This window comes from Pandoraea sp. LA3, assembly GCF_022696215.1.
Taxonomy (GTDB): domain Bacteria; phylum Pseudomonadota; class Gammaproteobacteria; order Burkholderiales; family Burkholderiaceae; genus Pandoraea; species Pandoraea capi.
In genome coordinates this window covers 403,699-461,369 of sequence record NZ_PTPY01000038.1, presented here as the reverse complement: position 1 = coordinate 461,369, position 57,671 = coordinate 403,699, and the positions used below count along the sequence as shown (strand labels likewise).

General features: G+C 63.7%; 42 protein-coding genes (2 of these 42 only partly in view). 15 read left to right on the top strand and 27 right to left on the bottom strand.

What is annotated here, in order from left to right; all coding sequences use genetic code 11:
- The 4 genes from C5N93_RS24505 to C5N93_RS24490 form a co-directional block, all read right to left on the bottom strand.
- On the bottom strand, positions 1-806 hold the 5' portion of the coding sequence (locus C5N93_RS24505) for an efflux RND transporter periplasmic adaptor subunit (protein ID WP_242561286.1). The gene continues 469 nt to the left of window position 1, outside the view; only the first 806 of its 1,275 coding nucleotides appear in the window; it begins with the start codon at positions 804-806; its stop codon lies beyond the left edge, outside the window.
- A 433-nt stretch (positions 807-1,239) separates the two neighbouring features.
- Positions 1,240-2,244, bottom strand: coding sequence for a sterol desaturase family protein (locus C5N93_RS24500; protein WP_242561285.1), 1,005 nt, complete (start codon positions 2,242-2,244; stop codon positions 1,240-1,242).
- A 12-nt stretch (positions 2,245-2,256) separates the two neighbouring features.
- On the bottom strand, positions 2,257-3,312 hold the full coding sequence (locus tag C5N93_RS24495) for a cytochrome D1 domain-containing protein (RefSeq protein WP_343031995.1): 1,056 nt from the start codon (positions 3,310-3,312) through the stop codon (positions 2,257-2,259).
- Positions 3,313-3,468: 156 nt separating this feature from the next.
- Positions 3,469-4,047, bottom strand: a complete 579-nt coding sequence (locus tag C5N93_RS24490; protein ID WP_242561284.1) for a PadR family transcriptional regulator — start codon at positions 4,045-4,047, stop codon at positions 3,469-3,471.
- Positions 4,048-4,204: 157 nt separating this feature from the next.
- Here C5N93_RS24490 and C5N93_RS24485 point away from each other — a divergent pair, with 157 nt between their 5' ends.
- Both C5N93_RS24485 and C5N93_RS24480 read left to right on the top strand, forming a co-directional pair.
- Positions 4,205-6,226 carry an NADPH-dependent 2,4-dienoyl-CoA reductase gene (locus C5N93_RS24485; protein ID WP_242561283.1) on the top strand — a complete coding sequence of 674 codons (2,022 nt, stop codon included), beginning with the start codon at positions 4,205-4,207 and terminating at the stop codon, positions 6,224-6,226.
- A 212-nt stretch (positions 6,227-6,438) separates the two neighbouring features.
- Positions 6,439-8,214, top strand: a complete 1,776-nt coding sequence (locus C5N93_RS24480; protein ID WP_242561282.1) for a GGDEF domain-containing protein — start codon at positions 6,439-6,441, stop codon at positions 8,212-8,214.
- A gap of 115 nt (positions 8,215-8,329) precedes the next feature.
- Here the strand turns inward: C5N93_RS24480 and C5N93_RS24475 are convergent, their stop codons facing one another.
- Positions 8,330-9,700, bottom strand: coding sequence for a CoA transferase (locus C5N93_RS24475; RefSeq protein WP_242561407.1), 1,371 nt, complete (start codon positions 9,698-9,700; stop codon positions 8,330-8,332).
- A 240-nt stretch (positions 9,701-9,940) separates the two neighbouring features.
- On the opposite strand from C5N93_RS24475, the gene C5N93_RS24470 reads away from it, so the two are divergent.
- A complete protein-coding gene (locus C5N93_RS24470; protein WP_242561281.1) occupies positions 9,941-11,152 on the top strand; it encodes a citrate synthase family protein in 1,212 nt (403 codons plus the stop codon).
- Positions 11,153-11,178: 26 nt separating this feature from the next.
- Here C5N93_RS24470 and C5N93_RS24465 read toward each other — a convergent pair whose 3' ends face one another.
- The 3 genes from C5N93_RS24465 to C5N93_RS24455 all read right to left on the bottom strand — a co-directional run bounded on the left by C5N93_RS24465 (position 11,179) and on the right by C5N93_RS24455 (position 14,946).
- The gene (locus tag C5N93_RS24465; RefSeq protein WP_242561280.1) at positions 11,179-12,771 is read right to left on the bottom strand and encodes a PepSY domain-containing protein; all 1,593 of its coding nucleotides are present in this window, start codon (positions 12,769-12,771) and stop codon (positions 11,179-11,181) included.
- 150 nt (positions 12,772-12,921) lie between these two features.
- Positions 12,922-13,380 (bottom strand): DUF2946 domain-containing protein, encoded by a 459-nt coding sequence (locus tag C5N93_RS24460; RefSeq protein ID WP_242561279.1) that lies wholly within the window; start codon positions 13,378-13,380, stop codon positions 12,922-12,924.
- A gap of 87 nt (positions 13,381-13,467) precedes the next feature.
- Complete coding sequence (locus C5N93_RS24455; protein WP_242561278.1) at positions 13,468-14,946, bottom strand: HD domain-containing phosphohydrolase; 1,479 nt, start codon at positions 14,944-14,946, stop codon at positions 13,468-13,470.
- Between the two features lie 266 nt (positions 14,947-15,212).
- Between C5N93_RS24455 and C5N93_RS24450 the strand changes: the two genes are divergently transcribed.
- Positions 15,213-15,989 carry an alpha/beta hydrolase gene (locus tag C5N93_RS24450; RefSeq protein WP_242561277.1) on the top strand — a complete coding sequence of 259 codons (777 nt, stop codon included), beginning with the start codon at positions 15,213-15,215 and terminating at the stop codon, positions 15,987-15,989.
- Between the two features lie 266 nt (positions 15,990-16,255).
- Complete coding sequence (locus C5N93_RS24445; RefSeq protein ID WP_277990431.1) at positions 16,256-17,293, top strand: alpha/beta hydrolase; 1,038 nt, start codon at positions 16,256-16,258, stop codon at positions 17,291-17,293.
- A 62-nt stretch (positions 17,294-17,355) separates the two neighbouring features.
- Here C5N93_RS24445 and C5N93_RS24440 read toward each other — a convergent pair whose 3' ends face one another.
- From C5N93_RS24440 to C5N93_RS24430, 3 genes are read right to left on the bottom strand one after another with little or no spacing between them, the layout of a single operon-like run.
- Positions 17,356-18,336, bottom strand: a complete 981-nt coding sequence (locus tag C5N93_RS24440; RefSeq protein WP_242561275.1) for an ABC transporter substrate-binding protein — start codon at positions 18,334-18,336, stop codon at positions 17,356-17,358.
- Positions 18,336-18,665 (bottom strand): 4Fe-4S binding protein, encoded by a 330-nt coding sequence (locus C5N93_RS24435; protein ID WP_242561274.1) that lies wholly within the window; start codon positions 18,663-18,665, stop codon positions 18,336-18,338. The genes C5N93_RS24440 and C5N93_RS24435 overlap by 1 nt, the downstream gene beginning before the upstream one ends.
- Entirely contained in the window at positions 18,662-20,308 is a 1,647-nt protein-coding gene (locus tag C5N93_RS24430) for an FAD-binding protein (protein ID WP_242561273.1), read from the bottom strand. The genes C5N93_RS24435 and C5N93_RS24430 overlap by 4 nt, the downstream gene beginning before the upstream one ends.
- Positions 20,309-20,444: 136 nt before the next feature.
- Here C5N93_RS24430 and C5N93_RS24425 point away from each other — a divergent pair, with 136 nt between their 5' ends.
- The 3 genes from C5N93_RS24425 to C5N93_RS24415 all read left to right on the top strand — a co-directional run bounded on the left by C5N93_RS24425 (position 20,445) and on the right by C5N93_RS24415 (position 26,814).
- Positions 20,445-21,284: a Crp/Fnr family transcriptional regulator gene (locus tag C5N93_RS24425; RefSeq protein ID WP_242561272.1), complete on the top strand. Its 840-nt coding sequence runs from the start codon at positions 20,445-20,447 to the stop codon at positions 21,282-21,284.
- A gap of 290 nt (positions 21,285-21,574) precedes the next feature.
- A complete protein-coding gene (locus C5N93_RS24420) occupies positions 21,575-23,248 on the top strand; it encodes an amidohydrolase family protein (protein WP_242561271.1) in 1,674 nt (557 codons plus the stop codon).
- Between the two features lie 98 nt (positions 23,249-23,346).
- Positions 23,347-26,814 carry a hypothetical protein gene (locus C5N93_RS24415; protein WP_242561270.1) on the top strand — a complete coding sequence of 1,156 codons (3,468 nt, stop codon included), beginning with the start codon at positions 23,347-23,349 and terminating at the stop codon, positions 26,812-26,814.
- 31 nt (positions 26,815-26,845) lie between these two features.
- On the opposite strand, the gene C5N93_RS24410 is transcribed toward C5N93_RS24415, so the two are convergent.
- The 5 genes from C5N93_RS24410 to C5N93_RS24390 all read right to left on the bottom strand — a co-directional run bounded on the left by C5N93_RS24410 (position 26,846) and on the right by C5N93_RS24390 (position 34,380).
- On the bottom strand, positions 26,846-27,868 hold the full coding sequence (locus tag C5N93_RS24410) for a transporter (RefSeq protein WP_242561269.1): 1,023 nt from the start codon (positions 27,866-27,868) through the stop codon (positions 26,846-26,848).
- Positions 27,865-30,477 (bottom strand): fused MFS/spermidine synthase, encoded by a 2,613-nt coding sequence (locus C5N93_RS24405; protein WP_242561268.1) that lies wholly within the window; start codon positions 30,475-30,477, stop codon positions 27,865-27,867. Before C5N93_RS24405 ends, C5N93_RS24410 begins: the two co-directional genes overlap by 4 nt.
- The gene (locus tag C5N93_RS24400; RefSeq protein ID WP_242561267.1) at positions 30,474-31,547 is read right to left on the bottom strand and encodes an HAD family hydrolase; all 1,074 of its coding nucleotides are present in this window, start codon (positions 31,545-31,547) and stop codon (positions 30,474-30,476) included. Before C5N93_RS24400 ends, C5N93_RS24405 begins: the two co-directional genes overlap by 4 nt.
- Positions 31,548-31,618: 71 nt before the next feature.
- Complete coding sequence (locus tag C5N93_RS24395) at positions 31,619-32,725, bottom strand: formylglycine-generating enzyme family protein (protein WP_242561406.1); 1,107 nt, start codon at positions 32,723-32,725, stop codon at positions 31,619-31,621.
- Positions 32,726-33,108: 383 nt separating this feature from the next.
- On the bottom strand, positions 33,109-34,380 hold the full coding sequence (locus C5N93_RS24390; RefSeq protein ID WP_242561266.1) for a hypothetical protein: 1,272 nt from the start codon (positions 34,378-34,380) through the stop codon (positions 33,109-33,111).
- A 219-nt stretch (positions 34,381-34,599) separates the two neighbouring features.
- Here C5N93_RS24390 and C5N93_RS24385 point away from each other — a divergent pair, with 219 nt between their 5' ends.
- The gene (locus C5N93_RS24385) at positions 34,600-35,331 is read left to right on the top strand and encodes a lysozyme inhibitor LprI family protein (protein WP_242561265.1); all 732 of its coding nucleotides are present in this window, start codon (positions 34,600-34,602) and stop codon (positions 35,329-35,331) included.
- Positions 35,332-35,384: 53 nt separating this feature from the next.
- Here the strand turns inward: C5N93_RS24385 and C5N93_RS24380 are convergent, their stop codons facing one another.
- The 8 genes from C5N93_RS24380 to C5N93_RS24345 all read right to left on the bottom strand — a co-directional run bounded on the left by C5N93_RS24380 (position 35,385) and on the right by C5N93_RS24345 (position 43,341).
- A complete protein-coding gene (locus C5N93_RS24380) occupies positions 35,385-36,266 on the bottom strand; it encodes a hypothetical protein (RefSeq protein WP_242561264.1) in 882 nt (293 codons plus the stop codon).
- Between the two features lie 154 nt (positions 36,267-36,420).
- A complete protein-coding gene (locus C5N93_RS24375) occupies positions 36,421-37,632 on the bottom strand; it encodes a cyclopropane-fatty-acyl-phospholipid synthase family protein (protein WP_150720138.1) in 1,212 nt (403 codons plus the stop codon).
- The gene (locus tag C5N93_RS24370) at positions 37,629-38,447 is read right to left on the bottom strand and encodes a DUF1365 domain-containing protein (protein WP_242561263.1); all 819 of its coding nucleotides are present in this window, start codon (positions 38,445-38,447) and stop codon (positions 37,629-37,631) included. The genes C5N93_RS24375 and C5N93_RS24370 overlap by 4 nt, the downstream gene beginning before the upstream one ends.
- Positions 38,444-39,748, bottom strand: coding sequence for an FAD-dependent oxidoreductase (locus tag C5N93_RS24365; protein WP_242561262.1), 1,305 nt, complete (start codon positions 39,746-39,748; stop codon positions 38,444-38,446). Before C5N93_RS24365 ends, C5N93_RS24370 begins: the two co-directional genes overlap by 4 nt.
- The gene (locus C5N93_RS24360) at positions 39,745-40,911 is read right to left on the bottom strand and encodes a cyclopropane-fatty-acyl-phospholipid synthase family protein (RefSeq protein WP_242561261.1); all 1,167 of its coding nucleotides are present in this window, start codon (positions 40,909-40,911) and stop codon (positions 39,745-39,747) included. Before C5N93_RS24360 ends, C5N93_RS24365 begins: the two co-directional genes overlap by 4 nt.
- Positions 40,912-40,940: 29 nt before the next feature.
- On the bottom strand, positions 40,941-41,768 hold the full coding sequence (locus C5N93_RS24355) for a DUF1295 domain-containing protein (protein ID WP_242561260.1): 828 nt from the start codon (positions 41,766-41,768) through the stop codon (positions 40,941-40,943).
- 206 nt (positions 41,769-41,974) lie between these two features.
- On the bottom strand, positions 41,975-42,715 hold the full coding sequence (locus C5N93_RS24350) for an anti-sigma factor (protein WP_242561259.1): 741 nt from the start codon (positions 42,713-42,715) through the stop codon (positions 41,975-41,977).
- Entirely contained in the window at positions 42,712-43,341 is a 630-nt protein-coding gene (locus C5N93_RS24345; protein ID WP_242561258.1) for a sigma-70 family RNA polymerase sigma factor, read from the bottom strand. The genes C5N93_RS24350 and C5N93_RS24345 overlap by 4 nt, the downstream gene beginning before the upstream one ends.
- A 425-nt stretch (positions 43,342-43,766) precedes the next feature.
- On the opposite strand from C5N93_RS24345, the gene maiA reads away from it, so the two are divergent.
- Positions 43,767-44,420, top strand: coding sequence for a maleylacetoacetate isomerase (gene maiA / locus C5N93_RS24340; protein WP_242561257.1), 654 nt, complete (start codon positions 43,767-43,769; stop codon positions 44,418-44,420).
- On the opposite strand, the gene C5N93_RS24335 is transcribed toward maiA, so the two are convergent.
- Together C5N93_RS24335 and C5N93_RS24330 are read right to left on the bottom strand one after the other, a co-directional pair.
- Positions 44,417-45,259: an SAM-dependent methyltransferase gene (locus C5N93_RS24335; RefSeq protein WP_069342815.1), complete on the bottom strand. Its 843-nt coding sequence runs from the start codon at positions 45,257-45,259 to the stop codon at positions 44,417-44,419. The two genes, maiA and C5N93_RS24335, sit on opposite strands and share 4 nt — an antisense overlap.
- 170 nt (positions 45,260-45,429) lie before the next feature.
- Positions 45,430-45,792 carry a VOC family protein gene (locus tag C5N93_RS24330; protein WP_242561256.1) on the bottom strand — a complete coding sequence of 121 codons (363 nt, stop codon included), beginning with the start codon at positions 45,790-45,792 and terminating at the stop codon, positions 45,430-45,432.
- A 517-nt stretch (positions 45,793-46,309) separates the two neighbouring features.
- On the opposite strand from C5N93_RS24330, the gene C5N93_RS24325 reads away from it, so the two are divergent.
- The gene (locus tag C5N93_RS24325) at positions 46,310-47,170 is read left to right on the top strand and encodes a chitosanase (protein ID WP_242561405.1); all 861 of its coding nucleotides are present in this window, start codon (positions 46,310-46,312) and stop codon (positions 47,168-47,170) included.
- 277 nt (positions 47,171-47,447) lie between these two features.
- Positions 47,448-47,660, top strand: a complete 213-nt coding sequence (locus C5N93_RS24320) for a DUF1059 domain-containing protein (protein ID WP_242561255.1) — start codon at positions 47,448-47,450, stop codon at positions 47,658-47,660.
- Between the two features lie 258 nt (positions 47,661-47,918).
- Here C5N93_RS24320 and C5N93_RS24315 read toward each other — a convergent pair whose 3' ends face one another.
- On the bottom strand, positions 47,919-48,752 hold the full coding sequence (locus tag C5N93_RS24315) for an SDR family NAD(P)-dependent oxidoreductase (protein WP_242561254.1): 834 nt from the start codon (positions 48,750-48,752) through the stop codon (positions 47,919-47,921).
- 633 nt (positions 48,753-49,385) lie between these two features.
- On the opposite strand from C5N93_RS24315, the gene C5N93_RS24310 reads away from it, so the two are divergent.
- From C5N93_RS24310 to glgB, 3 genes are all read left to right on the top strand, one after another.
- The gene (locus tag C5N93_RS24310; RefSeq protein WP_242561253.1) at positions 49,386-52,820 is read left to right on the top strand and encodes an alpha-1,4-glucan--maltose-1-phosphate maltosyltransferase; all 3,435 of its coding nucleotides are present in this window, start codon (positions 49,386-49,388) and stop codon (positions 52,818-52,820) included.
- Positions 52,817-56,197, top strand: coding sequence for a maltose alpha-D-glucosyltransferase (gene treS / locus C5N93_RS24305; RefSeq protein ID WP_242561252.1), 3,381 nt, complete (start codon positions 52,817-52,819; stop codon positions 56,195-56,197). Before C5N93_RS24310 ends, treS begins: the two co-directional genes overlap by 4 nt.
- Positions 56,198-56,283: 86 nt before the next feature.
- Positions 56,284-57,671, top strand: partial view of a 1,4-alpha-glucan branching protein GlgB gene (glgB, locus tag C5N93_RS24300; RefSeq protein WP_242561251.1) — the 5' portion only. It continues 838 nt past the right edge of the window; the window shows 1,388 of its 2,226 coding nt (coding positions 1-1,388); its start codon is at positions 56,284-56,286; its stop codon lies off the right edge, out of view.

Genomic DNA, 57,671 nt, shown 5'->3' with positions numbered 1-57,671 from the left:
GTGCCGGTGGCGAGTTGCTCGGTGTTGTCGCTCGAATAGACGGTGACCGCCAGCGGTGTCCCGGTGCGGTAGCGTTTCATCACCGCCGGCAGGGCATTCTGGGCGACGGTGAACTCCACGGTTGTCGGTTTGACGCTGGTGATGACCGCGATGCCGGTTGTACTGGTGGTGCTCACGTAGTTGCCGGGATCGACGAGGCGCAAGCCCACGCGGCCCGAGACGGGCGCTGTGATCCGACAGTAGGTCAGGTCGAGTTCGAACTGCTTGATGTTGGCCAGATCGGCCTTCACGGCGGCTTCGTCCTGCGCCACGGTGAACTGCTGATCGGCGTACGTCTGCTCGGCAATCGCCCGCTGCTCGTGCAGTTGCGTGTAGCGCGCGAGATCGGCCTTGGCCTGAGCGAGGGCCGCCCGGTCCTTGGCGAGTTGTGCCTGTGCCTGTTCCTTGCTGATTTCGTATTGACGCGGATCGATCTGTGCGAGGAACTGGCCCTGTTTGACGTCTTGCCCTTCCTGATAACCGACCTGCGTGAGGTAGCCGCTAAGCTGCGGCAGGACCGTGACGGTGGCTTCGGGCGTGACCGTGCCGAGCGAGGTGATCGTGACCGGCATGCTGCCGTAAGTCACTTGTGCGACGGAGACGATTTGCGGGGCGACATTGCGTCGTGCGGCTGGCCGGTGCAGCAGGTGCCATGCGATCCACGCCACGACCATCAGGATGAAGATGCCGATCCAAAGCGCCGTGCGCCGCCGCTTCGGGGGCGCCGGTTGCTGAGGTGACACTGCGGTGTTGGACGTTTGCTCCATGGCTGCCTCCGCCTGATGATTTGCCGGGATATCGAGCCGATTCCCGGACGGGGAGGCCACGTTTATCAGTCTAGCGACGAGGGCGTCGGACTTGGTATCAGGCGGGGGTGGCCGAGGTTACGGCGTGTTACGCGCGGCCTGGCGAAACGGGCGACGGTGCGCATGACGAAGCGGACATCGCGCGCGACGCGCCTGATGCTCGTCCGAGAACGTCGAAATGCAAAAAACGGGGTGAAATCGCTGGAAAATCGTCGCGAAAGCGCCGAATTTGCGGATTGGGGAAGGGGCAAATACGCCGGACGGAGAGGCAGGAGGAGGGCCGTGATCCGGCGATTCTCCCCCTGTTACATCGTGTTACCGCAGCGCCGCCGGTAAGCGGCTGGAAGGCATTGCGTCCTTCGTGCCGGGTGGCGACGAACCGCCCGGGCGGGGCTCAGACCGGCTGACGACCGGACGTTCGGCGCGGCACGATGCGTTTGGCAATGCGCCCGAGCGCACGTACTTGTTGCGCGATCACCCCGATGCCATAACGGCGCGAACGGCCTTCCGGTGCAGGCAACTGGTCGCGAATGCCGGTCGGCTCGACGGTGCGCTCCCACGACGCCGTGCGGAACAGCATGTCCCACCACGGGAACAGCACCCCGAAGTTGCAGCCGTAGCGCGTGCCTTCATGTCCGTAGCCGATGGCGTGGTGGCGACGGTGGAATGTCGGGCTCACGATCAGGCGTTCGAGCACCGGACCATACGGCAGACGGGCATTCACGTGCTGCACGCTTTGCAGGAAGTTACCCACCGCCACGAGCACCACATACTGCGCGGGTTGCACGCCGATGAAGAGGGCGATGGCCGCGAAGAACCCGGCTTGCAGGATGTCGTCGAGGAAGTGATTCCGGTCGTCGGACCACAGCGACATCTGCTGCTGGCTGTGATGCACGGCATGCAGCTCCCACCAGACGCCGAAACGATGTTGCCAGCGGTGATACCAGTAACCGGCGAAGTCGAGCACTGTCAGGTACATCAGGAACGACACGATCGGCTGATCCGTCACCCCGGGGTACAAGCCATCGAGATCGACGCTCGGCAGCCCATGGATCACCATCTGGCTCTGCAACTCGTTAAAGACCGGTTGCAACACCACGAAGAACAGCAGATTCAGAATGCCGAGCTTGGCGATCCAGGTGTAGATGACGTCCGAGCGAACCTGTTTGCGGTCCTGCCACTGTTCGAGCGGACGCAGGGCTTCGAGCGGACGCAACAGCACGTACGTCAGGCCGACCTGCAAGACGCCGATGATCACGAGATAGAGGGCGTCGTAGATATCATCGTCGTAGCCCATCAGGTTGAAGTGGAACAGCAGCGGCTGCACCACATCGACGTAGATGAGCGTCTGGGCAGCGGAAATGCCGCTATCGACGAAATTGATGGCTTCCTGAATCATCTGTCGGCCCTGTCAGTCCGGGTTCGGCGAGAGAACCGGGGCGCGCTCGGCAAAATAGATGCCGTGCGGCGACCGGTTGACGGCGATGGTATCGACCAGTTTGCGCGTGGTCAGGTCGATTACGCCCACGTGGCGCGCAAATCGGAACGTTACCCAAAGATAGCGTTTATCTGCGGACAATTCCATATCGTCCGGCCCCGGCATCAGACCGGTGATGTCGGCCACCTTGGTCAGCGTTTCGTAATCGATGATGCTGATGGTGCTCTCGACCCGGTTGCTCACGGCAATGTGGCGGCCATCGGAGAGCGAGCGGAAGTTGTGCGCGCCGCGTCCCGTCTGAATGCGCTTGACGACTTTCTGCGTGCGCCAGTCGACTACTGCGACGTCGTCCTCGCCAGTCATGCCAACGAGCAGATACTTGTCGCCCGGCGTCATCCACAGACCGGCCGGCGTCTTGCCCACCGGCATGCGCCATTTGACGGTCTGCGTCGGCAGATCGATCGCGACCAGTTCGCCCGAATCCTGCAACGTGACGAAGACCGTCTTGCTGTCGGACGAGAACGTCATGTGGCTCGGCGTCTTGGCCAGCGGGATACGCTTGGCCACCGTGACGTTTTCACCGTCGTAGTGATACAGATCGACGCGATCGAGGCGCAGTGCCGCGGTGACGAACCATTTGCGGTCGGGCGAGAAGCCCAACTGATAAGGATCGTCGATGTCGGCGACCTGACGCTGGAACTTGCCCGTGTTCGGATCGAGGAACATCAGGCTGTTCGAGACCGAGTTGGCCACGATCAGCGAGCGTTTGTCGGGCGTGATCATCAGGTGATGCGGCTCTTTGCCCGTGGGCATGGTGCCGACGACCTTGTGCGTCGCCTGATCGATCAGCGAGAGTTGCGCGGCTCCGGAGTCGAGCACGATGACCGTGCCGGCGTGAGCGGACGAAACTGCCAGGGGGAGCGTAGCGGCAACCAGCATCGACAGCACCGTGCGCTGGGAGGCAGCGCGGGCACGGCTGGCAAGCCAGGAAAGCGTGGAGGGCTTGAGGGGCTTGAAGGAGAACACCATGAATGCCTAGGGTGGGGCGAAAAACGGCGACGTTCGCCGGTCGGCCGGAATGTCCGGCCTGGACACCTGCTTAACGTCGATTCTCACGTTAAACGCGCCAGACACCCCATCCGTTGACAAGAAAATGGGACGAATTCCTATGTCGCGCAGTCCACGTCAGGTGGCCTGACGGTCTTCGGTCACGGCGTCATCCCATTGCGCCAGCAACTGCAGGGCTTCCCGTGTCCAGTCGAGCCATCCCTGCTCGTAACGCACCCCCAACCGGAGGATGTGACGCTGTAGCGCGGCCTCACGGGTCAGCGGCCTACCGGTTTCATCTGCCGGAAAATCCCGGGCCTCGATAGCCTGATACGCCGCCAGTTTCTGCGCATGGAGCGCCGAGCGGCGCTGCAATTCGGGCACCAGACCGAGCGGGCCGATGGCGGCGTCGGCCCGCAACCGGACCATGAGGTCGTCGCGCAGATCGGCAGGTTCCGTGGTCGTGGCCACCCAGGCGAGCAACTCGTCCCGCCCGGCGTCGAGCACCCGATAGACACGTTTGCGTGTGCGACCGCCGTCCGGAGCGGCCGCCGAGTCGATCCATCCAGCCGTCTCCATGCGCGCCAGTTCGCGGTAGATTTGCTGGTGCGTGGCGTGCCAGAAGAAGCCGATGGACTTGTCGAACCGGCGCGCCAGGTCGTATCCCGAGGAGGGCTTTTCCAGCAGCGAGGTCATCAGGGCGTGGGCGAGCGGCATGCCCGCTAGTCTAGGGACTCTAATCGCACTATGCAACGTGTTGCATAGTCGCTCGCGCGCTTAGAATCGTCGAACTATGCAACCGGTTGCATAACCGGAACAAGACCAACCTATAAGAGACCCCACGGCACCCCGCCGAACGATGAGAGAGACGACGATGAGCGGCTATCCCCACCTGATGCAGCCCCTGGATCTGGGCTTTACCACGCTGCGCAACCGCGTGCTCATGGGCTCGATGCACGTCGGGCTCGAAGAAGCCCGTAACGGCTTCGCCCGTATGGCCGAGTTCTACGCCGAGCGCGCCCGCGGCGGTGTGGCGCTGATGGTGACGGGCGGGATTGCGCCGAACGAGGCGGGGCGTCCGTACGCCGGTGGGGCGAAGCTCAGTACCGAAGACGAGGCCGACAAGCACCGTGTGGTGACCGAGGCGGTACACGCGGCGGGCGGCAAGATCGCCATGCAGATACTGCACTTCGGTCGTTACGCCTACCATCCCGATCTCGTGGCGCCCAGCGCCCTGCAGGCGCCCATCACGCCGGCCAAACCGCGCGAACTCACCGCCGATGAGGTCGAAGCGACCATCGAGGACTTTGTGAATTGCGCTGCGCTGGCGCAGCGCGCCGGGTACGACGGCGTGGAAATCATGGGGTCCGAGGGGTATCTGATCAATGAATTCATTGCCGCCCGGACCAACCATCGCACGGATGGCTGGGGCGGCAGCTTCGAGCATCGCATGCGTTTTCCGGTGGAGATCGTGCGACGGGTGCGTGAGCGCGTCGGGCGCGAATTCATCATCATCTATCGACTGTCGATGCTCGATCTGGTCGAAGGCGGCTCGACGTTCGACGAAGTCGTGAAGCTCGCGCGTGCCGTCGAAGCGGCCGGTGCGACGCTGATCAACACCGGCATTGGCTGGCACGAGGCCCGTATCCCGACGATTGCCACGAGCGTGCCGCGCGCGGCGTTCGCGTGGGTGACCGGCAAGCTCAAAGGGCACGTCGGCATTCCGCTCATCACGACGAACCGCATCAACACGCCCGACGTCGCCGAGCGAATCCTGGCAGACGGCGAAGCCGACATGGTGTCGATGGCGCGTCCGCTGCTGGCCGATCCCGAATTCGTGAACAAGGCTGCCGCCAATCGTGCCGAGCACATCAACACTTGCATCGGCTGTAATCAAGCCTGTCTCGACCATACCTTCAGCGGCAAGATCACGTCGTGTCTGGTCAATCCGCGCGCCTGTCACGAGACGGAACTGCGCATCGAGCCGGCCGGACGCCAGCGTCGTGTGGCGGTCGTGGGCGCCGGGCCTGCCGGTCTGGCCGCCGCGACGGTCGCTGCCCGGCGCGGCCACGACGTCACCCTGATCGAAGCGGAGGCAGAGATCGGTGGTCAGTTCAATATGGCCAAGCGCATTCCCGGCAAGGAGGAGTTCTTCGAGACGCTGCGGTACTTCCGTCATGAGCTTGCCGCGACCGGGGTAACGGTCCAGTTGAACACGCGCGCGACGGTCGACTCGATCATCGCCGGCGGCTACGACGATGTCGTGCTGGCCACCGGTGTCGTGCCGCGCACGCCCGCTATCGACGGCATCGACCATCCGAAGGTCCTGAGCTATATCGATGTCCTGCGCGGCGGTGCCGCTGTCGGCAAGACGGTCGCCGTGATCGGCGCGGGCGGCATTGGCTTCGACATTGCCGAGTTCCTCACGCAGTCGGGGGAAAGCGCCACGCTGGTACCCGAGAAGTTCTATGCGGAATGGGGCATCGATCCGTCTTACGCACACGCCGGTGGCCTATGCCCCCCGGTGCCGGAGACGTCCCCGCGCAAGGTCTATCTCATGCAACGCAAGACCTCGAAGGTCGGTGATGGGCTGGGCAAGACCACGGGGTGGATCCATCGCACGTCGCTCAAGCATCGTGGCGTCGAGATGATTCCTGGCGTGACGTATCGCCGGATCGACGACGAGGGCCTGCACGTCACGATTGACGATGCGCCGCATGTTTTGTCCGTTGACAACGTAGTTTTGTGCACAGGGCAGGAACCGCTTAGGGAACTGGCCCAGGGGGTGCAGGACGCCGGTGTGCGCGTGCATGTCATTGGTGGGGCCGACGTGGCGGCGGAACTCGATGCGAAGCGTGCCATCAAGCAAGGTACCGAGGTGGCGATCGACCTATAAGTTTAGGGAGCCACGCGGGGGGCGGCATATCGTTGTGCGACAATGACGCCTCGCGAATCCCGCCTGCGGAAGGCGGTTTTGCGATGCCAAGCGTATGTGCCAAGTGCCGGGCACGACGTTTCCGCGGCAAGCTGCGGAGTGCCGCCGTCACGGTGTTTGCCGTCACGGCCTCAGTGGGAGTCTCTACCGTGTGGCCGACGGTGCCATCGTCAATGAAGCGCAAGTTACTTTCGGCCGGTTCGCTGACCGGCCGTCTCCGATTGCAGAACCTCGCCGTCGTCTGCGCTGTCGTCATCCTTTGCAGTGGTCTGCTGACCTGGGCCTGGGGCGCGTACCGGCAGGCGAGCGATGCCGCGCTTGCGCTCGATGCGTTGCGCGCCACGTTGCTGGCGATGGAAAAGGCGTCCGCCGAACGCGGTCCGGCCAATGCGGTGCTGGGCGCGGATCTCCCACTTCCCGATGCCTCGGTCACTGCGTTGCGCAATGCCCGCGAAGCGACTAATGCACGTCTCCAGGAATTACTCGTGGCGCTGTCTTCCGACGCGTGCCATCAGTGCGCAGGCAGCTTGCGCACGATCGAGCGGGCGCGGCTCGATCTTGCTGCCGCGAGTGCCAACGTCGATCAACTGGTGCAGCGACCGCGTGAGATGCGCAGCGACGCGGCCGTACGTGACGCCGTTGACCGCATGATCCGTGTCATCGCCGACTTCACGCCGGTAGCCTCGTCGCGCATCGACATCGTGTCGCAAGGAGCGCCCGGCGCACTGCATTACGTCATCCTTGCCCGGCTCGCAGCCGAACTGCGCGAGTACGCCGGCCAACTCGGGTCGCACTTCACCGCTGCACTGACGACCCGCCAGACCCTCACCGAAGCCGACCAGCGCACCATCGAACGCACGCTCGGTCGCATCGATCAGCTTCGCGACATGATCTCGGCGCGCGTGATCGAACCGCCGGAACTCGGTCCCGCCACGCTCAATGCCCTGAACACGAAATACTTCAGCGGCGGTCTGCATTACGTGGCGACGGTGCGTACGCTGGCTGCGCAGCCGCAACCGCCGTCGCTTACGACGGCCGAGTTTGCCAGCCGCTACGTACCGACGATGAGCGCCATCACCGATTTTCGCGACGCCATGTTGATGCGGGCACAGCGCAAGGTTGAAGCGCAACGCTCGCAGGCGCTTCGGTGGTTGTGGTTCACGGCGGTGGGCGAAGGGCTTCTGGTGCTCGTAATCGTTGTAGTCATGCGCAACTTCCGACGTACCGTGGTGCTGCCGTTCGAGGCCGCCACGCGTTTCGTCGACGCACTCGCGAGAGGCAATCTGGACGCCTCCGTCCCGGGCGACGGCTTACCCATGAAGCACCCGCAAGTGATATCCGTATTCGATGCGCTACGTGTGCTGCGGCTCAATGCCGTGGAGTTGGTGCAATTGCGTCGGGAGCGCGCGCGGCTGCTGGGCGAACTGGAGCTGAGCGCGGACACGGACCCGCTGACCCGCCTCATGAACTGGCGCGCCTTCGAGCGTCAGGCGCAAGCGTTGTGTTCGGTGGCTGCGCCGGGCCATATCGCGCTGATCAAGTTCGATATCGACAACTTCACGCAGATCAACGCGGCGTGGGGACATAAGACGGGCGACGACGTGCTGCGTCGCGTGGGTGCGGTATGTCTGAATACCTGTCAGCCGGGAGACGTCGTGGCCCGGCTTGGCGCAGACGCGTTCGTCATCCTCGCACGCGTGCTTGACGAGTCGCGCGCCCGGCAGTTCGCAGAGCTGCTGCGCGGGCGCATCGAAGCGACGGCATTGAAGTTACCCAACGAAGAAGTGCTGCCGCTCACCGCGAGCTTCGGGATTGCGATGGCAGAGTCTGTGACGTTCGACGCGGATGGCGCACCCACGAGCGAGCCCACGAACGTGTCTGCATTGCTCAGTCAGGCGGAGCGTCAACTGCACGCCGCACGACAGGCGCGACGTCACGCCATCGATTAAGGCGTGGGGCGCCACCGACTTGCGCGCCCCAGCGCCTTTCATTCCCGGGCGTCTCGATCCATGGCGCCGGTCGAACTCATCAGACTGCTTAATCCGATCGCCCCGATCACCTCGATCAAGCCCAACGCGGCGTCGCCGTGCCCAACGCCAGCGCGGGCAGTGCCCAGTCGACGGGCGTGCCGACAATCGACATCGGTGTCGCGATGCGGCGCACCGGCCCCCACGAGGTGTCCTCGATGCGTGGCGAAAGATCGTCTGACGTTTCGGCACTCAGAGGGGGCGGGCCGTCGTCCGGTGTGCGCTGTGTCACGAGCAGGCCTGCGGTACGGGCGAGCGAAGCGCGCACGGTAGCGCCGACGCCTCGTGTCTGACGCAGCGCCAGCCCATGGACAGCGGCGGCGGCCATCAGATACCCCGTGGCATAGTCGATCCCTTGTCCGGGCAACGGCACGGGCCGGTCGGTACCCGATGCGCGCATGCCGGCGTCGGCGATACCCGAACTCATCTGCAAGAGACTGTCGAAGCCGCGCCGAGCGTGCCACGGTCCTTGCCAGCCATAGGCGTCGAGTGAGACGTCGATGAGTGCCGGATTGAGTTCACGGCGACGGGCGGCGCCGAGGCCAAGCGCTTCCAGCGCGTCGGGACGATAGCCGTGCACGACGATATCGGCGTCACGCAGCAAGGCTTCCAGCGTTGCGCGTCCTTCGGTCGACTTCAGGTCGAGCCGCGCACAGCGCTTGCCGAGCACGACCTCCGGGACCGTGCCGGGTTCGTCCCAGTCGGGCGGGTCGATGCGCAACACCTGCGCGCCGAACCCTGCCAGAAAGCGCGTCGCGGTCGGACCGGCGAGAATACGCGTCAGATCGAGCACGCGAACGCCGCTCAGCGGACGTTCCCGCAACGGCTTCCAGTCGCTCGCGCGGACGCCGGCATCGAACGTCTCCCAGTGCAACAGCGGCTCGGCGGCGACCGCGATGCCTTGCGGATGATCCTGCCATTGAGTCAGCGTGCGCATGGCCGCTGCGCATCCGCCCTGAGCGACGACAGCCGCTTCCAGTGCGTCGGCCGTCCACTTGGCGACAGCATGGGCGACGGCATCACGTTGCGCATCCACACCGAGCACGGCCAACGCAGCCGCACGATGATGCGGCGCATTGGTATGCAGACGGATCCAGCCGTCGGCCGCCCGATAGTCGCCTGCGATCGGATCCCACATCGGGGGCGACGACCAGCCCTGCGCGCGCAACGATGTCTGAAACCAGAACGAGGCCAGTCGCCGGTCGACGTTGACCTGCGGCAAGCTCACACCGGCTTGCAACCCGTAATCGCCCGCAGCGCCGGTGGTGAGTCCGGCCACGGCGAGGGTCGCCGTCGCGATGGCGGCGGTGGCGAAATCCGTGTAGGGAAAGACGCACGGCAGGGCGCCATGGCCGCTGATCGTGACATTGACGTCGGGAGACGCCTGAGCGCTGACGGCACGACGCATCTCGTGCAGATAGGCGGCGACACCGCTCGCGTCGTCGCGCAGCGCAACGGGGGAAGCGCGACGTGGGGAAAGCTCGTGATGCATGGGAAGTCCTCGAACAATTCGATACGTGGCATCGCAATGAGTCGCGATGCAAGACTGCCGGCGCATTGAAGCTTAAGCCCATGGATTTTATTGTCAATATTGATTAACTTAATCAATCTGTTGGCATCGCATTCGCACCGGATTCCCTCGATCACGATGAACTACTTCACCGCCGCCCAAGCCGCCGAGCGTCTCGGCGTTTCGCTTCAGACCCTTTACGCCTATGTGAGCCGGGGGCTGTTGCACGCCGAACCCGGCAAGACACACCGCGAGCGTCGCTACCGTGCGGCGGACGTCGAACGGCTCGCCGCGCAGCGCACGCGCGGACGCAAGCCGAAAGAGGTGGCGAAAGCCGCGCTCGACTGGGGAATGCCGGTGCTTGAATCGGCCATTACATTGATCGAAGACGGTCGTTGTTACTACCGGGGACGAGACGCATTGGCGATGGCGGAAACGGCGTCGGTCGAAGCGACGGCCGCGTGGTTGTGGCAATGCGATGAGACGTCGGCGTTTGCTGTCGACGCAGGCGACAGCGTCCGGAAGATGGCGCGGGACTGGCCGGTGATGCTGCTCGAACGCTACCGCGACACGCGCGCAGAAGTCGCATTGCTCCCCACATTTACCGTGGTGAGCGACGACGCTGCCACCGCGATCTGGCAGCGCGACCCCTTACGTGTCGCACAGGGCAGTGCGGCGTTGCTGCGCGCCATGACGGCGTGTCTGCTGGGCACGCTTCCCAGCAGCGCCCCGATCCACGAACAGTGCACGGACGCCTGGGGGGTGAAAGATGCCGAGGGCGCGGATCTCATCCGCATGGCGCTGGTGCTTTGCGCCGACCACGAACTGAACGCTTCGAGTTTCACGGCGCGCTGTGTCGCATCGACGGGCGCGAGCCTGCGCGCGGCGATCATTGCCGGCCTGTCCGCGCTCACCGGCGGACGGCACGGCGGCACGACGGCGCGTAACGAAGCGATGTGGGAAGAAGTCGGCGAAACCGATGTGGCGAACCGCATGCGCGAGCGTCTCGCACGCGGGGAGAAGCTTCCCGGTTTCGGGCATCACCTTTACCCGGCGGGGGACGTGCGGGCGAGTGCGATGCTCGCGCGGGTGCTGCCCGCGCATCCCGCCTGGCAGACGATGATCGACGCCGCCGATGCGCTCGTCGGACAGCGGCCGTCGCTCGACTTCGCGCTGGTGGCGGTGCGTCGTCACCTCGGGTTACCGCTCGGCGCCGCCTTCGGCCTGTTCGCGCTGGGGCGCACCATCGGCTGGATTGCGCACGCGAGAGAGCAGCGCGAGAGCACGCAACTGATCCGCCCGCGCGCGGCGTACGTCGGGGTGAGGCCAGAGGCGGTCGCGCCGGACTGACTGGCCGTCCGGGCGCGCACGCTTCGTTACCCGTTGGCGCGTCGGCTGAACACTGCGCGGTCCCCAGCCCAGACAAGTACCATCGTCGCGCCCATCAACGGGAAGACGCAACCGAGCGCCACCATGCCGAACGTCCAGCCGCGCATCGGCGCACGCGACTGCGCGCGCGCCGGTGCGCCCAGCGAACGGGCCGGACGTCGCATCCACCACATGACGGCGCCAGTGACCGCCATGGCGAACAAGCCCATCGAGATCAACGCGCACAACCACTGGTTGGCCACGCCGAAGTAACGGCCCATGTGCAACGCCGTGCCGTACGACACGGCCTGTGCCACGGCGCCATAAGCGTTGTAGTCGATATCGCGCAGCACGCGGCCGCTGTACTGATCGATGTGGATCGTGCGCTCGGCCTTCGGATCGGCGGGGAAGTACGACACGGTGTAGACGCCGTCCGGACGCTTCGGCACGACGAGGCTGTAGCCGCTCTCGACGCCGAGGCGCGAGGCAATCGTCATCACGTCGTCGATCGGCAGCGCCCCCTGTGCGCGCAGCGCAGCCGGCGTCAGTCCGCCTCGGGCTGCACCGCCATGGCCCGCGTGTTCCGCATGTTCGTCGCTATTGCCTTGCGCGCTGTGTGCGCTTTTCGGGCTTTGCGGACCTTGCGTGCCGTGGGCGTCACGCGCGGCGTGCGTCATGCCTTGCATGCCGTCCATGTTCGCCATGCCGGGCATGTCGGCCATATCGTGAGCCGCAGGCGGCGCCGATTCCGGCACGGTCGTGTTGCCAACGGCCCATGGAATTTGCGCGATGGGCAGATCGTCCATCTTCATCGGCTGGGTGGGTACCTGCGAGCGCACGGGTGCTTCGCCCCAGACGCCGGGCGGCGAGCCCATGCCGACCTTGGACGTCAGCACCTTGAACTGTGCGCCCCAGGAGCCGGACCACGGCAGCCCCGAGAGCACGAACGCCAGTCCCCCAGCCGCGAGCCACAGGCCCGCCACGCCGTGCAGATTGCGCAGCAGCGGGCGTCCCCGCAGTTGCAGACGCGGACGTACCGCGTTTGCCCACGTGGCACCGGCGCGCGGCCACCACAGGGCGAGGCCGGTGACGAGCATGACGAGTGTCCAGCATCCCGCCAGTTCCATGAGCAACTCACCCGGCTTGCCGAGCATGAGCGAGCGATGCAGCGCCCGTGCCTGCGCCATGAGTCTGTGTTCGACGCTCAGCGTGCCGAGCACCGCGCCCGTGTAAGGATTCAGATAGACGCTCTCGCGCTCACCGTTCGGCAGACGGAAGATGAACTCCGCGCTGCGCGCCGGATCGCGATTGACTTCGACCGAGCTGATTTGCGACCCGGCGGGCAGGGAAGCTGCCGCGCGTTCCATCAACGTCTGCTGGGCGATGCGCGGCGCGTCGGAGGTGGCGACGACGAACCGGTCGTGGTACAGCCACGGCTCGATTTGCGGCTGGAAGACGTACAGGGTGCCGGTCACGGCCAGCACCATCAGCCACGGCATGACGAAGAGACCGGCATAGAAGTGCCAGCGCCAGAGCGTGCGGTACTGCCCGGCGGCGGACGCCGGTTGCGCTTCACGCGCGTGGGAATAAGGGATCTGCATCTTGCGACGATTCTGTCTCGTGTCGCCGCTGTCGGGCGGCGGCGTGCGCAGGCCGCCGACGCGAGCGTCTGGCGGGCAATGAGCGCATAGGGGAAACGACGCCTTCACCGGCAATAGTGGCAACGGCGAGGCATCGGACTGAACGCGAGATCAGGAAAGGGCAGGCGGCGCGCGCGCAGGCGGCGTGTAGGCGAACTGAGGGGTAGACGGCAGCGTGCGTGCCACCGGTCCGGCACGGGCAATCCACGCGAAGGACACCGCGCCGGTCAGCGCAGGCATGACCAGCGGCGGATGATTGGCGAGCAACGAGCAGTAGCCGCAGATGTCGCCCTGCGTCTCATGGGCCGAATGGTCGGCATGGGACATCTGCGGCGTATGCGACAAGCGAGACGCAGAGGCCTCACCGTCATGCATGTGATTCGATGTGGCCGCGAGCGTCGGTACGGTGCGCGCTGCGCCATCGACGGTGCAAAACGCAACATCCAGCAACCGCGCCTGTTCCGCCCGATGCGCCGCGAGCACCTGACTGACGACGGGCATGCACACGGCGAGCCACATGGCGGCGAGGCCGAGCCATGCTGTCAGTCGTGTGCGGGAGGTCAGTGACATGCGTCGAAGCGGAAAGCCGGGTAGGGGCCGAAGCAATGACCGCGGATGAAAGCACCCGCGAAAGCCGGAATGCTATCACGCGATACGTCACAGCATGCCCGCCGTCAGTGCCTTGAGCGTGGCGGCGGCGCGTGTCGAGCAGTCCAGTTTGCGGAAGATGCTTTCGACATGGGTGCGCACCGTGCTTGGGCTGAGCGCCAGGGCGCGTGCGGCTTCCTTGTTGCTCAAGCCTGCGCTGATTTGACGCAGCACGTCGAGTTCGCGCGGCGAGAGCAACGGGTTCGCGCTCGCGGTGGCGGCCCGTGGCGGCACGGTCCGTCCCTGGGCCGTCGCGACGATGGCCGTCACGATATCGGGATCGAACTTCCCGGCGCCAGCGTCTCGTTCGATGATCGCCACGGCCTCGTCGAAGGCATGGGCTTGCCGCCACGGACGCGCCGCCAGCAACGCCTCGAATGCCACCGAGGTGGCGAGAATGCGCTGCGGCGTGGTCAGCGCGGGTCCGGCGACGCCCCGGAAGTAGCCGCTGCCGTCGAGCCGCTCATAGGCATACGACGCCAGCTCCGCTGCCGAGCGCAGCCCCTCGATCTGCTTGGCGGCGCGTGCGCTCCAGTACGGCACGAGACGGACCTTCTCCCACTGATCGGCGGACAGCTTGCCGTCCGTCTCCCACAGCCGGTTCGGCAGTGCGGCACGACCGATGCCATGCAGCAGTGCCGCCGCGTGCAGTTGGGTTTGCGTATCGGCGTCGAGCGAAAGGCTTTGCGCGGTGCGCGAGGCGAGATCCGCCGTGCGGCGCGAGAAACCGGCGAGCCACGGCAGCTTCAGTTCGGTGACGTCGGCCAGCAGCGACAGTGCAACATCGGCATGGCCGCCGGGTTGCGCGAGCTGCCACGTGCGGGTGTCGAGGTCTGCGGAGGGTGCGTCATGGGGATCGACGGCATCGAGACCGTCCAGCCAATGATCCGCGTGGCGCAACGCGGTATCCACCAGCCGGGCGGGATACTTGGCGTCCGACTGGCTGCGCAGGAAGGCGAGGGCGTTCTCGCGTCCGTGAGCCCGCGAGAGGATTTCCAGATCGCTCGCGACATTGACGAAGAACACCGTTTCGGGAATCGCATCGCCCGCGTGACCCGTGGGCATGCCTTTGCCATCGAAGCGCTCGAAGACGTTGCGCAAGGCGTCGACCACGCGCGTGGGCATGCCCATCGTGGCGGCGACATCGCCCGACACTTCGCAGTGAATCAGGGCCAACGGCACAATGAGCGACTGGGTTTGTGCGGAGAGTGGCGGGAGGGTCTGCGCCATCATCGCTTCGCGCGCAGCGACGTCGTCGCCGAGCAACTCGGCAAATCCGCCGGCGTTGGCCGTGCAACCTGACCAGCGCAGCAAGGCGGTAGCACGGGCGTGATTCTGCGCGTCGAGGTCGGCGCCGCACGCCTGCGCGAGCCACCCGGCGAGGCAGGCAGCACGGCGGGAGTGGTCCGTCGAGCGGCCCATGCTGAGATCGCCGATGAAAGCGAGCGCGAGAATCGCGTCGGTGAGGCCGGCGGAACTGAGAGGCATGTTAGGCGCGGAGGATGGCAAGCGGAGGGTTAGCTGACGGTCGGAAGCGTTCAATGAAGACGGGGCAGGCGGTGGTCGTTGGCACCGCAATCGGTCATTACCTGCGGGTCATCGGTCGATCATCCGATACCGCGAGATTTGCCGGACGACGACACTGGCAACCAGTCGAGGCCAACCCAACGGCCCGATCTGACCGAATCCCGCTCGGATCGCACGCCAACCCGTTCGCGTCGATGCCGGACCTACCCCGAATCAAGGAGCTTTCGATGAACCGCCATTCTACTCTCGCCGCCATGCTGTTGAGCGCTGGACTTCTGGGTGCTGCCGCTGCGCAGGCCGCAACCGCCGCAGCGGCTGATGCCGCCCCTGCCGTCGTGATCGTGCACGGCGCTTTCGCCGACGGCTCCGACTGGGCCAAGGTCGTCGGCATCCTTCAGGACAAGGGCGTCAAGGTCACGGCGGTACAGAATCCGCTCGACTCCCTCGCGGGAGACGTCGCCGCCGCCACGCGCGCCATCGACAACCAACCGGGCAAGGTCGTACTGGTGGGTCATTCGTGGGGCGGGGCCGTCATTACCGAAGCCGGTAAGGACGACAAGGTGGCAAGCCTCGTATACGTCTCTGCCTTCGCGCCGGACGCCGGTCAGTCCGTCGAAACGCTCTCGAAGGACCTGCCGAAAGCCCCCGGCATCGACCATATCGTGGCCGACGCCAGCGGCTGGCTGAGCCTGCCGCCGGCCGATGTCGCCAAGTATTTCGCGCAGGACGTGCCGGCCAAACAGGCCCGCGTGATGGCGGCGACGCAAGGTCCGATCAAGGGCGCGGCGTTCGGCGACAAGCTGAGCGTGGCGTCGTGGCACCAGAAGCCGTCGTGGTTCGTCATCAGCCAGAATGACCGCATGATCAACCCGGAAGCACAGCGCATCATGGCCCGCCAGATCGGCGCGAAGGTGACCGAGCTGCCGACGAGCCACGTGCCGCAGCAGTCGCGTCCGGCCGACGTCGCCAAGGTCATTCTGGATGCCCTCGCCAGCGTCAAGTAAGTCAATGTCATGACGAGCAGACGTCGATGACGGGACGGCCGCGCGGCGCGAAGCGGCCGTCCCGTCAGTAAATCCCGGGATTTTTGAATCGCTCTGTGTCACTTGTCCGGGCAGATACATTCGGACATAAATGACGTTGAACTCACCGATATAACTACGGGTACGCGCTCCGGCACTCTCCGGCAAAGATCGAACCGATCTCGGAAATGTGTACGGAGCCACCCCCGGCGCACACGCCGGAATATCACTCAGAGAGGTCAATCGTCATGTCGGATCCGGTCAATCTTCGCCGTCGTCGTCTTCTTGGCACCACGCTCGCGGGCGTTACCCTCGCGGAACTCGGGTTATCGCAACTGGCCAATGCCGCAACGTCAAACGCTGCGTCCGGTTCGGTCGGCGGACACACGTCGTTCGAAGCGATTCGTCAGATCGACGCAGGCGACCTGAATGTCGGCTATGCCGAAGCCGGTCCCCGTGACGGCAAGGTCGTGATCCTTCTGCATGGCTGGCCGTACGACATCTACAGCTATGTGGATGTGGCGCCGTTGCTTGCCGCCGCGGGGTATCGCGTCATCGTGCCGTATCTGCGCGGCTACGGCACGACCCGCCTGCGCTCGGCCACCGCGCCGCGCAACGGTCAGCAGGCGGTGGTTGCCGCCGACGTCATCGCGTTGATGGACGCTTTGAAGATCGATCAGGCCATTCTCGGCGGTTACGACTGGGGCGCGCGTACGGCGAACATCGTCGCTGCCCTGTGGCCCGAGCGCGTCAAGGCGATGGTCTCAGTGAGCGGATATCTCATCGGCAGTCAGGCGGGCAATGCCGTGCCGCTGCCGCCGCAGGCCGAATTGCAATGGTGGTATCAGTTCTATTTCGCCACCGAGCGTGGCGCAAAGGGCTACGCCGCCAACACCGACGCGTTCAACAAGCTGATCTGGCAACTGGCCTCGCCGAAATGGCAGTTCGACGACGCGACCTATGCCCGCTCGGCCGCTGCGTTCCACAACCCGGACCACGTGGATATCGTGATTCACAACTATCGCTGGCGTCTGGGATTGGTGCAGGGCGAGGCGCGCTTCGACGCACTGGAGCAACGTCTGGCCACCGCGCCGACGATTGCCGTGCCGACGATCACGATGGAAGGCGATGCGAACGGTGCACCGCATCCGGCCCCGGCGGCTTATGCGAAGAAGTTCACGGGCAAGTACCGGCACATCGACGTCGGTGGCGGCATCGGTCACAACCTGCCCCAGGAAGCGCCGAAGGCGTTCGCCGACGCGATCCTGGAAGTCGTCTCACTGTAAGAGATGCATTGTGGGTGCCGACCGCACCGTCCGCGACGGACGCGGCGGTCGGGCCGCCATGCTCAGGTGCGCCACTGTTGCAGCGCGAAGTCGTTGCGAATCAGCCGGCCGCCGAGCAGGAACCGTTTGACGCCATCGAGGAGCTGAATCCCCGATGGCGGAATCGCGTCGACCGGATAGTTGGCGATCGGATGCGAAATCCTGATCGTCTCGATGGGAATCCCACTCGTACGCTGGTGGAAATCGAAGTAGGCGGCCGGGTCGCGCGTGATGTCGGCGAGCGCCGAGCGTCGCGCACGGTTCCATGCGGCAGGCAGATCCGGCGCCCGATTCAGCAGATCGTTCGACGCCACGATGACCGACGAGCCGAGCAGTTCGGGATGCTGCGTCGCTTTGTCGATGACGGGATAGCCTTGGGCGGCGAGCGTCGGCCCGAGGTCCGATTGCGCGGCATAGGCACCGATGGCGCCGTGTTCGAGGGCGGCGCCTGCGTCGCGTCCGAGCATGTGAACGACGCGTACACGGCCGTTGAGCCCTGCGTTGTCGAGGACACCGAGCAGATAACGGTGGATGTACGAGCCCAGCGGCACACCGACGGTCTTGCCCTCCAGCGCTTTCACATTCGCCACGCCGCCGCGCGGCGTCAGCAGCCAGGCGGCCAGCCCGATCTCTTCGAAACCGATCAAGCGCGCCTTGAGCCCCTGTGAGCGGGCGACGACCGCAGGGGTGTCGCCGTATATGCCGACGTCGAGCGTGCCGGAGAAGAACGCTTCGTTCAGGTCGGGACCGTTCGAGAACATGTCGAAGCGGACGTTGGTGAAGCCCAGCGGCGCCAGCTCTCGCAGCAGATAGCCACGATCGAGGGCGTAGCCCGTCGGGGCGGCAGGCGCCCGCGCCGGGCCGATCACGCCGAAGCGCAGTGTCTTGCCGTTGCCCGTCGCGGCGCGAACGCCGCTGCCTGCGAGCAGCAGACCGCCCGCTGCGACACCCTTGAGGAGCGCGCGGCGGGTGCGGGATATATCGAGTCGTGTGTTTTTCGTCATCAATGTGCCTTCGTCAACAATACATAACTGGCGTCGAGCGACGCGGTGGAGTGCCGGCCCGGTCCCCAGCCGACGGCGTCGCGATAGCTGCCCCAGGTGGCATCGCGTAGCACTTGCGCGTCTTCTGCGTTGGCCGGGCGGTCCGCTTGCGGGGCCACGAAGAGGGCGTCTTCGGGGCAGTAGAGTTCGCACATGAAGCAGGTCTGGCAGTCGTCCTGCCGGGCGATGCGCGGAATGCCGCCCGCTACCGTCTCGAAGACGTTGGTCGGGCAGGCGCGAACGCAGATGTTGCAACCGGTGCAGCGGGCTTCGTTGACGATTTCGATCACGCGGCAACTCCTTGCAACACAAGCTTCTGTGACGCGCGGACGGCGACCGGATGCTTGCGCACCCATACCTCGTCGAGCCCACCGCTCAGCAGCCGGTGGTGCTGCGTGTCGTCCGTCGCGGTGTACTCCACGCGTCGGTGCATGCCGCGCGTCTCGGTGCGTTGCTGCGCGCTGCGGTACATCCAGCGTGCCGTGGCGAGCATGGCGGCCGCTTCGCGCGCCCGCACGGCTTCCTGCGCGTTGCGCACCGGGGCACTGGCCCGCAGGCGGGCCCACAAAGCGTCAAGCCGTCCCAGCGAATCGTCCAGCAGTTCGGCGCTGCGCCACCAGTTGCGCTCGAACGGGAACACTTCGTCCTGCACCGCGCGAATGACCTGCGCGCTGTCGATGTCCGCATGCCCGGCGGTCTCTTGCAGCGCTACGCCCCCCGTGTGGTACAGCGACGCGGAGGTCGCGCGTCGGTGGTGTTTCGCAAACGTCGCGGCCCCGGCGCCGGCCCAGAAGCCGGACGACATGGCCCACGCTGCGTTATGGCTACCACCGCCGGTGAAGCCGCCGCAGATCAGTTCGCGCGTGGCGGCGTCGCCCGCTGCGTAAAGACCGGGGACCGACGTGGCGCAGTCGTCGCCGGTGACGTTCAGCCCCCCGGTGCCGCGCACGGTGCCTTCCAGGCGCAGCGTCACGGGAAAATGTTGCGTGAAGGGATCGATACCGAGCCGGTCGAACGGCAGGAAAAAGTTCGGCTGGGCGGTGCGCATCCATGCGCGAACCTGTTCGTCGGCCTGATCCAGACAGCCGAACACCTTGCCGGTGGACAACTCACGCGCGATGACGCCGCGCCCACGCGCCGAACCCGCGCCTTCGATCTTCTGGCCGTCTTCGTCGTAGAACGTCGCCCATTTGTAGAACATCGACTTGGTGACCGACGCGAACGCCGGTCCCAGACCGTAGGCGTTCGAAAACTCCATGCCCGACAGTTCGGCACCGGCTTCGGCAGCCATCAACTGGCCGTCGCCGGTGAGCACGTTGCAGCCGAGGGCGCGACTCAGAAACGCGCAGCCGCCCGTGGCGATGACCACTGCACCGGCACGTACCTGCCACGTCTCGCCGGTCTGGCGATTGACGCCGGTCGCCCCGGCGACGGCGCCCTCGTCGTCGACCAGCAGTTCAAGAACCGGGCTGTGATCGAGAATGCGCGCGCCGCTTTCCTTCACGCGTTTGCGCATCAGCCGCATGTACTCCGGCCCTTGCACGGATGTGCGTTGCGACGCACCGAACTCGTCGACCGGGAACGGATACCCCCAGTCGGCCAGTTGCTGCACGTTGTCCCATGTCTGGTCGAGCACGCGGTCCATCCATTCGTGTTCGGCAAGGCGTCCGCCCATCTCGAAGCGGCTTGCCTTGGCGCGCTCGCGTGTCTGGCCGTCGTCGGGCACATACCAGACAGCCGTCCCGGAAGGCGCCGTCGCCCCGGACGTGCCGCAATAGCCCTTGTCAACCAGGAGTACCCTGGCGCCTTTCGCGGCCGCGCTGATCGCAGCCCACGTGCCGGCGGGGCCGCCGCCGATGATGAGCACGTCCACGTCGTGACGTTTTCCCGCGAAGGCGTCGATTGCCTTGCGTCGTGTCGTTTCCTGCGTCATTTCCATTCGCTCCCGAGTCGAATTTCCATATGCCGATTCATTGCTAGGACGGTGGGCGAAACACGGTACGGTTCACGATTCCGCCCGATCCCGTTGTGTCTTCCCCCAAAACAAAACCTACGGTGCTATGCAGGCCATGCAGTCATCTACCGCGCCTTCTCCCGCATCTGCTGCGGGCTATGCCAATACCGGGCAGGACATTGCCGCTCAGGCGGCATCTCATCTGCCGTTGCGCTCCCATGGGCGCGATCTCTCCGTGCGTCAGCGCGAGATCGTCTGGACAGCCTTTCGCAATAACGCCGCCTTGCAAACGTGGTCCGACGATGTCCTTGGCGCGTTGATCGAGGCAGGCCACTTGCAGACGTATCCCGACGGCACGCTCATCTACGCAGCGGGCGATCCGTGTCCGGACATTCACGTCATCCTCTCGGGCGTGCTCGAATGGGAGTGGACCAGCCCCGACGGCGGGCGCGCCGTCGAAGACTTCATTCCCCCCGGCGAAGTCGCGAACTTCATCGCGGTCCTTACCGGCGAGACATCGGTTCACCATCAGCGCGCTCGCGGACTGACTCGTCTGTTTCATATTCCCGCTCAGGCGCTCAACGCCCAGTTCGCACTTGATCCGACGCTTACCGCGTCGTTGCTGCGACTGATCGCCGCCCGGGCGCGCGGTCTGCACGACCGCCTCGGCCGGCACAGCCTCATGTCCTTCCGTGCCCGGCTCGCGTACCAGTTGCTCGCGTTGGCACGGCGCTACGGCGTGCAGGACACACAAGACACGCAGGGCATCACCCTGAACCTGCGGCTGTCGCAGGAAGACCTGGCGGCCTTGCTGATGGCCTCACGGCAGTACCTGAACCGGGAGTTCCGCTGGTTTCTCGACCGGCAACTCGTCCGGGTCCATTACGGCCGGATTACGTTGCTGGACATGGAGGCGCTGCGGGCGATCAGCGAGGGCAGGGAGGCCGGGGCCTGACCGACGCGACAGGGTCATTGTGGAAGCAGGCGGGGAGCGCGATCTGTCGTCTACCCGACAGTGTTTCGCGTGATTTCTTCTACCTAAAGCGCGGGATCAGCTATAAGGCACCGCCCCGGTGCCGGGGAGCGCTTCGTGAGGCGGCGCAATCGGTGCATCTCGCCCCAATACCGGTCGCCGTTCGTGTCGTGCGCAAAAGCTTCGGATTGCTGTGCAGCGAGCGAGTTGAGAATCGATACATTGGTTTCGCAGGCATGAAAAACCAGAAGATTCTGTGACCGAGACATTCCATGAAAAAGACAGCACTGAGCCCTCGCGATACCCGTCTTGCCACGCATAGCCCCGACGCGGGATCTACGTCGGCTGGCGCATCGACCACGCAGCACCCTACGCCCACGGCGCCATCGAAGGACGGCCGTCTGGCTGGCCTGAAAAAGCGCCTGACAAGCGGGCTATCCTCCTCGGCGAAAAGCGCGGGGCCGCGTCAGATCGTGCTGCCGCAAAAGAAGTTCGGCGACGGCAGCGTGCGTCCGGATCGTCTCGTGGCGACAGCATTGCCCGCTTCCGGCATGACGTTGCCGGACGGCACGGCAGTCAAGGGGAATCACTTCGGCCCGCCGCAGTTCGTGATGCCGAACGCCATGGGCAACGAGCCGCATACCGATAGCCATATGCATCCGACCAACTACGTTCAGCAAGGGCTCATGCCCCGCCAGATGCTGACGATGATGGACGAGATCGGGATTCGGTCGACGACGATGATGAAGATTCCGACGTCGCTGCAAATTCTGGAAGACAACCGGCAGGCCATCAATCCGTCGGCGTTCGTGCGTGAAGGCGGTACGAGCGCGGTGGGCGGTCACGACCATGGCAGCGATGCGCTGCACGATTGCGGCCTGGAGTCTTACTACGTGCCGAAGGACATTCAGGCGCGCGAAATGGCGCGTAACGGCGGCAAGCCGCTGTCCATCGACGATTTCAAGAAGAATCCGGGGCTGATCGACGAGATCGTCCAGCGCGGCGAGCTGTATCTCGATACGGCGGTGAACAGCCATCTGGCCAGCGAGATTGCCAAGGCGGGCCTGACCGATGCCGAGCGCAGTCGACTCGATCCGATGATTACCGGGATGAATCTCGGCGATCTGCGTGGCGGCACCAAGCTGCTCACGGAGCTGTACCACAACAAGGGGACGTTCACCGGCATTGGCGAAATCACGGTCCACAAGGAACTCGTCGAGGACATGTATGCCGGGCAGCGCGGGCAGTCCAACACGCAAAATCGCGGTAATGGGCTGAAGGGGCTGACGAATCTGCTGGAGATGGCCGGGGTGGTCGGCATGCCGGTCGTGCTGCACTGCGACATCGACAATCTGCACGCACAGATTGCCGACGCACAGCACGAGCATGCGCCGGACCGTGCGCCGGCGAACTTTGAAGGCCTGCGTCAGTTGTTCTCGGATCCGCGCCTCAAGGACACCAACATCATCTGGGCGCACGGCGGCGGTCTTGGCCGGTTCGTGCAGCAAGGCAAGCAGCATCTGGACTTGCTCACGGACTTGCTAGCGAAGTGCCCGAACGTGTTCATCGACATCTCGTGGAGCGAAGTCGCGAAGCAGATCAACAATCCCGAGACGAAGGCGGCGTGGGTCGAGTTCCTGGAGAAGAACAGCACGCGCATCTGCTTCGGCTCGGACACGCTTGCACCGGCCAGCACCGAAAAGTGGAACGAGACGAAGAAGATGTACACCGAGGTCCTGGGGCAGTTGTCGCCGCAAGCGCGCGAGAACATCCTGAACCACACCTACGAGAACGTCATCTCGGGATCGCGGGCCAAGGTGCGCGACTTCGAAGAGAAGGTGCTCACGCCTGCCTTCTACGAGAAGCACCTCATCAATCCGAACGCAGAGCAACCGCTGAGCGCCGCCACCGTGCGCGCCGAGGCGGAAGCCGCGCGTGCCGAGTGATCGCGCCGGGTCGTCGGTATCTCTGACGCTGTTTTTCCCCTGAAGTCTCCGCGACGCCTGTCGGGCGTCGCGGCGCAAGCCCTCATACGGAGGCAATCGTGAGTTTCGAACTGAGGAAGCCGGGCAGCAGCTTTCTGACCGGTCACACCGCTGCGCCGAGCGACAGCAAGTCTGCATCCCAGTCGGCGCCTGCCGTGGAGGGGAATACCCGCGAGAACTCGCCGTCGCTGTCGGGGCTAAGCGGCCTGAACGAACGGCGGCAAGCGACGCGAGCCACGCCAGACGACGCGGCGGCGCCCGGCAAGGGCAAAGGCGGCATGCGCGCGCAGTTGAGTCGCATCAAGTCGCAGATGCAGACGGGGGCTTACAAACACGGTTTCGGCATCTCGCAAACCAGCAAGTCGATTACCCCGTTTCACACGATCACCTCGTCGGCACGACCGAAGATGCAGAGTGTGGTGCGCAATGAAGGGCAGGACGCGCCCCCCGTGCCCCGAACGCTGGCAGCCCAGATGGCCGATGCCGCGCTGGCAGGCGCACGGCCGGAAGCGAAACCGAGCGGCGCGCTCGCGAAGCTGGATTCCCCGGCAGAGTTGTCGCGCGTGCTCGACCGGCATTTTCAGGGGACGCCCGCCGAGAAGCAGCGTCTGAGCGCTACGTTCGGCGAGATTCGTGAGACGGCACAACTAAGCCATGCGGAAACGGCCGTGCTGGCCAAGTCGCTGGCGCTCACGTTCCCGTCAGCCGACAAGGCTGTCGATGCCGTGAGTGGTCTGCGGGACTTGCACGTGATCGACGACATTCTTCATCCGTCACCCGACTTCCAGCGCGCGTCGCCGGCCAACAAGATGGGCTGGCAGTTTGCGGCGAAGCTGGCGAGCGTCGATGGCGGTCTCGGGTTGTCGCTGCTGCACAAGGTGACGTCTCACGGTGAAGGTGGCGATGGCCGACCTGCTGCACTGACCGAAGCGCAGGGCGGTCGGGTGCTGGCCTATCTGCGTGCGGCTTCCGAGGTGGCGCGTGCCAGCGGCAGCGACCGCGTGGACCCGGCGGCGATCTATGGACAAGGCGCGATCGCCACGGCCGTGCGCGCCGCGCGTGGCACAGGCGATGCCGAAGCCTGGCCCGGGCGCGCCGGGACGGCGACACCGGCAGGCGTCACCCTGACGCTGGCCGAAAAGGCGTTGCTCGCGTTGCACGACGAACTCGATCCCGCCGTTACCCAGCAGCACGGCTGTGCGTTTGCCGTCCAGATGGTGCGCGGGGGCATGGTGACCGACGCGCGGCGCAATGCCGACGGCACGCCCAGCGAATTCCATCGCGTGGAGTCGCGTGCCGCCAAGAGTTGCGGCAAGCACGTCGACCGTGCATTACGCAGTGGCGGCAGCGGGGCAAGCAACATGCTGACATCGTTGCTCAAGCGCTTTGGACTGCATCAGGGCAAGAGTCCTTATCACGCCTACAACGCCGTCATCTCACCGGACGGACGTAACGTCGGCTTCGGTCTGTCGCACAAGGGTGGCATCCATGAGGGACGCGCCGTCAAGGACATGATCGACGTGCTTGAGGACGCACTGAAGCAAAGCGGGGGTCCGGGGCGTCGCCCGTTGCTGGACGCAGACGGCAAGACGGCAACGTCGTCGCCGGACGATGCGACGCTTCGCGGTGTCGTCAGGCTCGCGCTGTTGCAGGCCGTCAAGGCGAATACGGTGCTGCTGCCGCGATACGCGCGTGGCGACGAACCGACGCCCCAGATGCGGGACGCCGCACGCGCCGGCGCACTGGGCATGATTCGTCAGGAGGCGAGCGGCAGCGCGGTGACCGGCGACGCGCTGGCGCAGCGCGTTGCCACGATGCTCGACGAGGAAGGCCGACGCATGACGCCCGCGGCCTTGTTGCAATGGGCGGGGGATGCCGGCGGTCCGGCGGACGAGGCCGCCATGGCGGCCCATGCGGGCAAGCCCTCCGGAACTGCACAGAAAGGACAACCCGACTGGACGATGTTCGCGCAGGGCTACGGCCTTGCGGCGCACAACGCGTTGCCGGGCGTCGACACGCCCTCAATGAAGGGGGCAACACGAGAAGACGTCGCCAAGGTGCTGTCCGATATGGTGCGCGGCGAGGAGCTTGGCTCTGGCTTCTCGATGACCAACGGAGGATTCACGCAAGGCACCACGCGCGGCGTCTCCGAAATCATCTCCGGCATTCTCACCGCCGGTACCGGCTCGGTGCGCATCGATCTGGGCGGCGGGCGCAAGCGCTACGTGACGTTCGAGTCGGGTGTTGGCACGGACCGCAGCTACCTCCGCATGGGCGTTGCGACGGTAAAGCAGGGGCAAGGCGGCGCAGGCGGCTCGATTGGTCCGCGCCTCGCGGCCACTGAGGAGTTCAAGGTGTCGGCTTCGGCAGGTGCGGATCTTCAGCAGGCGTATGAAGACGTGCATTACGAAGGTGCGGTCTTCGGCTTCCCGCGCCATCTCTCGGGCGGCGTGGGCGGCGACCGTGATCTGGCGGAGCAGAAGGCGAAGCTCGTGGCGTTGTTGCTGGACGTGGCCGGTGGCGGCAATGCCGGCAATGACGGCAGCGGGGCACTCCCGCGCCCCGGCAACAAAGAAGATCAGGGCTCGCTGGTCAAGTCGGCGTATCAGGCCTTCGGCGACCGGATCTCGGTCGGACGCTTCGAGATCACCGGCCCGACACACACCACGACCGGCAGCGTGAACGGCGGCGTCGGGCTGACGGCCGGTCAGTTCAGCGTCGGTCCCAATCTGCGGCTGTCCGGCCAGATGAAGATCGGCGCGACGAACTACCGGGATCTCTCCGGCACGTTGCAGACAGTGAAGACGGCCGACGCCCACACGTTCAAAGCCAGTGTGGACGGCACGGTGGCAACCTTCAGCGGTCTTGTCACCGATCATCTGGCGCAGGCCACGGCCGGGGCGGCGACTCACGCGATCGGCGAGCATGTATCGGCGTTCTCACAATTGGTGGCAGGCCGCGTCGGCGCCGGTTCGGCGGACTTCTTCAAATGTGGCGAGACCCGTGCGACCAACCGCATTCTGGTCGACGGCAAGCAACTGCCCACGAGCTGCGCGGTGACGACGTACAACGATCCGGCGTCGTTCGTGGGTGCGCTGTCGGCCGACTTTCAGGGGTTTGCGGATGACAAGTCGAAGAAGTTCTTTGGGGCGCGCCACGCCAAGACGCCAGACGCCTCCGTGGCGACCGAAAAGCAGGTGCTCGGCGAGTTCGCAGGGGAAGTGCTCGCGCAACGCGACCTCACCGCCGCGCCGCAACTGTATTGGGAGTGGGGCGCCCACGTCGACACCGTGAACCTGCTGTCGGCAGACGTCAGCCTGTCGCGACAATTGAACGACACGCCACGGGTTGCCGAAGCCGAGCGCGACATGCACCGCATTCACCACGACCCCGCTTATCGCGAAGGGCGCTTCATCATCAACTCGAACGTCCGGTCGACGAGCGATACGAAGGGGCTCAATGGGCTGCTGGGCATGACGCACAACGTGGAAAACCGCGTCAGCGAACAATCCTTGCGATTCAGTTGACGGGGTGTCGGGATGAGGGCGACGGCCACGCTCAGAATATGAGCGTGGCCGTCGCCATGAAGGTCTTCGTGCTCTTGAGGCGATTGGTCGCGGTAACGGTGGGCACCCACCGTGCCGAGAGCGACAACGGGTGTTTGCCGTCGAGCCGGGTGTCGTACGTGACGATCGGCCCCAGCGCGAAGTCGTGTCCGCGGAATCCGTTCAACCGGTCGGCCGTGGGGCCGCTGTCGCTGCCCAACTGCTGGGTCGTTCCAATGACCAGCCCGACGCCCAGCCCGTTCGAAAACTTCTTAAGCCCCATGACGTCGAGAGTAAATAGCGGGGCGTTCTGATAATCCGTGGCGGTATTGCGGGTATAGAACTGCACCCCGGCGATCACGTCGAACTCCAGATCGTAGGCTGGCACGAACTTGGTGTAGGCGACTTGGGGGATGAATGTCCAGTTGTTCAGGCTGGGGTTCGCGAGGGCATTGGGATCGTAGCGTCCGGTCGGTGCCCAGATCGCCACCGAGAACGATATGTGGTCGGTCTTCGAGAAGTGATAACCCGCGATGATCGGCGTGAAGGTGATGTCGAACAGATTCGAGGCGTTCTGCGACGTGCTTGCGCTGCCGCCCCGGGCACCGCTGAGTGTGGCGGTCGTCTTCGTCCAGAGATATGGCAGGGTGAAGCTCGACGCGAAATTCCATGCCCCCGTGCCGGTATTCCACGTCTTCATCAGGGTGGCGAGGGTGAACGACAGTTCACCGTCCAGCCCCAGCGATGTCTTGCCTGCAATCGGCACCTGACGGCTGCCGCCGATACTTCCATCGAAATAGATTTCTGCCACGTTGACTGCCCAGATCGGTTCCGGGGAAACAACGCCCGCATTGGGTTGCACCCCCGTGCCGCTGACCGGACGCCCAAGCGCGCCTTCCGTCGCGCTGGCCGGCGGGGTGGTGGCCGTGACGATGACCACAAGTGCGGCGCTGAGCGTCAGTGACGACCGCAGGCGAGCGCCTGTAACGTCGGATGGTCGGCGCGATGGCGACATATCGATGATCTCAAGCGTCATTGGCGAACGTCATTGGCGTTTCGTCCACCGGCAAACCAGCGGAAGTAGGGGTTGTCGCCGTCCAGTTGCATGGCGAGTGACATCTGGCGTGCCCAGGTGTCACGATCGCCATCCAGCGCTGCCAGCGACGCCCCGTAGAACGCCCGCAATGCGCCTCGCGAGCGAACGAGTTCATCGTTGAGCGCATCGTCGGCGCCAACCACGGGCGGATCGCTCTGCAAGGCCAGTAGATGACGCAGCGTTGGCGCAAACGCCTCGCGCCCGACCCAAGGTGCATATTCGATGCCGGGGCGATCGTCGGTCACCGGCGCGATGTCTTCTACGTAATAGGCAAGCCCGGAGCGATCGGTGATCCACGTCGCCAGCAATGCCCCTGCCGAGTCGATGCCGACCTCGCTGAGTGCCTGGGCAACACCCGGTTGCGTGAAACGCTGACGAATCGACCTGGCGTCCAGCACCAGGGGGGACGATCCACCGACCAGCAGCATCTCGTGCAATTCGGTGGTCCAGAGGCTGGCGTGCGGGAACACCGCGATGAAGCTGGCGATGAGCGCTTTCGTCTCGGCTTCGTTCTGCGTGGGCAATGGCAGCCATTGCGCCACGACACCGCCGTCGCGCAACCGCGACGACGCGAGCCGGTAGAAATCGGTGGAGTAGAGATTGGCGACGCCCGCCGCGCTGGGTGGCGGTGGTTCGAGCGTAATCAGATCGTAGCGGTCTTGGCTACGTAGCAATTCACGGCGTCCGTCGCGCACCCGAATGTCCATGCGCTTGTCGTCGGCCACGGCGTAGTTGCCTTTGAAATGCGACGACGCCCGCACCACGGCCGGCAGCAGTTCGGCGCTCACGCGTTGCGTCAGCCCCGGATATTGCAGCAAGGCCCCGGCCGTAATGCCGGTGCCCAGCCCGATGACCAGCGCGCTTTGCGGCGATGTCCGTCCGACCACGAGCGGTAGTAGCGCCTGAAGCCGCATGTAGCGCAACGATGTCATGGCGTCCCCCGAGTTCGATACGCCCTGAATGTAGAGACGGTCGAACCGGTGAGTGCCCGACGACTGACGTAGTACCGCGACTGTCGCCCCGCGGCTTTCCTCATAGAACCGTAGCTCGCCGCCGCGCGCTTCGGTGAGGAGCGTGGCGAGGCGTTGGGGCGGTGTCGCCATCGTTGCCACACCTAGCAATGCGCTCAGCGCGATGACCGTCCAACGTGCCACGCCTCCTGCGCCGGTGCCACCCCAGATGGCGACCAACGCAATAACGCATGCCGTGCCTGCCAGTACGCCGAGCGTTCGTACCAGACCAAGCGACGGTACCAGCCAGAAGCCCGTGACCAGCGAGCCCACAATGCCGCCCGCGGTGTTCAGCGCGACGACGCGTCCGACACCCCGTCCGACATATCCGGCATCGACCGCCAGTCGCAGTACGTACGGGAAAGCCGCGCCCAACAGCAGCGTGGGAACGAAGACGATGCCGAGGCCCGCGACCAGAAAGCGGGCGCACATCGCGAGCGTGGTGCTCTGCGTCGCCGCATAAACGATGCTCGCCAGTCCGGCCTGCGCATTGAAGATCCAGTCGCCGAGTCCGTAGAGGGTGACGACAGCGGCGACGCCCGCGCCCACGATTAACGTCGCAAAGACACCCCAGGGATCTCTCGACCGCTCCACACGGTGTGACACGAGCGCGCTGCCCAGCGTCAGGCCACACAGATAGGTCGCCAGCACGATGGCGAAAGCGAACGCGCGCGTGCTCACGAACTGAACGATGGCCTGTGACCACATCACTTCATAACCGAGCGCCACGCCACCGGCCGCGGCGTAGAGCCAAACGGCCAGCGCACCGCGACGTCGCGCCACCAAGGCTTCGCTGGCGGCTGGCAGAACGTCGCTCTCGATCCTGAGCGGCGTGAACGGCAATGTCGCCGATGCACGGCGCGAGGCGACGATCGCCGCCACGGCGAGCAGCACATTCACTGCGGCTGCGGTAAACGCGGCCCCCTGAATGCCGAGCGATGGAATCAGCCAGAACGGCACGGCCAGCACGCCAATGACCGCGCCAATGGTGTTGGCCGCATAGAGTCGCGCGCCGACACGCCCGATATGGCCTTCGATGGCGCCGCGCGAGCGCATGAGTACCGGAAGTGTGCCGCCCATGAAGACGGCGGGTAGTCCCGCGAGCAGGAAAGGCAGCGCCCAGGCGACGATCCCGAGATGCGTTTCGAGCCAGACAAACGGTGCAGCCGCGTGGGGAAGGATCAGGGTGCTGGCGATGGCGCTCAACGCAACGGCGGCTTCGAGCACAGCATAAAGCCGCATGGGATTGACGACGGCATCGGCGCGGCGTCCGAAATACCAGCCGCCGTAGGCCAGTCCGCCGAAGAAGGCGCTGATGGCAATCGACACGGCATGCACTTCCACGCCCACGACGATCGAGAGTTGCCGGATCCACAGCATCTGAAAAACGAGGGCCGATGCACCCGAGAGCGCCAGCAGTAGTGCAGGCCAGGCGATCGACGGCGCCGTGGTCACGGCCGGGGCTGTGGCGTCATGACGACGCTGGCGCGACGCTGATGTGCCCCCTACGCCGGTCAGGGCAACGGTTTTCCTCGTCATTGCGACGCTGCCGATGTGGCAGGAAACACCGTCGCCCAGTCGTCCCGCATGCTCACGATGGTCCAGCCCCGGGCGACGGCGGCGTCCCACGCCCGGTCGAGCGTGCCGATCTTCGACTTGCGGTCGTAGGCGAACTCGCGCACTGCATCGTCGTGATGCACGAGCAGCGCCAGATGGGGGCCATTCCCGGTGGTCGTGTATTCGAGCATTTGAAGATCGCCGTCGGAGTTACCGAACGCAAGAATGGGTTTGCGGCCGATACGCCGATAGATGCCGACGGGTTTGCCGGGGCCATCGTCGACGAAGTCGATCTTCGGCAAGCGAACGAGTTGCCCCTGCGCTTCGCGGCTGTCGTACTTCACGCCTTCATCGGTGCCGACGACCTGTTCTGGCGGCACGCCATAGATGCGCTCGACCCACGCTCGCATGAACTGCGTCGTTCCCCCGGAGACGATGTAGGTCTTGAAGCCGTTCTCACGCAGGTAAGCGAGCAATTCGAGCTGCGGCTGGAACACCAGTGAGGGATAGGGGCGATGCAGCGTGGGGTGCCGGGCCGAGGCGAGCCATGCATCGATGCGCTTGTCGTAGTCCTCGACGCTCATGCCGCTGTTCGCCTGCGCGAGCAATTGCAGCAGCGGCTTTTTCTGTGCGCTGAGTGCCGCCGTATCGCCGGCCATCAGAGCGCGGAATGCCGGGTTGCGCTTCCATTCAGGGTGCGACGCCGCCTGTGCCTTCACCTGATCGATCATGAAGATCAACTGGAAGTACAGCGGCTGTTCGCTCCACAACGTGCCATCGTTATCGAACACGGCGATGCGCTCGACGGGCGCGACATAATTCGGCGATCCTTCACGGGTGACCTCGGACACAAAGCGCACGATCGTCTGCTTTGCAGCGGTGTCTCGCCATGAGGGCAGGGCGTCGACGACCTTCGTCGCAGACGTCGTCGGTGGTGTGGCTGACAGCGGATTCGGTGCGCTCGGGCCCGACGCTGTGGTGCAAGCGGTGAGCGAAATGACCAGCGCAGCGAGCAAGACGGTGAGCGTGTCGCGCAGAGCGAATCTCTTCATCCCTCATCCTCGTTTGTCGTGATGATTCGTGATGATGACTTCAAGGGTAAGCGCACGAAGCGCACGAAACGTCAATGCGATGGTGCGTTGTTGGACGCGAGCGTGTTCTGTGCGGCGCGCCGTGCCGCCTGCCAGGCGCTTTCGTCCATGACGAGGCGAAAGCCCAGATGCGACATGCTGTTGAAGGGATCTGTTCCGCGGCGTGCGCTCGGGCGATAGCTCAGGCAATACGTCTCGTTGCACAGGAACGAGCCGCCTCGCGTGACGCGCTTGGGCGCCTGTACCGGAACGCCGGGGTCAGCCGGATCCCACGAGTCGGCGGGGCCGGTCGGGTTGTCGGCGAGCTTGCTCACGGCGGCCTCGCGCCGGAACTGGTCAGCGCGGTACCAGTCGGCAACCCATTGCCATGCATTGCCTGTCATGTCGGACAGGCCGTAACCGTTTGGCGGGAAGGTGCCTACCGGGCTCGTGCCGACGGCGCCACCGGCTTTCGGATTGACGACCGGGAACGGCTGAGGTTGTCCGCCTTCCCAGACATTGGCCATCTGTTTGCCGTTCGGCGCGAAGGTCTCGCCCCACGCGTAAGTCGCCTGTTCGAGGCCACCGCGCGCGGCAAACTCCCACTCGGCTTCCGTCGGAAGACGTTTGCCGGCCCACTTCGCATACGCCTGAGCGTCCTCGTACGAGACCTGTACGACCGGATGGTTGTCCTTGCCCGCGAGCGTACTGCCCGGTCCGTTCGGATGGCGCCAGTCGGCGCCGGGTACGAAGCGCCACCAGCGAGAATAGTCCTGCAATGGCACCGGTTTGTCGGTGCCGACGAACACCATGGCGCCGGCCACCAGCGCACTCTCGGGCGGGCGTGGCGTGCCCGGCGGCAATTGCACCCGGAGCGTCTCCCAATCGGGTTTGCGCTCGGCGGTCGTGACGTAGCCGGTCGCGTCGACGAAACGACGGAACTGCGCGTTCGTGACGTGGTGTTCGTCCATCCAGAAGCCATGCACGCGTGCGGGGTGCGCAGGCTTTTCGTTGGCTTGCGCCATGCGGCTGTCACTGCCCATCAGGAACTGCCCACCGGGAATCCAGGCCATGCCTTCAGGGCCACGGATGCCATCACCGATAACGATCCTGGTGTCCTGTTGACGGGGTGCGTCGCTACGCGTCATCGCCCATGACATCGCGCCGCCGACCGCGACGGAGATACCGAGGGCGGCACCGGCCCACCACATGAACTTGCGGCGATCGCCGGACGGTGCCGTCGCGGCGATGCGCGTTGACGTGCCGGTCGAAGTGTCTTGATGCGTGATCCGTTTGCGTCGTGACATGTCCCGAAACTCCCGTCCCGTGCATTTGGCACTCGCATGTTCCGTTCGATGACGAAAGTCATGCGAATCACCAGCCTCAGAATTGGGTTCAAGACTATTATTTAATTCAATTAAACACAATTGAATTTTCAGGGATTTGGTGATTATGTTTTGATATTTGTTTTGCTTATTTTGGAAAAGTAAATTAAATAATCATTGGTTGGTTATTCAGATAATTTTAATTACGTCCATGGAAATCAGGACTGACCCGGCGGGAGATAGCATTGCCCGGTGAACCGGGTGCCATTCCATTGAATGTTCAGCGGCATGGCGGGATCCTTGCAGACGAGTGTCACCAAGGTGCCGAACCGGTCGACGTGCATGGATATCTGTTCGCCGGCGGAAATGCCGAACAATCCGGAGTACTGATTCTCGCAACGGGCGGCGTCGTTTCCATCCTTGTTCGTCAGGCCGGTGACGCACCATGCCACGTTGATCGTGTAGCCGCACTTGTTGGTCAGCCCGGTTTCGACGGCATACCAGCCGACGTAACCTTTGGCGCCGCGTGGAATGCGAACCTGATCGACGCAACCGCTGATGGCCGGTGTCGTCTTGCGTCCAGCGAGGCCGCTGGGGGTGCTGCCGCCGGCATTGCCAGCGCTCGCCGCGCCGCTGTATCCGCCGGACGGTTGCGCCGAAGGCATTGCCGCACCCGAGGGAGAGCCGCCTGGCGACCCTGACGCTGCCTGAAGCGCCGTGGCGACGGCCTGATACTGCGCGGCGTTGCGTCCGCCGCCACTCGCGACGCCTTGTGCCGCAGCCCCAAGCAGCCCGGCCACGAAAGAGATCACACCCGAGCTGTCGCTGTCGCTTGACGTGCTGGCACGGCTACGTACGCCGTTGCTGTAGGTCGCCACCAGCGTGCCGTCCGCCTTGCTGTCCGTGCCTTCGAAAATCCTGCCGTTGACGAATTGACCCGCCCGCACGGAGCCGTCCGACGCGAAGGTGATGATGCCCGTGCCGTGGAAGGTGTTGTTCTGCCATTCGCCGCGATACGTGTTGCCGTTGGGCTCAATCTGGAATCCCTGGCCGGTGATCTGGCCATCGACGTTATCGCCTTCATACCGTTTGCCGTCCGCCCAGATGTAGACGCCTTTGCCCGTGCGTTTGCCGGCAATGAAGTCGCCCTCGTAGGTGTCGCCGTTCGTCCAGAAGAATTTGCCTTTTCCGGTGCGGGCATCGTCGACGAAGGGCCCCTCGTAGCGATTGCCGCCGGCCCACGTGTAGGTGCCGGTCCCGGTTCGCACGCCGTTCGTCAGCGTGCCTTCCAGCCGCTGATCGAACACGCCGTTCCGGAACCACTCCTCTGTGCCCTGACCGTTGGCAATGCCGTTCTTGCACGGCCCCGTCCACGTTGCCGTCCAGGTGACCTCGGGATTGGCGGGGTCGTTCGACCAGACCTTGCATCCGGTGTTGGTGACGACCCATGCGCCATCGGCGGCGTACGCGCCCCCCGTGGCAAATAGCATGCTGATGAGACTGGCCTTGCAGATGACAGACCGCGTGCGGCGACAGGCCGCGAGTCCATGTGCCATGATTTCCCCCTGTTCATTGTTTGAATCTGTTTGGATCGAAAGATAAGCGACGATGCCGCCGCGCGGCATCATTCATTTGGGGGATAGGCAGGCGCCCTTGATTTTTGTTGCGGCAACTGTTTGACTCCCATATTCCCTGCATGGATGACAGCTATGATGATTCGCCCCCTCATGCAATGCCTGGCGACGTTGATGTTGAGCGTGACGCTTCCGGTCGCCGCTGCCGAGCCGCCCACCGCCACAATGGCTGCCGATATCGATCAGACACTCACGCGCTGCCTTGACGCGTCCGACAAGCAGTCCACCGGCGGGCAGGACGAATGCATCGTCGACGCCACGCACGCGTGGGACGCCCGCCTCAACGCGAGTTATCGGACATTGCAGGACGAATTGCCGGCGTCGTCGAGACCGGCGTTGCTGGCCGCGCAGCGCGCATGGCTTGCCAGCCGGGATGCGGATCTGGCGCTCATCGGCGCGGTCTACGCGACCACGCGCGGCACGATGTATGCCCCAATGAACGCGAACGATGTGATGATGCTGACCAAACGCCGGGCACAGACGCTCACGCGCTATGCCGCGGATCTTGGGTATGCGGCCTCGGGAGAGGTCCCGCCGCTCGCGGCCAAAGCGGTGAAGTCGTCAGAGATTGATTCGGCCGCTCGCCGCGTCAAGCGTCGTTTGCCAACGTCGTCCCGAAATATCGTGCGGACGTCGAACGAAAGATGGCGGGCATTCGTGAGCGCGGAACAGGGACTAATCGCGGCGGTTTGTCCGTCAGGAAAATCGGCGGCCGGTAAAGCATGCCGTAAAGCGCAGGCGAACAGCGAACCGGCCGCGCGTCTGGCGCTGCTCAAAGGGCTGGACGGGTTGATCGGCGCGCAATGACTGCCGTGCCGGAGATGACGTGAGCGCCGGGATCGGCGCTCCGCCACAAACGCTCAGTCGCTGCGTCGCACGCGTACCAGCAGCCACGCCATGACCGCGGTGACGACCGCCGTGGCGACTACGGCTTTCCAAACGGAACGTGTCGCCGCCCAGGTGCCGACGGCGACACCGGCAAAGACGAAGATCGCGACCCATTCGAGCGCTTTGTCCAGCGTGTTGGGCGTTCGGTACCGAGGCTTGTTCGCCGTCGGCTGACGATTCGACGTTGCGGCACGGGCGCGTGGCGCGCATGCGGGAAACGCCGCTATGAGCGCCTGACTCGGCCACGGATTGACGTCCGCGCGAGGATTGCCGGTGCCGGTCGCTCGCCAGACGGCATCGCTATCGGCAGCGCGCTTCAGGTCGTCGACTTCCTTGGCGAGGGCGTCCGGCAGATGGGTTCCGTGATCGACCGTGGCCACCTGCTCAAGCTCGGTCGTCAGCCATCCGGTGGCGTCGGTCACATCGGGCAGGCCGCTCGTGCGAACGAGGACAAAGCCGCCATAAGCGCTCGAAATGTAGTCGACGAAGGCATCGAAGATCGGGCGATAGCGTTCGCCGAGCACTTGAATGACATTGTCGCGCCGTCGGGCTGCGCGTTCGAGGGCGAGCGACCGGGTGGTGACCAGATAGGGATAACGAGCGTCTTTTTCGTCGGGAGAAGACGATTCCAGAAACTCCTCGATTTCGACCGCGTCGTCGTCGGGATCGAAGTCATCGATGACGTAGGCGAAGTGAATATCTTCGGCAGAAAACAGCACCCGCCAGAACAGCGGGAGATAGGCGTTCGCTTCCAGCGACGGGCCATCGGCGGAAAAATACGTCTTCAGTTCGCCCTTACGGCCCTCCGGCATGCGCGGCCACGGCGGACTCTCGAGAAAGACAGGATGTGACATTTCTTGAGCCTTCAGCTGAGTTGGTCGGTGCATCGTGACTTGGCACGCCAAAACACTTAAGACCCAACCGGGCGAGCCGGGGAAATTCTGGCTTAAATACGCATCTTTGTCATCCTTTCGACGATGTGGCGCATATCGGTCATGTTGCTGTGCGTCAAACGGCGTGCGTGACGACGAAATGCTTCACACCGATACGCTGCTCGGCAAACGCCGCTTCACAGTACTGAAGGTATAGCTGCCACGTGCGGATAAAGGTGTCGTCGAAACCTTGCGCGCGCACGGCATCGAGTTGGGCTTCGAAGGCCGCATTCCAGTGTTGCAGCGTTCTCGCGTAATCCAACCCGAAGCTCAGCGTCTCGGTCACGTTCAGGCCGCACGCCTGCGCAGCGCTGATGAATCGCTCCGCGCTTGGCAGCATGCCGCCCGGGAAGATGAACTCGCGGATGAAGTCGCTCGACAGGCGGTACGCCGCGAAAGCGTTGTCGTCGATGGTGATCGACTGGATGAGCGCGCGGCCACCGGGCATCAGGCGATATTTGAGCGTGTCGAAGAACGTTGGCCAGTACGCTTCCCCCACGGCTTCGAACATTTCGATGGAGACGATGGCGGTGAATTGCCCGTGCACGTCTCGGTAGTCGGTCAGCGACACCTGCGCGAGATCCGCGAGGCCCGCCGCATCGATACGCGCCTTGGCCAGGGTGTATTGCGCACGTGAGATGGTCACGCCATGAACGCTGATGCCGAGGCGCGCGGCGTGCAGTGCGAAACCGCCCCAGCCGCAGCCGATCTCCAGCACGCGGTCGCCAGGACGCAACTCAAGCGTGTCGATGATGCGCTGGTACTTCGCATGCTGGGCGGCCGCCAGCGAGCGGTTGGCATCGCCTTCAAACAGTCCGCTCGAATACGTCCACGTCGAGTCCAGCCATAGGCCGTAAAAGTCATTGCCGATGTCGTAGTGCGCATGAATGTTGCGTCGGCTGCCGGTGCGGGTGTTGCGGCGCAGGCAATGCCGCAGGTGATACCAGACGCGCGCGAGTGGCGAGCCGGTGACGGTGTCGGAGACCCATGACAGGTTGCGCACCGCCAGGCGAAGCAGCGTCACGAGATCGGGCGAGTCGACCCACCCCATGCGGTAGGCCTCGGCAAAGCCGATGTCGCCGGACTGCAAGATGCGACGGCAGGCACGCCAGTCATGGACCTGTAATGTGGCGCCCGGTTGCGCATGCGGATCGCCGAAGAGATGACGGGTGCCATCGGGCGCGACGAGCGTCAGATGCCCCACACGAATGCGACGCAGGAGCGCGAGAAATCCTCTTGCGCTGAGCGGCACGACAGCGTGGGGCGAGAGCAGACGAAGCGGAATCATGAGCGAATCTCCCGGTCGGAGGGGGCAGTGGGGTTCGGTGACGTTGCAGACAAGGACGGCGGGGTCTTGCCGAAGAACGGCACGCCTTTGCACCAGAGGCGCAGGGCTTGCCAGTGAATCCGCAGCACGACGTTGATCGCATTGAGCGGCTGGGCGATGACCGCACGCATCACGCGTTTGCCGGTAAAGGGTTCGGCCTGCATGGCGATGGCGGTGCGCAGGCGGATCGCGTCGCCGACCCGGTAATCGATGGTGACCGACCACAACGTGCCCTCACGCCGGATACGAAACTCGTACTGCCCCTCGACATCGCAGAACGGGGAGACGTGGAACGCCTTGCGGCACACCAGCCGGGTATCGCCACGAATCGGTCCGTGATCCTCGGTCCCCAGTAGATACCCGTGATGCTGGCCAAAGGTATTGCGCACGTCGGCATACAGCGCGCGCAACTGGCCTTCGCGGTCATGGCAGTACCAGAAGCTCACCGGGTTAAAGGCATACCCCGCCATGCGCGGTACGGTCTGCAACCAGATCGTGCCGTCCGCGGGGATGCCGGCTTCGGCCAGCCGTGCCCGGATCCACGGCAGCAACGCACTGCCGTCATGCGGGCCGTAATCCGACGATTTCAGGCTCAGGGCGCGCCATCGATCCCATGCGAACCAGGCCGTTCGCGACGTTTCGGTCTGGTCGAGATCACACGCGACCTGAAACATCGGATAGACGAAGGCATGACCGACCGGATGCAACCGCTCGTGCATCACGTGGCCGCGTAGCAGCCAGACGGCAGGTGTGCGGGCGTCGACGTCTGCGGTCATAGCTTTGCCCACGGCGGCAACACGCCGAAGTCGTCGGCGACACGCAGCGCCGACTTGAGGCCGTCTTCATGAAACCCGTAGCCGGTCCAGGCCCCGGCGAACCAGGTGCGATGACGACCTTGCAGTGCGGGCAGATGCGATTGCGCGTCCACGGCGGCCAGATCGAGCAGCGGGTGATCGTAGGCGTAGCGTCCTAATACGGTGTGCGGTGCAGGTTCGTTGACCGGGTTAAGCGTGACGATGACCGGCGAGCGGAACGGTAGCGCCTGAAGCTGGTTGATCAGGTAGCTGACACATACAGGCTGCTCGGCATGCCGGGCGTGGCTCGTCTGACTGACGTAATTCCATGCCGACCAGACGCGGCGCCGCACGGGCAGCAGCTTCGGGTCGGTGTGAAGCACCGCCATGTTGGGCTGGCAGCGGATCGCGCCAAGCACCTTGCGCTCGTCCGGCGACGCATCGTCGAGCAGTCGCAGGTTGTCGGGGGCATGACCGGCGAGCACGACCGCGTCGAAGCGCTCCTGCAAACCGTTCCCGTACACGAGGATCACGCCGTCACGTTCACGGCGCACCTGACGCACCGGTGTGCGCAGGCGAACGTCGTCGAGCGTTGCCGTGATGCGTCGCACATACTCCCGTCCGCCGCCCTCGACCGTTTTCCACTGCGGACGGTGGCGGATCTGAAGTAGCGCGTGGTTCAGACAGAACCGCAGGAACGTGGCAGCGGGAAATTGCAGGATGTCCGCCGCGCGGCTCGACCAGATGGCGGCGGCCATCGGCAGCAGATAGTGATGCTGAAAGGGCTGGCCGTAGCCGTTCGCCATCAGGAGGTCACCGACGGACTGACGCTCGCGCATGGCGCTTTGCAGATGTTGCTCGGCGCTCGCATTGAAGCGCAGCACGTCGCGCAGCATGCCCAGAAAGCTTGGCGAGTAGAGATTGCTGCGCTGCGCGAAAACCGTGTTCAGATTGGTGCCGGCCCATTCCAGCAGACCGCCATCGACCGATACCGAGAACGACATCTCGCTCGCGTTGGCGCGTACGCCGAGTTCGTCGAACAAGGCGATCAGATTGGGATAGGTCCGATCGTTGAAGACCAGAAAACCGGTGTCGACCGGGGCGGTGACACCGTCTAGCGTGACGTCGACGGTATTCGTGTGCCCGCCCGCGTAACTGCTCGACTCGAACACCGTGACGCGATGCTTGCGGGCGAGGAAGTAGGCGGTGGCGAGTCCTGCAATGCCTGCGCCGACGACCGCGACGCGCTGCCCGGGGGCCCTCGGCATGTCAGTGGTGGTCATTGCGGCCTCGCATCGGGAAAGGAAGCATCGGTGGTGTCCGTGGTGTCGGAACCCCGGGACAGGCCACGTGCGAGGTGCTTTTCGAACAGGTAATGGCCGACGCCCCATTCGCGACCGTTTGCATAGCCGAACAGTTCGGCGACGGCCATGTAGAACATGCGCCAGCGCTGGAATTGAATGCGCGCTTTCGTGCCGTAGCCGTCCTGAAGCATCGGCAGGGTTTGCGGACGTGACGCGTCGAGTGATTGCAGCCAGTCGTTGGCCGTGCGGGCGTAATGCCGGCCGTCAAGCCACCATAGGTTGGCGATGCGCAGATCGTCCTGAAAGTACAGCAGCAGATCGGCGCTCGGCATGGTGCCGCCGGTGAAGAAGTGCCGCGACATCCAGTCGCTGCCATCGTCGTTACGGAAGTGATAGGCGACGTGGTGGTGAGCGAAGATGTGTACGAACAGCTTGCCGTCGTCATGGAGCCAGCGGGCGATCTTGGCGAGCAGTGCGCCGTAGTTCTTCATGTGCTCGAACATTTCGATGGACAGAACGCGGTCGAAGCCGGCGGCCACGTCGCCATCGAATTCGAAGTCGGCGACGTTGCCCGTCACCACGCGCAGATTCCGGATGCCACGCCGCGCCGCTGCGGCTTCGATAAAGCGGCGCTGGCCGTGCGAGTTCGAGAGCCCGACGATCTGGGCGGACGGAAAGCGCGCGGCCAGCCAAAGCGATAGCGATCCCCAGCCGCAGCCGAGATCGAGAATGCGCTGGCCGTCCCGAATGCCGGCACGCTCGGCGTAGAGCGCGAGCATGGCTTGCTCGGCTTGCGCCAACGACTCGTTGCCGGTGGGGTAATAGCAGCAGGAGTACTTCATTGCCGGGCCGAGGTGTTCCGCGAAGAATTCGCTCGGCACCTCGTAGTGCTGCGTGTTGGCGGCCTGCGTTTCGACGGCGATCGGGCTGGCACGCAACTCCTCGACCAGGGTGGCGAGCGATGCCGCGGCACGGCGGGCGTCGTGCGCATGGGCTTCGTGCAGACGCTGTCGCATCAGGGCCCGCATGCCTGCGCGCAGGACGAGGTCCGGCACGAGGCCCAACTCGCACAGACGAATCAGGCCGGTCTCGTGTGGAACGGGCAGGCCGGTGGTCGGCGGTGGTGAGAGCGAGGTGGTCATGGGGCGGACTCGGGGTGTGGTATTCGGCATCAGGAAGATGAAGAAGATGAGGACGCTGACGACGAGGAGGCCATCTTCTTCGGCGGCCAGGGGATGAGGACGCTGGTGGTTTGTCGGTAAGTCCGGTAAGCGGGACGCGACTGCATCAGATGGGCTTCGAGCAGGGGAATGCCCGAGACCTTGAGGAGCAGCCATGCCATGAGCAGCGGGGGAAACAGCGTCAGCCACGCGGCGGGTGTGCCGGGGGTGCCGATCGCCAGCGCCAAATACGCGCACCAGTGCAGGCATTCGAAGAAGTAGTTGGGATGACGCGAATATCGCCACCAGCCGGTCTGACAGACCTGTCCGCGGTGTTGGCTGTCAGCGGCAAATCGCCTTAATTGCCGGTCGGCCGACGCTTCGCCGGCGACCGCCGCCAGCCAGATGAGCGTGGCAATGGCGATCGCGACAAGCGACGGCGGCTTCGGATTGAATGCCGGTATGAAAAACGCGATGGCAAGCAACATCGCGATCACACCCTGCAACTGAAAGAACCAGAAGAGGTTGCGCCCGGCGGCGTCGGCCCATTGCTCGCGGAACTTGCGGTAACGGGCGTCTTCCGGCTTGCCGTAGTTGCGGCGCCAGAGATGCACGGCGAGCCGCAGCCCCCAAAGGCCGCCAGCCACGCCCACGAACGTCCGGTTGAGCGAGTCGCCAGTACCCGCGCAAGCTGCCAGTACCGCGACACCGCCCAGCGCACCCGCCCAAACCGGGTCGACCATCCCGGCGTTTTGCGTGCGCCATTGATAGACCCAGGCGGCACTGAGCGCGAGACTCATTCCGACAAACGCGATAGCGGTAACGACGGCGATGCTCATGCGGACTCCGTAGGCGGATTCGGGGAGCGTTCGGGAGGTGATATCGCGCTATACGGACGGCACAGGCTATCGGATGCACGATCCGGTGAAATTTTTCGGGGCAGGATGAAAAAAGGGCTGTCCGGGGAGTGGACAGCCCTGTCGGGGCGGGATATGCGAGGACTGCCAGACGATCAGGCGGCCATGCGATCAGACGATAGCGGCCCTCAGGCCGGGCGAACGGCCCCTGTGGCGACCACCGGCCCCGTCGGCTGGCCGGTAGGCGATCCCCCCGGCGGTTCGATGGACACGGCGAGCACGGCATTGCTGTTGATCTGCGCGAGGATTTCCGGCGGCAGCGTCATCGAAGCGGGCTGATCGGCGGCAAAGACGCCGAGCGGGATCGGCTTGGCATCCTTGGGAATCAGCCAGAGCTCCGTCGCCTTGCCGGCATCGATCGTCGGTTTGACGGCGGGCACGACGACCATGCTGGACCGGCGCGTGTCGACCGTCGCCGTCCAGTGGGCGACGCCATCCTGCCGGGCGAGCGTTGCTACCAGATAAGCGCTGGTCGCGGCCGGTGCCGGGCCACCCGGTTTCGTACGTTCGGTCAGCGTATTGACGTTGACGGCGACCAGCACGAGCGTCGCCACGCTCGCACCGATGCCCAGCCAGCGCCACAGATTCAGGCTGTCCCAGAGCGACGCCGGGGTGGCCGGCTTCGCCCCTGCATTGGCGGGGAAACCGAGGTCGCGCTGAATCCGCAGCCATACGCGGGGGGCAGGGGTGACGGGGGACACATCGTCGACGAGCGGGGCGATGCGTTGCTGCCACTGGTCGAGGCTCGTCCGGATCTGCGGGGAGGTGCTGGCAGCCTGTTCCAGCTCGCGACGCTCGGCAGCATCCAGTACGCCGAGCGCATATTCCGCGCAGCGCAGATCGTCGTCTTGGTTGGCGGGTGTATTCATCGGTCGAGGCACACCTTCAACTGCATCAGGCTGCGCCGGATCCAGCTTTTCAAGGTTCCCAGGGGAACGCTCAGGCGGTTCGCCAGTTCACTGTACGACGCACCGCTGAAGAACGCTTCGCGCACGACACCGCGCTGTTGCGGCTCAAGTCCCTGCATGCATTGTTCGAGACGCCGGCGTTCCTCGCTGGCTTCGGCAAGTGCTGCGGGTGTGGGGTCTTCGGATGGGATGGCGAGGGCATCCGATTCGTCGAGCGCGCCTTCGCGATGCTCTCGCAGGCGGTCGATGGTGCGGTTGCGCGCCGTCGCGACAAGCCACGTCATGGCGTTGCCGCGGGCGGGATCGAAGGCCTCCGCCCGTCGCCATATGTTGACGAACACTTCCTGGAGCAGATCCTCCGCTTCGGCACGGTCGCGAACCATGCGAAGAATCACGCCGAACAGGCGGGAGGACGTTGTCCGGTAAAGCTCGGCGAACGCCTCGCGATCCGCCTGACCGACGGCAGCCAAAAGGCCATTGAGTGTCTGGTCCGGCGTGCCGGAGCCTGGGGTACGGGCAGTGTCGTCTGCCAGACCGATACGGCTTGCAGGACGTTTGAGGCGTTCGCTTTCGGGCATGTCGCTCATGCGGGCGAGGCCCCTGTGAGGGCCATAGCGTTGACGTTCCGCGCAATATAACACCCCCGGTGCGCAATGGCGCAAGGGGCGTGATGGAAACGGGCTGGCGGTCGTCATGTGGCGGCATCCGGACGGAGGGTATGCTGACCAATACGGATGAGAACGTCATTCGGATGCACTCGGGAATCGGGCTTGTATCCACTGGATCACGGTCATCATTCACTGCGGAATCAATGGTTTACCCGATGGCCGTGGCGCGGTGGCAAGGTATGCCGTATCCCTGTGATTTCATGTGAGTTGCAAATGCAACTACTGGATGGCATCATCGCTGCGAGTTAATTGCAAATGCAATCGATGGCGGATTTGCGCCCGAGCTTGGGTTGGCAAACCGCTATCGGGGCCTTCCGTAACGATCCAACGATTGGACTTTCCCCATGACAATTCAGCTTTATGGCTTCTGGCGGTCGAATGCCGCGTTCCGCGTCAAAGTGGCGCTGGCGCTAAAGAAACTCCCGTACGAGGAGATCGAGGTGGACATTCTGGCGGGGCACCAGTTCGACACTGGTTATGCAGAAGTGAACGCCGAGCGTGTCGTACCGACCCTGGTCCACGACGGCCACCGTGTCTTTCAGTCGCTGGCGATCATGGAGTACCTCGACGAAATCCATCCCACGCCGCGATTGATGCCGGAGAGTGCCAAAGACCGGGCGTATGCACGGGCCATCGCTCTGGTGTCGGTGGCCGATTCGCATCCGCTCGTCACACCGCGCGTGCGCAAGCATCTCGCGCAGGCCTACGACGCGGATCTTGCCGCGATCGAGGCATGGTGTGCGCATTGGGGCAGGGAAGGGCTGGCGACCTATGAGCGGATGCTGACAGAGCGTCCGGCGACGCCGTTCGCTCTGGGATCTGCGCCGACGCTGGCAGACATCTGCATCGCCGGTCAGAAGATCATTGCCGATCTATATAAGGTCGACGTGAACGCGTATCCCCGGGTGGCCGAGCTAACGAAGCGTTGCTTCGACATGCCGGAATTTGCGGAGGCGCATCCGATGCGGCAACCCGGGTTCAGGGCCGTGTCGCTTTAAGCTTCGGCGGTGGGGGCTGTGAAGAAACGTTCGCGCATTTCTTCCAGCCCTAGCGATGCGAGCACGCTTTCCAGACGTTCCGCCGGGCGGCGGCGTGGCAGGTTCTTGTATTGGGCGATGATCAGTTCGTTCTTCATCGAATGCTCCCAGCCCACGAGTTCCGTCACGCTGACCTGATAGCCATGCGCTTCGAGTTGCAGACAGCGCAGCACGTTGGTGACCTGACTGCCGAATTCGCGCGTGTGCAGCGGATGGCGCCAGATTTCCGTCAACGGATTGCCGCCGAGCTGCTGGCCCTTGTGCTTGCGCAGCACGGCGGCCACTTCCGCCTGACAGCACGGCACGAGCACGATGTGCCGCGCCTGTTTCGCAAGGGCGAAGCGAATGGCGTCGTCCGTAGCGGTGTTACAGGCGTGCAGGGCGGTGACGACATCGACCGTTTCGGGCAGCGCTGGCGACGTGATCGAATCGGCGACGGACAGGTTCAGGAACGACATGCCGGGAAAGCCGAGGCGTTCGGCCAGGGCGCGCGACGTCTTGACCAGTTCTTCACGGGTTTCGATGCCGAAGATGTGCGAATCGTCGGCCAGCGCCTTGACGAACAGGTCGTAAAGAATGAAGCCCAGATAGGATTTGCCCGCCCCGTGGTCGACCAGCGTCAGTCGGCCTTTCTCGGTTTTGACTTCCTGGAGCAGCGGTTCGATGAATTGAAACAGGTGATAGACCTGCTTCAGTTTGCGCCGGCTGTCCTGATTCATCTTGCCGTCGCGCGTCAGGATATGGAGTTCCTTGAGCAGTTCGACGGACTGGCCGGGGCGGATTTCGTGGGTATTCGACATGGGGAAACGGGGGTAAGCAGCGGGAGGGTGGACCTCCCGGAAACCGCTAGTTTACCGAAAAGCGAGGAAGTGCTCCGGATCCCACGTGCCCGGCCGAGGCGTACGGGTGACGAGACAGTCGCAGGCGGATCTGTCTCGTCATATTACCCACTTCTCGCGAGTGTGCGCCGTCAGTCGGCTTGGGCCAGTTGAAAGACATTGCCTTCGGGGTCTTCGCCGTCGCACATGAGAAGCGGGAATCCGTCGAATCGCTTGAGTTCGCGCATGCGCACCCCGGCGTTGATCATCTGCTCACGTAGCTCAGGAAGGCCCGAGACGATCGAGAAGACGATCTTGGCATTTGACTGCGTACTCGTCGACGGGGGCTGATGTCGATACGCCTGACCGACGAGATGCAGCGCGAGTTGGATCCCGCCGGCGTCGAGAACGACCCATTCGGCTGCGATTTCTTCGACGACGGGGAGGTCGAAATGCTTCTGATAGAACGACTTGAGCAACTCGACGTCGCGAACATACAGAATCAATCTCGACATTTGCATGGGCATGTTGATTGTCAAATCCTCGGAAGCGTCATGCGGAACCCCCGCAATTGGGTGCAACGTCAGCGCGAATCATAAGAGGCCGGCACGCCACACGAAGACAAATCGGGAAGGGCGTGCACGGCATACAGGATGAGTGATTGTAGGAAAAGTTTAACGCAACGCGCAACGTCTCTTTGACTTCGTTTTATGAGGTGTGAATTCGTACTCCTAGGGAACTTTTTCCGTCTTCCGGGAAAAATTTATTTTTTTCCCGGTAGTCGATTTTTATTTTTCCAAGGAGACCTTTGTGAAGCGAGTGTTTTCACGTTGTATGACCGTCACGGCGTTGTGTGCTGGATCGGTGCTGTGCATGTCGGCCAATGCGTCGGCGCAAACGCCGGCAGCGGCAAAAACCGAAGTCTGCAATTCACCGTGGGCTGCCACGACGACGTATGACGTCGACAATGCCGTCAGCTACAACGGACGCAATTACACGGCCGTTGTCAGAAGTCAGGGAAGTGTGCCGGCGATGACCAGCGGCGTTGGAAACGGTGGGCAGCCCTGGCTGGCCGGGGCGGCATGCAAGCCGCCGAAACTGACGGCCGACGACCTCGATCACGATGGCCATTTTTCCCCTGCGACGCTGCAATTCCTGAAGGACAAGACCGGCCTGGACGGCGAGCAGTGGGACAACATCATGAAGTTGATCAACAAGCCGGAGCAGGATTCGTTGCAATGGACCAAGGTGTATGGCTATTGCGAAGACATTCAGGACGATCGCGGTGTGACGATCGGGTTTTTCGGCGCTACGACCGGCGGCCCGAACGACGGTGATCCGGATGCGCCGTTGCTGTTCAAGAATTTCGACGAGGCCAGCGGTGCCGAGGTGCCGTCGGTCGAGGGTGGGCTGGCGCGGATCGGGGCGTCGGGAACGATGGTCGGGCCGATTTTGAAGATTGCTGACGGCACCCCGGCGTTTTGCGCGAGCGTTGGCGCGCTGCAAAGTAACGAAGCCTGGCGCGAGGCGATGTGGCGCACGTTTTACGACGTCTACATCCAGCTCAGCCAGCGCGAGGCGCAAAGCCGCGGGTTCAGCAGCGCTTTGACGCTTGGCTCGTTTCTGGATACGGCCTTGAATCAAGGGGCCGACGGTGGCAAGAACTCGCTGATAGGCTTGCTGTCGCGCGTTCCGACGTCTACTGATGAGAAAGCATTCATGGCGAGTTTCCATGCGGAACGGGCGAAGGTTGTGAATACGCAGCATTTCAACAAGTCGCCGAATGGAACCAACCGCGTCAAGCAATGGAGCACGTTGATGACTGAGGGGCTTTCCAGCCTTAAGAATTGCGATGCGGATGTCGTCAAAGCGACGTCCTGGACGATGAAGTAAGCCGGCCATGGGGGCGTCGTCGGGCTGCGCAGTCAATTCCCTTGACGGAATGATTGTGCTTCGAGGCGATGACGACTGATTGGCGGTTGGTATTCCGATCCGGTGTTCGGGACCCGTGGACACTGGATCGGGCAGGGAACTTGCGAGGCTGTCACCTATACTTTTTGAGTGGGCTCGGCGGCGTCATGTCGACGCGATCATGCTCACCGGACGTCGCGGATGATGATTCCCGCGCGGTCATTCACAGGCTTTGTTTCTTTTCTATGAGGAGAACGTCATGGCCCGCAAGTACATCGACTGCCGGGAATATCCCAGCGAAACGAATTGCTCCGTAGCGCTGTGCGCAGATTCCGAAAGCGAGTTGCTGGAGGCGGCTGTGCAGCACGCAGTGACAGTGCACAAGCACACCGACTCGCCGGAACTGCGCTCACAACTGAAGACACTGTTCCACGACGGCACGCCGCCGCTGGATGTGCAGCGCGAAGGGTGATTTTTGAGGCTTTGGGGGCACATCCAATATTCGCATAATGTACATTATGTTAAATTTAAAATACGAAAGTAATCTCCCTGTTGATGTAAGTCATTGATCTGAATGCTTTAATTGATATTTGCCGTTGAGCGATTCGATGTGCGCACTCTGCGTTGGCTTGCCCGCCTGAATCAACGACACTGCTTCGCATTTGCTGTTCCGTAAATCGCTTTGAGATAGCCTCCATCTTCCGCGCGGCTCTTTCGCCGCGGAAGCACCTCAATTCTTCCGATACCTCCATAACATAAATTTTTGGTAGAAAGATCCAAAAATAGTGCTGATGGCATACATGATTTTAGCGTCGGGGCCAATCACGGACCTTCTCGCGTTTGAGTTTACGGCTTGAATTATTGACGCTGCTGCACTCTCTGGGGTCGTCACATTGATAGTGGCGTTGCCACTTCTTCGGTGAGAATCTACGTCTCTCCCCGAGAACTCTCGAATTTTGCTATCGATTCTGGATGAGTTGACAATGTTTGTGGCAACGCCGCCCAAGTGAATGCAAGTCACGCCGACCGGAAGCTGCATCAACTCCATTTCCATACGAAGTGATTCAGTAAATCCTCGCACTGCAAATTTGCTGGCGCTGTACGCCGCTTGTGTAGGCGATGAAACAATTCCCAATATGCTGGAAAGATTTATGATGTGAGCCTCACCGGATGCAATCAGGTGTGGTAGGAAGTAGTGAACTCCATGCGCCATTCCCCAGAAGTTAACGCGCATTAGCCACTCCATGTCGTCAAGATTCAATGTCGTCACAGGGGATATCAAGGCGACACCAGCATTGTTGAAAAGAAGATGTATTTTTCCGAACTTTTCTATCGAATTGCTTGCCCACAAGGCAACATCATCTCGATTCCCCATGTCAACTAGCTGGGTTTCTACTGTGACACCCAATCGCTCGCATTCCAACGCTGTTTGCCGCAGTCCAGCAGGGTCGATGTCTGACAACGTAAGGTGGCAACCCATGTTTGCGAGCTCAACGGCAAGCGCCCGACCAATACCAGAGGCAGCTCCAGAAATGGCTGCGACTTTATGTCTGAAGGTTTTCATTGCTAACGTATGAGACTAAAAAGAGACTGAAAACTGTTGCTAGTTGCGCGGAACGACTCTACGTGCCGCGTAAAAGGGGATCGACATATTTGACGAGGTGGTCGCTTGCCTAACGGAAGATTCACAACACGAGTAATCCCCGCTGCGACTTCCGTAAGATCTGCTTCAGTGAGCTGAAGGATGGTCCACCCTTCTATGGCTTGGCAGGTTGCCGGATATGGGCCATTTTCATACGCCGCAGAAATGCCGGAGCCCGTGGTTGCGCACTGAGGACACTGGCATCGTATTTTTGGAGCACACGCTTCAGCGCGGCCCAACTCTATCTGTCCAGCGTTATGCGCGATGACATCGATACTACCGGTTTCGCGCAGCACTTGTGCTACGGCAGCCGTGACTGACTCGTTGAATAGAACGCAAGTTCGACCGTGCGTAAGTCCCGCGCAGTTGCCCTTGACCATTGCGCAATTTCGGCCAGGTGCGATGCGTTGCGCCCGGAACATGAATGCGACGGTTCAGAGCACTTTCTACAAAGGCATGCCAATAGTCCCCGATAGCCCGACCCGGATACACGACAACGCCTGAGCGCGGACGACGGCACAAATTTTGCATGGTCGACTGCATCGAGTGCTCGTCATGGGCTGGGAGCTCGCCGCAATGTCGAACTTGCCGTCGCACAACCGTGTTTCCGATGTAGATTCTCCCGCGGCACCCAATATGGCGTCTGATGCGGTGTCTGATTCACGCATCTCCGTGGCGCCGCCGCGTATTTACGCGCTGATGGCAAGATCGCTCCCCTCCTCCGAGGATTGGCGCTTGCTGGTGGAGCGTGTCCGTTCCCTCGGATTTTCTCGAATCCTTATCGATGAAGCGGCATGTTCGAATGCGCTGCCGGGTTATCTCAACGTCTCCCACCTAAGCGGCCTCGCCACCGATGTCGTGATTCACGCCGAGCCGGGGCATGGTTTAGCCGGTCCGGTCACCGTCAATGACACCGGCGCCCGAAAGGACGACCTCCTCCCCGACCCACGCCATGGTTCGCCTGACGCGATGTCTCGTACGGGACTCTTGCCGGATTCGACTCACAACACCCTCGGCCTGACGGCGTCGAAATCCAGCATCGCGGATGCGCTCGCAGCGCGCGTCTTGAAGCTGGCGGAGCAAGGCGTCGATGGCTTTTGCCTGCGCCATCTGGACACGCGACCGATCCGCGCATGGCAACGTCTGCTGAACGATGTTCAGCGCCAATTCCCGGCACTTCAGTGGTTCGGTTGGACACCGGGGCTTCGGCGCGACCAAATGATCGCTGTCGCCAAGGCGGGCTTCGACGGCGTTTTCTTATCTTCATGTTGGTGGGACATGCGTGCGTCGTGGCTTTACGGGGAGCACGCCGATCTCGCAGGTGTTACATGGCGGATCGCGCTCGCAGGCGATCCATTTGACGCGTCCGACGAGCTCGTCGCGCGTAGCCACAACGTCCTAGAGTGCGCGCGTGCACTGCAATTGGCATTCGAGCTGGGTGACGGAATTCTGATGCCGGCCGGCATGGAGTTCGGGCATGCGCATGCGGCCGGCAAACTGCCTGAGCTTGGGTCATCAGGGCACCCCGAGTCGAACGGCGAGGCGGTTCCGCGCTCTCATGAGATCGATTTCCGTCAAATCATCGAAGCCGGCAACCGGCGGCTGGTCGCGAGTGCACGACCGTCAGCGAACCGTCATTCTGATATGCGGATGGCGGGGACTTCCCCATCTGTGTTGCGGTGTCTATCCGGTGGTGACGCCGATATTGCGCTACTGACGCAGGAGATTCCCGGCGTAGCGCTGCGTCGCGTGGTGGCCGTCAATCGCAGTCTCACCCGAGCGGCTACGCTGCCGATGTCGGCGTGCGCAAACGCCGACCATGTGAGACTCACGCCGTTAGACATGCGTGGCAATGCGATGGGCACGCCGGAAACGCTCACGCATGTCACGCTTTCGCCCGGCGAAGTTCGCATCTGGCAAGCCGAAACGGATCGCGCTGTGTCGCGCCATGTCTGGCCGAAAGCGAAGATGGGAGCCCCAGGCGAGCAGGACCGGCGAGCGGTACGCGAGGCGGCGAGTGAGTCGCGCGTAGTGATCGAGGCGGTGGCGCCGTCGCTCGATGAAGGGCGTTTCGCCGTGCGCGCGGTCGTGAGCGAAAGCGTTTCGGTCAGCGCCGACATCTTTACCGACGGACACGCTTCGCCGAGTGCTGTTCTCCGGTGGCGCGCGCTCGATTCGACTGTCTGGCGAGAGACGCCCATGTCGCCTACAGGAAACGACCGCTGGCATGCAGAATTTCGTCCCACCCGTTTAGGTAGACATGAGTTCAAGGTCGAGGCCTGGCGCGACCCATATCTCAACTGGTGTAGCGAAGTCGCGAAGAAGCTCGACGCCGGTCAGCCGGTCGAACTCGAGATACAGGAAGGCATTGAGTGCATACGCCAGATCGCGGCTCAGGCGCCTACGGCGCGCGGGCGAAAGGACATCGAAAGGCTCGCGCAGCATGCCGAGTCGCAAGCCCCTGCCCTCGCCTATGCCGCGTTGAGTTCGCCGGCCGCATACGAGGCCGTTGCCGCCGCGCGCTACCGGCCATTCCTCGCGACGTCATCTGTGGTGGCGCTCGACGTGGAACCGGTCGAGGCGGCGTTCGCCAGCTGGTATGAGCTGTTTCCGCGTTCGCAAAGCGGCGATGCCGCAAGGCACGGCACGTTCGACGACGTCATCCGGCGCTTACCCGCGATTGCAGAAATGGGCTTCGACGTGCTCTACATGCCGCCCATCCACCCCATCGGGCAGACGCACCGCAAGGGCAGGAACAATCGGCTAGATGCCCAGCCCGGAGATCCCGGCAGTCCCTATGCGATCGGCGACGCTACGGGCGGGCACGATGCCATTCATCCGGCGCTCGGCACCTTCGATGACTTCCGGCGTCTTCGCGACGCCGCGCGAGAGCACGGTCTGCGCATCGCCCTCGACTTCGCCGTGCAATGCTCGCCCGATCATCCGTGGTTGCGCGAGCACCCGGGCTGGTTCGACTGGCGGGCGGACGGCTCACTGCGTTACGCGGAAAACCCACCCAAAAAGTACGAGGACATCGTCAACGTCGACTTCTATACGCCGGACGCCCTCCCCGCGCTATGGCTCGCGCTGCGCGACATCGTATTGTTCTGGATATCGGAAGGCATCGATCTCTTTCGTGTCGACAACCCGCACACCAAGCCGTTGCCCTTCTGGGAGTGGCTGATCGGCTCGGTGCGGGCGGCGCATCCGCGCACGGTCTTTCTTTCCGAGGCCTTCACGCGGCCGAAGCTCATGTATCGGCTGGCGAAGATCGGCTTCTCGCAGTCGTACACCTATTTCACCTGGCGGGAGACAAAGGACGAGATCACCGACTATCTGACGGCGCTTCAGCAGCCCGAGATCGCCGCGTGCTTCCGCCCACACTTCTTCGTCAATACGCCGGACATCAATCCTTACCATCTGCAACATGGCGGCCGCCCCGTGCATCTTGCGCGGGCGGCACTGGCCACGACGCTTTCGGGTTTGTGGGGAATGTACAGCGGTTTCGAGCTTTGCGAAGCGACCGCGCTGCCCGGGCGCGAAGAGTACCTCGACGCGGAGAAGTACGAGATCCGCGCCTGGGATTGGCAGCGTCCCGGCAACATCGTGAGGGAGATCACGGCGCTTAACCGCATCCGTCGCCAACATCCCGCCTTACAGACGCATCGCGGCGTGACGTTCCTCAACGCCGACAACCCGCACGTCCTGTATTTCGAGAAGGCCACCCCGACGCGCGCCGACGTCGTGCTCGTCGCGATCAACCTTGATGCCGGTCAAGCCCATGACGCCACGATAGAAATGCCGCTTTGGCGCTGGGGATTGCCTGATGACGCGCCCCTCGCCCTCGAGAATTTGCTCGACGGCACGCAATTCGAATGGCATGCGAAGCACCAGCGGGTCCATCTGCCGCCGCATGCCCCGTATGCGATCTGGTCGGTGCGACCGGCGCGCGCAGCAAACGCGAACGACGAATCCGGGGAGACCCCATGAAAAGAGAACCCCGACTCGGCATCGCCCCCCTTCGAGACGACCCGCACTGGTACAAGGACGCGGTTATCTATCAGTTGCACATCAAGTCGTTCTTCGACGCCAACGGCGACGGCATCGGCGACTTTGCCGGCCTGATCGAGAAGCTCGATTACATCGCCGAGCTGGGGGTCGATACGCTTTGGGTGCTGCCGTTCTACCCATCGCCGCGCCGTGACGACGGCTACGACATTGCCGAGTATCGCGGTGTGCATCCCGATTACGGGACGATTGCCGACGTGCGACGTCTCATCGCAGAAGCGCATGCGCGCGGCATTCGAGTGATCACCGAGTTGGTCATCAATCACACGTCGGATCAGCACCCGTGGTTCAAGCGGGCGTGTGCGGCACGGCCGGGGACTTCGCATCGCGACTATTACGTCTGGTCCGACACGGGCCGGGAATACGATGGCACACGCATCATCTTCGTCGACACGGAAGTCTCAAACTGGACGTGGGAGCCAAACGCAGGCGCGCATTACTGGCATCGTTTCTATTCCCATCAACCCGATCTGAACTTCGACAACCCACAGGTGCTGCGCTCGGTGCTGGGCGTCATGCACTTTTGGCTCGGGATGGGCGTGGATGGCCTGCGGCTCGATGCCGTGCCATATCTGGTCGAGCGAGAAGGCACCAGCAACGAGAATTTGCCGGAGACGCACGCGATTCTGAAGCGGATTCGTGCAGACCTCGACGCGAAGTATCGCAATCGGCTCCTCCTCGCCGAGGCCAATCAGTGGCCGGAAGACGTTCAGCAATATTTCGGCGCAGGCGACGAATGCCATATGGCGTTCCACTTCCCGCTAATGCCCCGCATGTACATGGCCATCGCGCGCGAAGATCGCTTTCCGATCACCGACATCCTGAGCCAGACGCCACAGATTCCCGACGCTTGCCAATGGGCCATCTTCCTGCGCAACCACGACGAACTGACGCTCGAAATGGTGACCGACAGCGAGCGCGACTATCTGTGGGAGGTCTATGCGTCCGACCGTCGGGCGCGGCTGAACCTGGGCATCCGTCGGCGGCTGGCGCCGTTGCTGGAACGCGACCGACGTCGCATCGAGCTCATGAACAGTCTGCTGCTGTCGATGCCCGGCACGCCGGTGATCTATTACGGCGACGAAATCGGCATGGGCGACAACATCCATCTTGGCGACCGCGACGGGGTGCGAACGCCGATGCAATGGTCGTACGACCGCAATGGCGGCTTCTCGCGCGCCGACCCCGAACTGCTCACGCTGCCTGCCATTCAGGGCGCGCTGTATGGGTACGAATCAGTGAACGTCGAGAGTCAGGCGCGTGATCCGCATTCATTGCTCAACTGGATGCGACGCCTGATCGCCACGCGCCGGTCAAGGCGCGCGTTCGGCCGGGGCGGCATCGAGTTTCTGCATCCGACCAACCGCAAGGTACTCGCCTACCTGCGCGAGTATGACGAAGAGCCCCCACTGCTGTGCGTTGCCAACCTCTCCCGGGCGTCGCAGGCCGTCGAGCTGGATCTGTCGCGTTACGCCGGACGCACGCCTGTAGAACTGCTCGGCGGCACAGCCTTCCCTGCCATCGGGCAACTGACCTATCTGCTGACGCTTCCGCCCTATGGCTTCTACTGGTTCGAACTGACCGAAGCGACGCAGGCGCCTCGCTGGAACGATGAGGCCAGCGAGCAACTGCCTGAGTTCACGACGTTCGTCTGGCGTGCGGGTGCGCCGCTGCTCGACGCGGCGACGTGCGAGGCGATCTCGAAGACCGTCCTGCCGCGTTATCTGCCGAGACGTCGGTGGTTCGCGGCAAAGAACGCCCGGCTGCGTGCCGCACGGCTTCGTTGTGCGACATCCATCTCCCCCGTCGACAGTATGAATGCCGACGACGTCCCGATCTGGCTCGGAGAAGTCGATGTGCAACTTGAGGTCGACGGCGGGCAGCAAACGCAAACATATCTGCTGCCACTCACCGTTGTCTGGGAGCATGCCGGCATGCGTCCGTTACCGATCCAACTGGCGCTGGCACGTGTTCGACGCGGCCGCCGCGTCGGTTTCCTGGTCGACGCTTTCGCCAGTGAGGCATTGGGGCCGGCGCTCGCATCTCTGATGCAGTCGAATGCCCGGATACCTGCACAACGCGCGCCGGGTACAGACGGCGAAGGCGATCTCGGCGTCTTCGAGTTCGAGAGCGCCGACGTTCTGGCCGACGAGCCGATCCCGCCGGGCGAAGCAACGCAGTGGATGGCCGTCGAGCAGACCAACAGTTCGCTGGCGATGGGCAATGCGCTGGCGCTCAAGCTGGTCCGTCAGGTCGTACCCGGGGTCCACCCCGAAGCGGAGATGCTGCGCCGTCTGAGCGAATGCGGCTTCGCCAACTCGCCCCAGTGGCTAGGGGAAGTCCGTCATTGCGATGCCGACGGCAATCCGCATACGCTTGCGATCCTGCAACGATTCGTCGGAAATCAGGGCAACGGCTGGGGTTGGGCTTACGACACGCTTTCGCGACTGATTGAAGCGCTCTCGCACGACGACGTCAGCGTCGGCGAAACCCGGGACGAAGCCGCGCCCTATCTTCAGTTCGCGACACAGATCGGAAAACGCCTCGGCGAAATGCATTTGGTCCTGGCACAGGACACCGGCGACGATGCTTTCTCGCCGGTCATCGCCGACAACGACATCCTGGCCCGCTGGATCACCTCCGCGCAGACGACGGTGTCGCAGGCGTTTTCGCTACTTGAAGCGCATACCGCCCCGGCGATGGCTGACGCGGACAGTGATTCACAAGCCGTTGCCATCGCGTCGCTTCTGGACAAACGCGACGCCATCATGGCGCTGATCCCCCGTCTGATCGAACAAGGGCGTGGCACGCTCTGCGAGCGTGTGCACGGCGACTTCCATCTCGGTCAGGTGCTCGTCACCCCAGGCGATGTCTTCATCATCGACTTCGAGGGCGAACCTGCCCGTGAGGTCGCGGTGAGGCGCGAGAAAGCCAGTCCGCTTCGTGACGTCGCGGGACTGCTGCGCTCACTGGACTATCTCGGCCGCTCGGTCGCCAGTTCGGAGGAACCGCTGCCGGCACCCATGCTCGCGCGTCGCGCGGCGCAGTTGCGCCGGGTGATGGCTGACGCAAGCGATGCGTTTCTTGAAGCTTATGGCAACGCCGTGGCTTATGGTGCGCCGCAACTGGCCGACACCTTTGCGCGCCGGGCGCTACTCGACGCGTTCCTGCTCGAGAAGGCGGCTTACGAGATTGCCTATGAGTGCGCCAACCGGCCCGCGTGGCTGTGGATGCCGCTTGCAGGTCTCGAAGCCCTCGTGGCGCGCCTGCTCGGTGAATCTGAGGACGATGCACGATGAGTCGCACTCAGCCGCGGGCCGTGTCCTCCGCTCAACCGCGTCAGCCGTTCGTTTCAGAAGCGGGTCACGACGACCGGCTGCCGACAATGTCACAGTCCGACATACAAGCGCTGATCGACGGCCATCATCCGGACCCGTTTTCTGTGCTGGGGCCACATCGGGATCATGACAGGTGGACGGTTCGGGCGTTTCTGCCGGGCGCGTTGGCCGTCGCCGTCGAGCCTGTGGCTGCGGACGATGCTCAGACCATTCCGATGCATCGCATCCACGCCGACGGCCTTTTCGCCGGGTCGCTGCCAACGCGTTCGGACGCCACTGACGATGCCCATGCCCCACCCGGCTATCGCCTGCACGTCGACTGGCCCGGAGCACGCCAGATCACCGCCGATCCTTACGCGTTCGGACTGCTGCTCGGCGACCTCGATCTTCACCTGCTGCGCGAGGGACGTCATTGGCACATCGGCGATTGTCTCGGCGCGCATCCCATGGCGGTTAACGATACTGCGGGCGTACGGTTTGCCGTGTGGGCGCCGAACGCAAGCCGCGTCTCCGTCGTGGGGGACTTCAACGGGTGGGACGGCCGTCGCCATGCGATGCGGCTGCGCCATGACGCGGGCGTCTGGGAGTTGTTCGTCCCGCATCTCACCGCCGACGAACGCTACAAGTTCGAAGTCCGCACGGCAAACGGTATCGTGCTGCCGCTGAAGGCCGATCCCCTCGCGCGTATGACCGAAGTGCCGCCGGCGACCGCGTCGCGCGTGGCGTCCGATGCGCCTTTCGTCTGGCACGACGACGTGTGGCTGGCCGAACGCGCTCGACGTGTTGCGCCCGAAGCACCGATCTCCATTTACGAGGTTCACGCCGGATCCTGGCTGCCACGGGAGGCCGACGGCTCATCGTCGTCGCATTGGGATGCCCTTGCCGACCGTCTGATTCCCTATGTGCACGCGATGGGCTTCACGCACATTGAATTCTTGCCCGTCACCGAGCATCCGTTCGCCGGCTCCTGGGGGTATCAGCCGCTGAGCCTCTATGCACCGACAGCGCGCTTCGGCGATCCGGCGGGACTGGCGCGCCTCGTCGACCGCGCGCATTGCGCGGGGCTTGGCGTCATTCTCGACTGGGTGCCCGCGCACTTTCCGTCCGACGTTCATGGGCTCGCGCATTTTGATGGCACAGCACTGTACGAACACGCCGATCCGCGTGAGGGCTTTCATCAGGACTGGAAGACAAGCGTCTACAACCTCGGGCGTCACGAAGTCGTCAACTTCCTGATCGGCAGCGCACTCGACTGGCTGCGCCGCTTTCATGTCGACGGCCTGCGTGTCGATGCGGTGGCTTCGATGCTCTATCGCGATTACAGCCGCCGCCCCGGGGAATGGGTGCCGAACCGGTATGGCGGGCGAGAGAATCTCGAAGCCATCGCTTTCTTGCAGGCATTGAGCGAGCGCGTCGCCGAAGCGTCGCCCGGGGC

Coding starts and splice junctions, on each gene's coding strand:
- C5N93_RS24355 (WP_242561260.1), bottom strand. CDS start 41,768: ATGAGCATCGCCGTCGTTACCGCTATCGCGTTTGTCGGAATGAGTCTC.
- treS (WP_242561252.1), top strand. CDS start 52,817: ATGAAAAGAGAACCCCGACTCGGCATCGCCCCCCTTCGAGACGACCCG.
- C5N93_RS24315 (WP_242561254.1), bottom strand. CDS start 48,752: ATGAAAACCTTCAGACATAAAGTCGCAGCCATTTCTGGAGCTGCCTCT.
- C5N93_RS24350 (WP_242561259.1), bottom strand. CDS start 42,715: ATGAATACACCCGCCAACCAAGACGACGATCTGCGCTGCGCGGAATAT.
- C5N93_RS24325 (WP_242561405.1), top strand. CDS start 46,310: ATGACCAGCGGCGTTGGAAACGGTGGGCAGCCCTGGCTGGCCGGGGCG.
- C5N93_RS24470 (WP_242561281.1), top strand. CDS start 9,941: ATGAACTACTTCACCGCCGCCCAAGCCGCCGAGCGTCTCGGCGTTTCG.
- C5N93_RS24385 (WP_242561265.1), top strand. CDS start 34,600: ATGATGATTCGCCCCCTCATGCAATGCCTGGCGACGTTGATGTTGAGC.
- C5N93_RS24440 (WP_242561275.1), bottom strand. CDS start 18,336: ATGACGAAAAACACACGACTCGATATATCCCGCACCCGCCGCGCGCTC.
- C5N93_RS24405 (WP_242561268.1), bottom strand. CDS start 30,477: ATGACGAGGAAAACCGTTGCCCTGACCGGCGTAGGGGGCACATCAGCG.
- C5N93_RS24345 (WP_242561258.1), bottom strand. CDS start 43,341: ATGAGCGACATGCCCGAAAGCGAACGCCTCAAACGTCCTGCAAGCCGT.
- C5N93_RS24410 (WP_242561269.1), bottom strand. CDS start 27,868: ATGACGCTTGAGATCATCGATATGTCGCCATCGCGCCGACCATCCGAC.
- C5N93_RS24495 (WP_343031995.1), bottom strand. CDS start 3,312: ATGGTGTTCTCCTTCAAGCCCCTCAAGCCCTCCACGCTTTCCTGGCTT.
- C5N93_RS24430 (WP_242561273.1), bottom strand. CDS start 20,308: ATGACGCAGGAAACGACACGACGCAAGGCAATCGACGCCTTCGCGGGA.
- C5N93_RS24490 (WP_242561284.1), bottom strand. CDS start 4,047: ATGCCGCTCGCCCACGCCCTGATGACCTCGCTGCTGGAAAAGCCCTCC.
- C5N93_RS24460 (WP_242561279.1), bottom strand. CDS start 13,380: ATGTCACTGACCTCCCGCACACGACTGACAGCATGGCTCGGCCTCGCC.
- C5N93_RS24475 (WP_242561407.1), bottom strand. CDS start 9,700: ATGCGTCGTGCCGTCAGCGCTCAGGCGTCTCCCGACGTCAATGTCACG.
- C5N93_RS24400 (WP_242561267.1), bottom strand. CDS start 31,547: ATGAAGAGATTCGCTCTGCGCGACACGCTCACCGTCTTGCTCGCTGCG.
- C5N93_RS24335 (WP_069342815.1), bottom strand. CDS start 45,259: ATGTCGAATACCCACGAAATCCGCCCCGGCCAGTCCGTCGAACTGCTC.
- C5N93_RS24395 (WP_242561406.1), bottom strand. CDS start 32,725: ATGTCATGGGCGATGACGCGTAGCGACGCACCCCGTCAACAGGACACC.
- C5N93_RS24465 (WP_242561280.1), bottom strand. CDS start 12,771: ATGCAGATCCCTTATTCCCACGCGCGTGAAGCGCAACCGGCGTCCGCC.
- C5N93_RS24390 (WP_242561266.1), bottom strand. CDS start 34,380: ATGCTATTTGCCACGGGGGGCGCGTACGCCGCCGATGGCGCATGGGTC.
- C5N93_RS24450 (WP_242561277.1), top strand. CDS start 15,213: ATGAACCGCCATTCTACTCTCGCCGCCATGCTGTTGAGCGCTGGACTT.
- C5N93_RS24370 (WP_242561263.1), bottom strand. CDS start 38,447: ATGACCGCAGACGTCGACGCCCGCACACCTGCCGTCTGGCTGCTACGC.
- C5N93_RS24480 (WP_242561282.1), top strand. CDS start 6,439: ATGAAGCGCAAGTTACTTTCGGCCGGTTCGCTGACCGGCCGTCTCCGA.
- C5N93_RS24365 (WP_242561262.1), bottom strand. CDS start 39,748: ATGACCACCACTGACATGCCGAGGGCCCCCGGGCAGCGCGTCGCGGTC.
- C5N93_RS24420 (WP_242561271.1), top strand. CDS start 21,575: ATGAAAAAGACAGCACTGAGCCCTCGCGATACCCGTCTTGCCACGCAT.
- C5N93_RS24485 (WP_242561283.1), top strand. CDS start 4,205: ATGAGCGGCTATCCCCACCTGATGCAGCCCCTGGATCTGGGCTTTACC.
- C5N93_RS24310 (WP_242561253.1), top strand. CDS start 49,386: ATGGGCTGGGAGCTCGCCGCAATGTCGAACTTGCCGTCGCACAACCGT.
- C5N93_RS24360 (WP_242561261.1), bottom strand. CDS start 40,911: ATGACCACCTCGCTCTCACCACCGCCGACCACCGGCCTGCCCGTTCCA.
- C5N93_RS24445 (WP_277990431.1), top strand. CDS start 16,256: ATGTCGGATCCGGTCAATCTTCGCCGTCGTCGTCTTCTTGGCACCACG.
- C5N93_RS24320 (WP_242561255.1), top strand. CDS start 47,448: ATGGCCCGCAAGTACATCGACTGCCGGGAATATCCCAGCGAAACGAAT.
- C5N93_RS24330 (WP_242561256.1), bottom strand. CDS start 45,792: ATGTCGAGATTGATTCTGTATGTTCGCGACGTCGAGTTGCTCAAGTCG.
- C5N93_RS24425 (WP_242561272.1), top strand. CDS start 20,445: ATGCAGTCATCTACCGCGCCTTCTCCCGCATCTGCTGCGGGCTATGCC.
- C5N93_RS24455 (WP_242561278.1), bottom strand. CDS start 14,946: ATGCCTCTCAGTTCCGCCGGCCTCACCGACGCGATTCTCGCGCTCGCT.
- C5N93_RS24500 (WP_242561285.1), bottom strand. CDS start 2,244: ATGATTCAGGAAGCCATCAATTTCGTCGATAGCGGCATTTCCGCTGCC.
- C5N93_RS24380 (WP_242561264.1), bottom strand. CDS start 36,266: ATGTCACATCCTGTCTTTCTCGAGAGTCCGCCGTGGCCGCGCATGCCG.
- C5N93_RS24375 (WP_150720138.1), bottom strand. CDS start 37,632: ATGATTCCGCTTCGTCTGCTCTCGCCCCACGCTGTCGTGCCGCTCAGC.
- maiA (WP_242561257.1), top strand. CDS start 43,767: ATGACAATTCAGCTTTATGGCTTCTGGCGGTCGAATGCCGCGTTCCGC.